The 57,671-nt window shown below is 44.9% G+C and carries 41 protein-coding genes and 9 tRNA genes (1 of these 50 running past the window's edge); 25 read left to right on the top strand and 25 right to left on the bottom strand.

Annotated features, from left to right (window positions below; all coding sequences use genetic code 11):
* The 3 genes from AC27KT_RS00250 to AC27KT_RS00240 form a co-directional block, all read right to left on the bottom strand.
* Window positions 1-277, bottom strand: the 5' portion of a protein-coding gene (locus AC27KT_RS00250; RefSeq protein WP_061094648.1) for a hypothetical protein. 47 nt of this gene lie to the left of the window's left edge; only the first 277 of its 324 coding nucleotides appear in the window; the start codon lies at window positions 275-277; its stop codon lies off the left edge, out of view.
* Between the two features lie 65 nt (window positions 278-342).
* Window positions 343-558, bottom strand: a complete 216-nt coding sequence (locus AC27KT_RS00245; RefSeq protein ID WP_014948919.1) for a DUF3820 family protein — start codon at window positions 556-558, stop codon at window positions 343-345.
* Window positions 559-2,379: an ABCB family ABC transporter ATP-binding protein/permease gene (locus AC27KT_RS00240; RefSeq protein ID WP_487126407.1), complete on the bottom strand. Its 1,821-nt coding sequence runs from the start codon at window positions 2,377-2,379 to the stop codon at window positions 559-561.
* Between the two features lie 324 nt (window positions 2,380-2,703).
* On the opposite strand from AC27KT_RS00240, the gene moaA reads away from it, so the two are divergent.
* Both moaA and AC27KT_RS00230 read left to right on the top strand, forming a co-directional pair.
* Entirely contained in the window at window positions 2,704-3,672 is a 969-nt protein-coding gene (gene moaA, locus AC27KT_RS00235; RefSeq protein WP_487126405.1) for a GTP 3',8-cyclase MoaA, read from the top strand.
* A gap of 128 nt (window positions 3,673-3,800) precedes the next feature.
* Window positions 3,801-4,328, top strand: a complete 528-nt coding sequence (locus AC27KT_RS00230; RefSeq protein ID WP_487126403.1) for a GNAT family N-acetyltransferase — start codon at window positions 3,801-3,803, stop codon at window positions 4,326-4,328.
* 34 nt (window positions 4,329-4,362) lie between these two features.
* Here the strand turns inward: AC27KT_RS00230 and AC27KT_RS00225 are convergent, their stop codons facing one another.
* The 5 genes from AC27KT_RS00225 to AC27KT_RS00205 form a co-directional block, all read right to left on the bottom strand.
* Window positions 4,363-5,985, bottom strand: coding sequence for a response regulator (locus AC27KT_RS00225; RefSeq protein WP_487126401.1), 1,623 nt, complete (start codon window positions 5,983-5,985; stop codon window positions 4,363-4,365).
* A gap of 244 nt (window positions 5,986-6,229) precedes the next feature.
* Window positions 6,230-6,305 (bottom strand) — tRNA-Val (locus tag AC27KT_RS00220).
* Between the two features lie 37 nt (window positions 6,306-6,342).
* Window positions 6,343-6,418: transfer RNA gene (locus AC27KT_RS00215), tRNA-Val, on the bottom strand.
* Between the two features lie 36 nt (window positions 6,419-6,454).
* Window positions 6,455-6,530: transfer RNA gene (locus tag AC27KT_RS00210), tRNA-Val, on the bottom strand.
* A 37-nt stretch (window positions 6,531-6,567) separates the two neighbouring features.
* Window positions 6,568-6,643 (bottom strand) — tRNA-Val (locus AC27KT_RS00205).
* Window positions 6,644-7,592: 949 nt separating this feature from the next.
* Here AC27KT_RS00205 and gltX point away from each other — a divergent pair.
* The 10 genes from gltX to AC27KT_RS00155 all read left to right on the top strand — a co-directional run bounded on the left by gltX (window position 7,593) and on the right by AC27KT_RS00155 (window position 12,955).
* A complete protein-coding gene (gene gltX / locus AC27KT_RS00200) occupies window positions 7,593-9,002 on the top strand; it encodes a glutamate--tRNA ligase (RefSeq protein ID WP_487126399.1) in 1,410 nt (469 codons plus the stop codon).
* An 85-nt stretch (window positions 9,003-9,087) separates the two neighbouring features.
* A tRNA-Ala gene (locus AC27KT_RS00195) sits at window positions 9,088-9,163 on the top strand.
* Window positions 9,164-9,255: 92 nt separating this feature from the next.
* Window positions 9,256-9,331: transfer RNA gene (locus AC27KT_RS00190), tRNA-Glu, on the top strand.
* 151 nt (window positions 9,332-9,482) lie between these two features.
* Window positions 9,483-9,558, top strand: a tRNA-Glu gene (locus AC27KT_RS00185).
* Window positions 9,559-9,709: 151 nt separating this feature from the next.
* A tRNA-Glu gene (locus AC27KT_RS00180) sits at window positions 9,710-9,785 on the top strand.
* A 150-nt stretch (window positions 9,786-9,935) separates the two neighbouring features.
* Window positions 9,936-10,011: transfer RNA gene (locus AC27KT_RS00175), tRNA-Glu, on the top strand.
* Window positions 10,012-10,359: 348 nt separating this feature from the next.
* On the top strand, window positions 10,360-11,265 hold the full coding sequence (locus AC27KT_RS00170) for a M14 family metallopeptidase (protein ID WP_487126397.1): 906 nt from the start codon (window positions 10,360-10,362) through the stop codon (window positions 11,263-11,265).
* A 59-nt stretch (window positions 11,266-11,324) separates the two neighbouring features.
* On the top strand, window positions 11,325-11,531 hold the full coding sequence (locus tag AC27KT_RS00165) for a hypothetical protein (protein ID WP_487126395.1): 207 nt from the start codon (window positions 11,325-11,327) through the stop codon (window positions 11,529-11,531).
* Window positions 11,532-11,543: 12 nt separating this feature from the next.
* Window positions 11,544-11,732 carry a DUF1289 domain-containing protein gene (locus AC27KT_RS00160; RefSeq protein WP_487126393.1) on the top strand — a complete coding sequence of 63 codons (189 nt, stop codon included), beginning with the start codon at window positions 11,544-11,546 and terminating at the stop codon, window positions 11,730-11,732.
* 284 nt (window positions 11,733-12,016) lie between these two features.
* Window positions 12,017-12,955, top strand: a complete 939-nt coding sequence (locus AC27KT_RS00155) for a tRNA-dihydrouridine synthase (protein ID WP_487126391.1) — start codon at window positions 12,017-12,019, stop codon at window positions 12,953-12,955.
* Between the two features lie 29 nt (window positions 12,956-12,984).
* On the opposite strand, the gene AC27KT_RS00150 is transcribed toward AC27KT_RS00155, so the two are convergent.
* The 3 genes from AC27KT_RS00150 to AC27KT_RS00140 all read right to left on the bottom strand — a co-directional run bounded on the left by AC27KT_RS00150 (window position 12,985) and on the right by AC27KT_RS00140 (window position 15,175).
* Window positions 12,985-13,959 (bottom strand): transposase, encoded by a 975-nt coding sequence (locus tag AC27KT_RS00150; RefSeq protein ID WP_487126389.1) that lies wholly within the window; start codon window positions 13,957-13,959, stop codon window positions 12,985-12,987.
* 331 nt (window positions 13,960-14,290) lie between these two features.
* Window positions 14,291-14,473: a hypothetical protein gene (locus AC27KT_RS00145; RefSeq protein ID WP_487126387.1), complete on the bottom strand. Its 183-nt coding sequence runs from the start codon at window positions 14,471-14,473 to the stop codon at window positions 14,291-14,293.
* 45 nt (window positions 14,474-14,518) lie between these two features.
* Window positions 14,519-15,175, bottom strand: a complete 657-nt coding sequence (locus tag AC27KT_RS00140; RefSeq protein ID WP_487126385.1) for an arylesterase — start codon at window positions 15,173-15,175, stop codon at window positions 14,519-14,521.
* A 16-nt stretch (window positions 15,176-15,191) separates the two neighbouring features.
* Here AC27KT_RS00140 and AC27KT_RS00135 point away from each other — a divergent pair, with 16 nt between their 5' ends.
* Together AC27KT_RS00135 and AC27KT_RS00130 are read left to right on the top strand one after the other, a co-directional pair.
* A complete protein-coding gene (locus AC27KT_RS00135; protein WP_487126383.1) occupies window positions 15,192-15,890 on the top strand; it encodes an ABC transporter ATP-binding protein in 699 nt (232 codons plus the stop codon).
* The gene (locus tag AC27KT_RS00130) at window positions 15,891-18,413 is read left to right on the top strand and encodes an ABC transporter permease (protein ID WP_487126381.1); all 2,523 of its coding nucleotides are present in this window, start codon (window positions 15,891-15,893) and stop codon (window positions 18,411-18,413) included.
* 346 nt (window positions 18,414-18,759) lie between these two features.
* Here AC27KT_RS00130 and AC27KT_RS00125 read toward each other — a convergent pair whose 3' ends face one another.
* Window positions 18,760-19,656 carry a TIGR01777 family oxidoreductase gene (locus tag AC27KT_RS00125; protein WP_487126379.1) on the bottom strand — a complete coding sequence of 299 codons (897 nt, stop codon included), beginning with the start codon at window positions 19,654-19,656 and terminating at the stop codon, window positions 18,760-18,762.
* A gap of 23 nt (window positions 19,657-19,679) precedes the next feature.
* The gene (gene folX, locus AC27KT_RS00120) at window positions 19,680-20,048 is read right to left on the bottom strand and encodes a dihydroneopterin triphosphate 2'-epimerase (RefSeq protein WP_012517852.1); all 369 of its coding nucleotides are present in this window, start codon (window positions 20,046-20,048) and stop codon (window positions 19,680-19,682) included.
* Window positions 20,049-20,121: 73 nt separating this feature from the next.
* On the opposite strand from folX, the gene AC27KT_RS00115 reads away from it, so the two are divergent.
* A complete protein-coding gene (locus AC27KT_RS00115; RefSeq protein ID WP_014978826.1) occupies window positions 20,122-21,162 on the top strand; it encodes an AI-2E family transporter in 1,041 nt (346 codons plus the stop codon).
* 400 nt (window positions 21,163-21,562) lie between these two features.
* On the opposite strand, the gene AC27KT_RS00110 is transcribed toward AC27KT_RS00115, so the two are convergent.
* Genes AC27KT_RS00110 through AC27KT_RS00100 form a run of 3 tightly spaced genes read right to left on the bottom strand, consistent with a single transcriptional unit; the run spans window position 21,563 to window position 23,836 of the window.
* On the bottom strand, window positions 21,563-22,894 hold the full coding sequence (locus AC27KT_RS00110; RefSeq protein WP_487126376.1) for an ATP-binding protein: 1,332 nt from the start codon (window positions 22,892-22,894) through the stop codon (window positions 21,563-21,565).
* Entirely contained in the window at window positions 22,891-23,565 is a 675-nt protein-coding gene (locus AC27KT_RS00105) for a response regulator transcription factor (RefSeq protein WP_014948936.1), read from the bottom strand. Before AC27KT_RS00105 ends, AC27KT_RS00110 begins: the two co-directional genes overlap by 4 nt.
* A 1-nt stretch (window position 23,566) precedes the next feature.
* Complete coding sequence (locus tag AC27KT_RS00100; RefSeq protein WP_136781067.1) at window positions 23,567-23,836, bottom strand: PepSY domain-containing protein; 270 nt, start codon at window positions 23,834-23,836, stop codon at window positions 23,567-23,569.
* A gap of 627 nt (window positions 23,837-24,463) precedes the next feature.
* On the opposite strand from AC27KT_RS00100, the gene AC27KT_RS00095 reads away from it, so the two are divergent.
* Window positions 24,464-24,928, top strand: coding sequence for a pyridoxamine 5'-phosphate oxidase family protein (locus AC27KT_RS00095; protein ID WP_487126373.1), 465 nt, complete (start codon window positions 24,464-24,466; stop codon window positions 24,926-24,928).
* A gap of 316 nt (window positions 24,929-25,244) precedes the next feature.
* Here AC27KT_RS00095 and AC27KT_RS00090 read toward each other — a convergent pair whose 3' ends face one another.
* The 7 genes from AC27KT_RS00090 to AC27KT_RS00060 are packed head-to-tail and all read right to left on the bottom strand — an operon-like array spanning window position 25,245 to window position 32,336.
* A complete protein-coding gene (locus tag AC27KT_RS00090) occupies window positions 25,245-25,544 on the bottom strand; it encodes a YciI family protein (RefSeq protein ID WP_487126371.1) in 300 nt (99 codons plus the stop codon).
* Between the two features lie 4 nt (window positions 25,545-25,548).
* Window positions 25,549-26,358, bottom strand: a complete 810-nt coding sequence (gene trpA / locus AC27KT_RS00085) for a tryptophan synthase subunit alpha (RefSeq protein WP_487126369.1) — start codon at window positions 26,356-26,358, stop codon at window positions 25,549-25,551.
* Window positions 26,358-27,539 (bottom strand): tryptophan synthase subunit beta, encoded by a 1,182-nt coding sequence (gene trpB / locus AC27KT_RS00080; protein ID WP_014976090.1) that lies wholly within the window; start codon window positions 27,537-27,539, stop codon window positions 26,358-26,360. The genes trpA and trpB overlap by 1 nt, the downstream gene beginning before the upstream one ends.
* 20 nt (window positions 27,540-27,559) lie before the next feature.
* Window positions 27,560-28,969, bottom strand: coding sequence for a bifunctional indole-3-glycerol-phosphate synthase TrpC/phosphoribosylanthranilate isomerase TrpF (gene trpCF / locus AC27KT_RS00075; RefSeq protein ID WP_487126367.1), 1,410 nt, complete (start codon window positions 28,967-28,969; stop codon window positions 27,560-27,562).
* Window positions 28,962-29,993 carry an anthranilate phosphoribosyltransferase gene (trpD, locus tag AC27KT_RS00070; protein WP_071814294.1) on the bottom strand — a complete coding sequence of 344 codons (1,032 nt, stop codon included), beginning with the start codon at window positions 29,991-29,993 and terminating at the stop codon, window positions 28,962-28,964. The genes trpCF and trpD overlap by 8 nt, the downstream gene beginning before the upstream one ends.
* Window positions 29,986-30,618 carry an aminodeoxychorismate/anthranilate synthase component II gene (locus tag AC27KT_RS00065; protein WP_487126364.1) on the bottom strand — a complete coding sequence of 211 codons (633 nt, stop codon included), beginning with the start codon at window positions 30,616-30,618 and terminating at the stop codon, window positions 29,986-29,988. Before AC27KT_RS00065 ends, trpD begins: the two co-directional genes overlap by 8 nt.
* Entirely contained in the window at window positions 30,615-32,336 is a 1,722-nt protein-coding gene (locus AC27KT_RS00060; RefSeq protein WP_487126362.1) for an anthranilate synthase component 1, read from the bottom strand. Before AC27KT_RS00060 ends, AC27KT_RS00065 begins: the two co-directional genes overlap by 4 nt.
* Before the next feature lie 278 nt (window positions 32,337-32,614).
* On the opposite strand from AC27KT_RS00060, the gene AC27KT_RS00055 reads away from it, so the two are divergent.
* The 6 genes from AC27KT_RS00055 to dkgB all read left to right on the top strand — a co-directional run bounded on the left by AC27KT_RS00055 (window position 32,615) and on the right by dkgB (window position 37,932).
* Window positions 32,615-33,472 carry a PHP domain-containing protein gene (locus AC27KT_RS00055; RefSeq protein WP_487126360.1) on the top strand — a complete coding sequence of 286 codons (858 nt, stop codon included), beginning with the start codon at window positions 32,615-32,617 and terminating at the stop codon, window positions 33,470-33,472.
* A 226-nt stretch (window positions 33,473-33,698) separates the two neighbouring features.
* On the top strand, window positions 33,699-34,319 hold the full coding sequence (locus AC27KT_RS00050; protein WP_014948946.1) for an L-threonylcarbamoyladenylate synthase: 621 nt from the start codon (window positions 33,699-33,701) through the stop codon (window positions 34,317-34,319).
* Window positions 34,320-34,518: 199 nt separating this feature from the next.
* The gene (locus AC27KT_RS00045) at window positions 34,519-35,382 is read left to right on the top strand and encodes a segregation and condensation protein A (protein WP_487126358.1); all 864 of its coding nucleotides are present in this window, start codon (window positions 34,519-34,521) and stop codon (window positions 35,380-35,382) included.
* Complete coding sequence (gene scpB, locus AC27KT_RS00040; RefSeq protein WP_014948948.1) at window positions 35,369-35,962, top strand: SMC-Scp complex subunit ScpB; 594 nt, start codon at window positions 35,369-35,371, stop codon at window positions 35,960-35,962. Before AC27KT_RS00045 ends, scpB begins: the two co-directional genes overlap by 14 nt.
* A gap of 40 nt (window positions 35,963-36,002) precedes the next feature.
* Entirely contained in the window at window positions 36,003-36,899 is an 897-nt protein-coding gene (rluB, locus tag AC27KT_RS00035) for a 23S rRNA pseudouridine(2605) synthase RluB (protein ID WP_334060472.1), read from the top strand.
* Between the two features lie 229 nt (window positions 36,900-37,128).
* Entirely contained in the window at window positions 37,129-37,932 is an 804-nt protein-coding gene (gene dkgB / locus AC27KT_RS00030) for a 2,5-didehydrogluconate reductase DkgB (protein ID WP_487126354.1), read from the top strand.
* Between the two features lie 223 nt (window positions 37,933-38,155).
* Here the strand turns inward: dkgB and AC27KT_RS00025 are convergent, their stop codons facing one another.
* Together AC27KT_RS00025 and AC27KT_RS00020 are read right to left on the bottom strand one after the other, a co-directional pair.
* Window positions 38,156-38,719, bottom strand: a complete 564-nt coding sequence (locus AC27KT_RS00025; protein WP_487126352.1) for a sugar O-acetyltransferase — start codon at window positions 38,717-38,719, stop codon at window positions 38,156-38,158.
* Window positions 38,720-38,760: 41 nt separating this feature from the next.
* A complete protein-coding gene (locus AC27KT_RS00020) occupies window positions 38,761-39,432 on the bottom strand; it encodes a hypothetical protein (RefSeq protein ID WP_487126350.1) in 672 nt (223 codons plus the stop codon).
* A 597-nt stretch (window positions 39,433-40,029) separates the two neighbouring features.
* Between AC27KT_RS00020 and AC27KT_RS00015 the strand changes: the two genes are divergently transcribed.
* The 3 genes from AC27KT_RS00015 to AC27KT_RS00005 form a co-directional block, all read left to right on the top strand.
* The gene (locus AC27KT_RS00015) at window positions 40,030-40,335 is read left to right on the top strand and encodes an arsenate reductase family protein (protein ID WP_487126970.1); all 306 of its coding nucleotides are present in this window, start codon (window positions 40,030-40,032) and stop codon (window positions 40,333-40,335) included.
* A 198-nt stretch (window positions 40,336-40,533) separates the two neighbouring features.
* Window positions 40,534-41,820, top strand: a complete 1,287-nt coding sequence (locus AC27KT_RS00010) for a DUF445 domain-containing protein (protein WP_487126348.1) — start codon at window positions 40,534-40,536, stop codon at window positions 41,818-41,820.
* Between the two features lie 499 nt (window positions 41,821-42,319).
* Window positions 42,320-57,671: beta strand repeat-containing protein (locus AC27KT_RS00005; RefSeq protein WP_487126346.1), on the top strand; the 15,352-nt coding region annotated here is incomplete at its 3' end.

The following is a 57,671-nucleotide window of genomic DNA, read 5'->3' as shown; positions in this document are numbered from 1 at the left end:
CGAAGATGGTTTCTCTTCTTAAGTTGGCTGTGCGCTCGTCGTCAGCCAAAAGAAGCGCCTTAAATACGTCTGGTTGATGGCGAGCCTCAATTATTCCTTTCCAAAGGAGGTAGCTTCCATAGCGCATCATTTTGTTGTGATAACGGGTTTCTAATGTTTTTTCGACTTCTTCGAATAGTTCTGGTTGCAACATCAGTTTGTCGGCAATGGCATTATGTATTTTTTTGATACGTTCGTTTACGTCACTTCGACGTTGCTTTCTGGGTCTTGCTAACATAAATCATCGTGTGGTTAGAGTTTACTCATTTTGCCATTAGGGGACGCTGAGTCCCCGTGTGATTGCTAGTCGTCATTTAATAGCGGTTCTACAACAGACTCTAAGCCGTTTAGCTTAATTTCATACATTAAAGCGAGCTGTTCACCAAGCTTGTTTTCTGGAAAGCCTTGCTTGTGAAACCAAACCAAATAGGGCTCAGGTAAATGGAATAAGCGTCTTCCAGCGTATTTGCCAAAGGGCATCACTTGGTTAATAGCGGCTTTGATAAGCGTTGGGTCCATTTACTGACTACCTTTTGCTTTGGAATTTTCGTTGAGGTCTTCATTTTCACGCTGTTGTGCTTGCCATAGTGCTGCGTATTCACCACCTTGCTCAAGCAAGTGAGTGTGTGTCCCTTCCTCTACAATAGTACCGTTTTTAAGTACAAGGATCTTGTCGGCATCAACAATTGTGGACAGTCTATGGGCGATGACTAAACTGGTGTGTCCTTTGGCAGCGTCGCGAAGGGCCGCTAATATCGCACGTTCTGACGTGCTGTCTAACGAGCTAGTGGCTTCATCAAAAATCATGATTGGCGCGCCTTTAAGTAAGGCCCTTGCGATAGATACGCGCTGCTTTTCGCCACCAGAAAGTTTCAGGCCTCGCTCACCTACCGTTGTGTCTAGCTTTTCAGGCAAGCTTTCTACAAATGCTTCAAGATGCGCGAGTTTGATAACTTGTTTAATGTCTTCATCGCTGGCATCAGGGTTACCGTAGCGAATGTTCTCCAGCAAGGTAGTGTTAAACAGCACCGTATCCTGAGGGACAATGCCGATATGTGAACGCAGACTTTGTTGCGTAACCGATGCGATGTCTTTTCCATTTATCGTGATGTCGCCCTGTTGAGGCTCATAAAACCGAAAGAGTAGTTTCATCAGCGTTGATTTTCCTGCGCCGCTTTCACCTACCACCGCTACTTTTGAGCCTGGCGGTACATCAAAGCTTAAGCCGTTAAGTATTTGCCGATTTTCAGTGTATGCAAAATGAACATTGTTAAATTGCAGTGCGGGGTTCGCACAGGTTAATTCTGTAGCGTCGTGGGCATCTTTTATGGCCGGAGTTTGGGCGAGAAGGTCAAACAGCTTATCGATATTCGCGAGGCTCCCTCGAATTTCACGGTACACAAACCCCAAGAAATTTAAGGGCATAAAAATTTGCATGGTGAACGCGTTTATCAAAACAAAGTCACCTATGGTCATCTCGCCATTCATGACGCCAAAGGCGGCGTTTGCCATCATAGATGTCATGGCGATAGCGATAATGGCAGCTTGGCCGCCATTCAATGCAAATAGCGACAAGCGGTTTTTTCTTCGTGCCTTTTCCCATGCAGCTAAATCCGTGTCGTAGCGATTGGCTTCAAAGGATTCGTTGTTAAAGTATTTAACGGTTTCAAAATTTAGCAGGCTGTCTACCGCCCGGGAATTGGTGGTCGAGTCAGCTTCATTCATCTGAGTAACAAAGCGAGTGCGCCAATCCGTCGCTTTCATCGAAAAGCCAATGTAAGCCACCACGCTAACTACAATAATTAACGCGAAAGATACGCCAAACTGAAACAAGAGTAAGCCTACAACAAGAGTGATCTCTAATAGGGTAGGAACAATATTAAACACCATAAAACGCATGAGGAAACTAACGCCGTTGGTACCGCGCTCTATATCTCGTGACAATCCGCCTGTGCGTCGATTTAAATGAAAGCCCAAGTCTAAGTTGTGCAAATGTTTAAAGACTTTTAGTCCAAGGCGGCGCATGGCACGCTCTGTAACCCGCCCAAATAGCGTATCGCGTACTTCGCCGAGCAAAACATTCAGTAAACGCAGTGTTCCGTAGGCAACGATAAGGCTGATAGGTACCGCTAATGCAAGCGTGGTTAGGTCGCCATTTAAGCTATCGACAGTGTATTTCAATACATAGGGTAGGCCGATACTGGCAAGTTTTGCTGCTACTAGGCACAGTAGAGCAAGAAATACACGGTGCTTGAACTCTAGGAGATAAGGCCAAAGCTGCGAGAGGACGTGCCATTTAACAGGTTCGTCGACATTGGTAGGAAAACGGTTTTTTCTCATTTTATAGTGTGCTTTGTTGTTTGTTTTACTGTATTAAGAGCGCGAAGGTTCGGAAAGTAGTTTGATGGAAACCTCGTAATCGGAATTGAGTAAGCTTGCCCATTGGTGATTATTTTCGCCTTTTAAGATACGTTTTGAAATAGGCTAGAGATTAAAATGGTCTTATTTATAGCGATGAATGTGTTTAATTTTGGTTTCACCGCGCGTACACTAGAGGTAGTTTAATTTAGTTACCTTGTTATTTACTTAATGTTTGACTGGCTTTTGTTAGATTGAGAAAGCCGCGCATTGAATGACTAAGCAGCACAGAATTAAGGAGTTAGTTTGTTAGAAGATAGTTTCGGTAGACAGTTTCATTATTTACGTTTGTCAGTGACCGAAGCGTGCAACTTTCGTTGTCAGTACTGTTTGCCAGACGGATATGAAGGCCCGACGAGCGATCAGTTTATGACGCTAAACGAAATTGATACCTTGCTCAAAGCGTTCGCTAAGCTAGGTACGTCGAAAGTGCGCCTAACTGGCGGCGAACCAACGCTGCGAAGAGACTTTCTTGATATTTTACAACTAACAAGTATTACGCCTGGTATCGAACGTGTAGCGATGACAACACACGGAGCGCGAATGGAAAAGTTTGCGCATCAGTGGAAAGAAGCAGGGTTAGACCAAGTAAATGTAAGTATTGACAGTTTAGATCCCCGTCAGTTTGCCGCTATAACAGGACAAGACAAGCTTAAAGCTGTACTTCGAGGGTTAGACGCAGCGATTGATGCCGGCTTAGACGTGAAAGTGAACTCTGTCTTACTCAACGATTTTTCAGATAGCCGTCTTCATAGGTTTCTTGCTTGGCTAAAAGATATGCCAGTAACGCTCCGTTTTATAGAATTAATGGAAACAGGCGACTTAAACCAGTTTTTCAATAAGCAACATCAAAGTGGTACGCCGCTAAAAAGTACGTTGTTAGAAATGGGCTGGCAGCCTTTGTTGCGTAGAAAAGATGCGGGGCCAGCGCAAGAGTTTTACCACCCCGACTATGCCGGTAAAATTGGCTTAATCATGCCTTACAGCAAAGATTTTTGTAAAACCTGTAATCGACTACGTGTTTCTGCCCCAGGAAAGCTACACCTATGCTTGTTTAGCGAAAATGGGATAGACATGAGACATCTTCTTGCTACTGGAAATGTAGATGAAGTGGTCGCTTTTTTACAAGATGTGCTCGGTCAAAAACACGAAACACACTATTTGCATGAAGGTAAAACAGGGGCAACCAAGCACCTTGCCATGCTGGGAGGCTAGTTAATTGGCTCTACGTTTAAGGAAAATGTAGGGCAAAATAAATACATCGAATAAGTTTGGTTTGTTGTAAAAATGAGCTATATTCAGCGGTGTAAGTATATTAAAAATAATAACGATAAAGGAAGTATATGCATATCAAGGACAGTGCGCGTCTTTCCTACCACTATATCACCGAACGAGACGCCGACTTTTTGTGGGAGCTCGACCAAGACGAGCTTGTTATGAAGTTTATTAACGGTGGCAAGAAATCCTCAAAAGAAGATATTCGGGAAATCTTTGTTCCTCGTTTCCAAGCCTACTCTAACCCAGCTCTAGGGTGGGGGCTCTGGCGCGTAGAAACGTTAGCTGAAAAAGAAAGCATTGGTTGGATTTTAGTTCGTCCCTTTGGTTTTTTTACTCAACACCCCGAAAGTGACAATATGGAACTAGGGTGGCGTTTTAAGCGCCATACGTGGGGCCAAGGCTATGCAACAGAAGCCGCACAAGCCGTGAAAGAAGCTTTGTACGATATTGGTGTTGACAAGTTTTCTGCCATTGCGAATCCGCAAAATAGTGCGTCTATTAATATAATGAAAAAGCTGGGAATGACGTTTAGTCACGAGCTTGAGTATAAAGACAAACTCTATCACGAGACAGTGGTCGTCTATTCTAATTGAGTCAGAAGGTAAAAGAGGGGAATGACTGACGTTATCATTCGCTTTTTAGAATGCTTTTTACATTCTCGTAGCGAGAATATTGATCTTCAGACAACGCTGCCGACTCGAGTGTTTCTCTGCATTTTTTGATGGCCAAAAGGGTACTAGGAAGCATAGGAGCGTTCGCTTTTCTGGCCCTTACTATTGCTTGGAGGTAATTAAGCGCGATAGAAGGGTTTTTTGGCATAACTTGAAATGCTTGAGCGAAAGTTGTGTAAGATTGCTCTAAATTTCCTCGTTTATACTGTGCAACGGCGGTGTTATTGAGCACTTTAGGGCTGAGCGAAATTGTTTCTTTTTCTTTTTTCTCTTGTTTTAAATAGGTCGCCACGAGATTGAGTTCGTCATTCGTCTCATTGTGCCTTGATGAAATGGCGTCCAAAATTGCAATAGACTCTTTTTTCATCCCCACTTCGTGAAGGGCTTTTGCTCTATCAAGCAGCGCTTCGGTAGAGTGGTGTTGGGCATGATCGGTATGAAAGTCTGACAAGAGCATCTGTGCCTTGACTGTATCGTCTTTCAAATAGTGGAGACGTGCGTCGATGACCGTTAGTTCATCGTTCAATAGCGCTTTTGGATGAGCCCTTTTCAACTGCCGCAAGAATTCACTGGTTTGTTTGACTATGCTATTTACGTGCTCGGGCTCAGATGTCATGGCAAAATCAACGCCTGCTCTCGCTGCAGTTAGATAAATATCTGGTTTATCGTGAATTGAGTTTTTTGCGTAGCGCACAACTTTTTTAGCACTGTTAAACTGACTCTCGTAATCGTGAGTGATACGCGCAAGGTTTATTGCGATCTGGTGCCTAGGGATGTTCTGAGGAGAAATATTGCATGCTAGTGACGTGCATTCTAGCGCGTCTTCAAACGCTGATCGCTTGATCTGTAATTTGGCGAGTAAGTCGTAAGCTTCTAATGCAGAGTCAGGGCGCAAAGCCAGTTGGATAACTTCTCTCTCGGCGTCGTCTAGTTCATTGAGTGCAAGCAGGCATTTTGCTATCCCCATTTTTGCCCAGCTAAAATCTTGAACGTTAATTATCGACTCAAAGAAGGCTACTGCCTCTTGATACCTTTCGGTGAAAATAAGTAAGTCGCCTTTAATCTTCATCGCAAGAGGAAAGTGCTCAGCGTGTTCAGGCTGTAATAAAAAAAACTCAATTTCGGCCAAGGCTTTTTCGTAGTCTTTTTTATCCATGAACGCGTAAATATTCTTAAGCGCTTTCTTTCTGGCTAAAACTCTGGAAAGTCGACGGTCTAGCTCGTTCACCGAAAAGGGCTTGGCAATAAATTCGTCGGGCTGTAATTCGATAATGGCATGGACGACATCTGCTGATGTATCTGCACTGGTAAAGATAAATGCACTGGTGAGAGGCAATAAGTAAGAATCGTTTAACTGCTCAAGTAAAAAATAACCACCTTGCTCAGAGCGTAAATTATAAGAGCAAATAACGGCATCATAATTGTGTTCTTGCAGAGCTGAAAGGGCATGAGAGGGTCTATCGACATAGTCCATATTCTTGAAACCTAACTGCTCGAGGGCGTAGTGCATATGGCTTTTTGCCAGCACCTGATCTTCAGCAATTAACAACTTAGTATTTCTAGCTAAGTGTAGTTTCATCAATTAGTAGCCTCTGAAACATGAGAACCCTCACTTCTCTTACCATATCATGGTAAGTACACCTTAAGTATAGTTCTTTATGAAGACTACCGCATAATGGAAGCTGCTCGTAGCTGAATTTCAGTACTGTTTAATAATAATGATTGCTGAATTTGGTGTAGGAGTAGCCAAAATGCTTTAACGTGACAACGACTAAGACAGAGTTACACTGCTGTGTTTCTAAAGATTGATACATTGAGAGGAGTGGTGGACGCTACTGGGCTTGAACCAGTGACCCTCGCCTTGTAAGGGCGATGCTCTCCCAACTGAGCTAAGCGTCCGTATTTTGGATTTCACTGTTTAACCACGGTGAGGAAGTGGTGGACGCTACTGGGCTTGAACCAGTGACCCTCGCCTTGTAAGGGCGATGCTCTCCCAACTGAGCTAAGCGTCCATATTTTGATTTCACTGTTTAACCACGGTGAGGAAGTGGTGGACGCTACTGGGCTTGAACCAGTGACCCTCGCCTTGTAAGGGCGATGCTCTCCCAACTGAGCTAAGCGTCCATATTTTAGATTTCACTGTTTAACCACGGCGAAGAAGTGGTGGACGCTACTGGGCTTGAACCAGTGACCCTCGCCTTGTAAGGGCGATGCTCTCCCAACTGAGCTAAGCGTCCATATTTCTTTAAAGCTTGCCTAAGCAAGTGGGGCGGTATTATAGAGTCGGTTCCGTTAGTGTCAACAATAAAATTAAAGAAAAATGACTGTATGCCCGAATTTTAGACACTCTGCCTGCAACTTAACTAAATTGATGAAAAGAACAGCGTTTTTTTAATGTCGTTTTGAATTCTTCTATATCCAAAAACTACAGCGTGGGTTTTTTGCATCGGTTGGAATTGGATTGGAATTGGACAGACACTTATTTAGCTCGACCAAAATAAGTGGATGGGAATTGAATTGGGGGATTGGAATTGGACAGACACTTATTTAGCTCGACCAAAATAAGTGAACGCGGAAGTGCTAGGTCTTAATACAAACTCATAATGGACACACACTAAGTCGTAATAATGAAAATGTGGACACCCACTTACTTATCGAAGAAAGGAAAGCGTAGTGGACACACACTCATTCATTTTAAAGAAGAAGTGGCAAGCTAGGTGGAAGCGCAAAGTGGACACCCACTCAGTTTTTCCAGTTGAGCGCTAGTAAAGCTAAACAAATAAAAGCGGCTCTTATATTTATGCTTGTATTACCAAGTGGGTTGTTACTTATAAAAACACAATGAAAAAACAAAGGAGGAAAAAGAAGAAGGGACCAGCGCTCATGTTAGCCCGATAGCGTTCGTGAAGAATCTTTCTTATTCAAACCACCTGCTCTTTTTGGACACCCACTTACTTTTCAAGCAATTACTCGTTCCGGCAATCTTTGAACGTGGGACTGTTATGAAATACCCCTGAGTGTGTGTCCACTTAAGCAAAAAAATCTAAAAAGTGAGTTTCAACAAAAAGTGTCTGTCCACTTTCTTTCACTTTCTTTTCCCTTCTATTCTCATCTTACTTTTGAAGTCGCGCGGACACTGGTAGAATGCGCCCATCTTTAGAAATACATTAACATTAGAGAGTGACCATGTCGGTTGTTACACGATTTGCACCCAGCCCAACAGGCTATCTTCACGTTGGTGGCGCACGAACTGCGCTTTATTCTTGGCTTCTTGCTAAAAGCAAAGGCGGCGAGTTTGTTCTTCGCATTGAAGATACAGATATCGAGCGTTCAACTGAAGAAGCTAAGCAGGCCATTCTAGACGGAATGCAATGGTTAGGTTTAACTTGGGATACGGGTCCAATTTATCAGACTGAGCGTTTCCATAGATATAAAGAACTCATTCAGCAGCTTTTGGATGAAGGTAAAGCGTATAAATGCTTTATGAGCTCTGAAGAGTTAGATGCAATTCGTGAAGCGCAAAAAGAACGTGGTGAGAAGCCTCGTTACCCAGGTACGTGGAGAGACCGAACGGATCACCCAGAAGGTCAGCCTTTTGTTATCCGCTTCAAAAACCCTCTAGAAGGCAAAGTGGTAATTAATGATCACGTTCGCGGAAAAATCGAGATTAGCAATACTGAGCTAGACGATCTTATTATTCAGCGCTCTGACGGTACCCCTACATATAACTTCTGTGTAGTTGTTGATGATTGGGATATGGGTATTACTCACGTAGTTCGTGGTGAAGACCATATTAATAACACGCCACGTCAAATCAATATTCTTGAAGCGCTTGGTGCACCTGTTCCAGAATATGCTCACGTTTCTATGATTTTGGGTGATGACGGCAAGAAGTTATCTAAGCGTCATGGCGCTGTAAGCGTGATGCAATATCGCGATGATGGTTTCCTACCGCAAGCTGTGCTTAATTACCTTGTTAGGTTGGGGTGGTCTCACGGCGACCAAGAAATTTTCTCAGTTGATGAAATGATTGAGAAATTCAGCTTAGATGCCATTGGGCAATCTGCATCGGCATTTAACACAGAAAAGCTAATCTGGTTGAATCAACACTACATTAAGACATTACCGGCAAGTGAAGTTGCGTCACACGCTAAATGGCACTTTGAAGAGTTGAATGTTGATTTAACGACAGGCCCAGCGCTTGAATCTATAATTGCTATTCAGGCCGATAGAGTAAAAACGCTTAAAGAATTAGCTGAGATTTCTACGTACTTTTATCAAGACTATGAAGATTTTGATGCCAACGCAGCAAAAAAACACCTTCGCCCAGTCGCTCGCGGCCCATTAGAGCTTGCTAAAGATAAATTAATGGCAATTGAAGAGTGGAACCCAGAAAATATTCAGGCTGCTATAAATAGTACAGCCGAAGAATTGGAAGTGGGCATGGGTAAAGTAGGTATGCCGCTGCGTGTAGCTGTAACAGGTGGTGGTAATTCACCGTCGTTAGATATCACGTTGAATCTTATCTCAAAAGAGAAAATTGGCGAGAGAATCGACAAAGCGCTTACTTTTATAGCAAACAGAGAAAATTCATAAAAAAAGCGTTGACATGACAGGGGGGGATGCCTAGAATGCGCCCCGCTGTCACGGAACAGTCACACAAAACGACTGGTACCATGATGGGGCCATAGCTCAGCTGGGAGAGCGCCTGCATGGCATGCAGGAGGTCGGCGGTTCGATCCCGCCTGGCTCCACCAAGTCACATTGAGATGTGGTTTGATATAGGCTGAAGTTGTTAACGCAGCTTCGGACTGAAAATTCGAAAGTTTAGTTTCGAAGAAAGAATTCAGTCCCCTTCGTCTAGAGGCCTAGGACACCGCCCTTTCACGGCGGTAACAGGGGTTCGAATCCCCTAGGGGACGCCATTTTGTCGCGTCACAGTCGATTAAAACTGTGAAATAGGCTGGAGTTGATTACTCAACTTCTGACTGGAAGTTTCGGTAGGCATAAGCTCGGTTAACGCTGTCTTATACTCACAGAAATTTGGTGAAGTACATCTTCACTAAAAGATTTTCAGTCCCCTTCGTCTAGAGGCCTAGGACACCGCCCTTTCACGGCGGTAACAGGGGTTCGAATCCCCTAGGGGACGCCATTTTATCGCGTCATAGTCGATTAAAACTGTGAAATAGGCTGGAGTTGATTATTCAACTTCTGACTGAAAGTTTCGGTAAGGATAAGCTCGGTTAACGCTGTCTTATACTTACAGAAATTTGGTGAAGTACATCTTCACTAAAAGATTTTCAGTCCCCTTCGTCTAGAGGCCTAGGACACCGCCCTTTCACGGCGGTAACAGGGGTTCGAATCCCCTAGGGGACGCCATTTTATCGCGTCACAGTCGATTAAAACTGTGAAATAGGCTGGAGTTGATTACTCAACTTCTGACTGAAAATTTCGGTAGGGATAAGCTCGGTAACGCTGTCTTATGCTCACAGAAATTTAGTGAAGTACATCTTCACTATAAGATTTTCAGTCCCCTTCGTCTAGAGGCCTAGGACACCGCCCTTTCACGGCGGTAACAGGGGTTCGAATCCCCTAGGGGACGCCATATCGAAAAAACCAGCCATCCGGCTGGTTTTTTTGTTTCTGGCTTAAAACTTTGTGGACAGACACTACAATTAAATCTGTAAGCAAATAGATGCAAAGCCATCTTAAGAAAGCTTCAGTGGACAGACACTCTTCTTTCCCTCTTTAAACCACCTACCTAGACATACACCGATCATTTTCATCGGAATTTGCAATTCTTACCAAAGAGGCGTCAACGCCTTCGCGCAAGTACTTTTCAGAGGTTCAATGCGTAAAGAACTCATGTCACAACCCTTTAAGAAACTTTTGTGTGATAGATACGTGAGCTTGTTGAACTGTTATGATCTAAAAAATACAAAAGAGGTGTTATATGCAGAATTATCCAATTGGAACTCCTGGTGAGCCGTGGGGCGAAGAAGAAAAAGCCCAATGGAAAGCACAGCAGACTGTGAAAAGAAGTTATCAGGAAGAAGTACTTAATAAACTCTTCAACATCATCCCTGAAGGCTTTGAGTTAAAGCAGTATGGCGCACTTCCTTACGATACAGCGCGTTACCCACTATATGTTGTCATTCCCAAGAGTTTTGACGCTGAAAAGCCGTCTGCACTCGTTACAGGCGGTGTTCACGGCTACGAAACCAGTGGTGTGCAAGGTGCGCTACAATTTATTGAAACAAAGCTGTCGGAATATGCTGACCACGTAAATATTGTCGTTGTGCCATGTGTAAGTCCCTGGGGCTACGAAACCATAAATCGATGGAATCCGCTGGCGTTAGATCCAAATCGCTCATTTTACAGTGATTCTCCTGCACCAGAGTCTGCTCAGCTTATGCAATTAGTATCTGATTTAGCGTTACCTTTTACGCTTCATATTGATTTGCATGAAACGACAGATACCGACAATAGTGAGTTTAGACCAGCACTGGCTGCGCGGGATGGGGTGACCCATGATAACTGGAACATTCCAGATGGTTTCTATACGGTTGCTAATACTCCAAGCCCACAAATAGAGTTTCAAAAAGCAGTTATTGATGCCGTGAAAAAAGTAACGCATATCGCGCCTGCCGATGAAAACGGAAAGATTATCGGTGCAGATGTGGTGAGTGAAGGTGTAATTTGCTACGACAAGAAGGCGTTGTATCTTTGTGGAGGTATGACAGATGCTAAGTATGTCACAACTACAGAAGTCTATCCTGATAGTAATAACGCGACACCCGAAAACTGTAACGATGCTCAGGTGGCCGCAATTTGCGCTGCACTCGATTATTTCAAATAGACGCTTGAACGTTTAGACGTCTAGATGTATATTTAAGCCTCTTTTTTAGGAGGCTCTTTGTGTTTACTTATTCTGCGGTTATTTACGACGGTAAAAAGCAAAATTTAGTGAGATATGACTGTGGGACAGACACTGAGTTTTCCTCATATCTTGAAGCGCGCTTTGGTTGTCACGTTTGTTTGTGGTCTAACAAAGAGCTATCTGAAGCTACAATGTCGGCTATCTCGGCTTCGCAAGAACAAAGTAAAGAAAAGCGGTTTGGATAAAACAAAAGCTTTATGAACTTAATATCTCCATGTGTTGCCACGTGCAAATTGACCGAAGAAGACATTTGCATTGGGTGTAAACGTACGATTGAAGAAATTATAAATTGGCGGACATACACAGATAATCAAAAAAAGGCAGTATTGATTCGCCTTGAAAATTTAGAAAAGGAAGCCGCTAGCCAGTCACAGCTTCGTAAATAGGCTGAATGCGGATTTCTATCAAAATTTCTCTATAAACGGACAGACACACAAGCTTTCTCCATTCGTACAAAATTAGAAGCCAGCATCATTCCCACATGAATTAAAGTGTTCAGCGGACAGACACTTACTAAATTTAAACAGCTGCAACCTAAAATAACCTCAAATACACCTTAAATAGACAGCCACAGAAGTTGAAAAACTAAGCATCAAATCCTGGCTGATATAAGTGCTTTTTGCTAAACTCCCGCGCCAATTTTATGTTCAATTAATCTGAGACGTTTGCAATGAAAGTAATGCTTGCCCCTATGGAGGGCGTTGTCGACCACTTAATGAGAGATATGCTCACTCGCGTGGGTGGTTTCGATCAGTGCGTTACTGAATTTGTAAGAGTGGTCGATCAAAAGTTACCAAAGAAAACGTTTTATAGACTTTGCCCTGAGCTTCACAATGGCGGCAAAACTCCGTCAGGAGTGCCTGTCCGAGTCCAATTATTAGGGCAACATCCACAGTGGCTTGCAGAGAATGCACAAACAGCGATAGAGCTGGGCTCTCCTGGTGTTGACCTAAATTTTGGTTGCCCTGCTAAAACAGTTAATAAGAGTAAGGGCGGGGCGGTGTTGTTGAAAGAGACCCAAACCCTTTACGACATTGTGAAAGCTGTAAGGGACGCTGTTCCAGCAGAAATTCCAGTTTCAGCCAAAATCAGACTAGGTTTTGAAGACAAGTCTTTAGCTATCGACAATGCAATTGCAATTACGGAAGCAGGCGCCTCTGAACTCGTTGTTCATGCACGAACCAAAACAGAAGGTTATAAGCCGCCGGCTTATTGGGACTGGATAGCGAAGATAAAGCAACACACCGATATTCCACTCGTTGCAAATGGTGAAATTTGGAACGCTGAAGACGCTAAGCGCTGTCAAAGCCAATCTGAGTGTACTAACTTAATGATAGGACGAGGTGCATTAGCAATGCCTAATCTGGCGCTGAGTATTAAAGAGGGCGTAGCACCTATGCAATGGTCTGAACTGGCTGCATTGCTGATACAGTACTCTGGCTACGAAATTTTTGGTGACAAGGGCAAATATTACCCCAATCGAATTAAGCAATGGTGCGGCTATCTGAAAAGACAATACGCTGAAGCTGAAGTTCTATTCAACGACATAAGGCGCCTTACAAAATCTCAGGACATTGTTGATGTGCTTGCGCGCCAAGCCAATATTTGACCAAGCATCTTTGCAATGTCGCTTGAGGTTCAAGACAAATACCTTTGGGCATTTGCAACGTTCGGACGACATGTTCTTTGGCAACATCTGGCGAAATTCTCCATCATTTCTGGGCAACCGACTGGCCCCGTAAATAGTGTTTCAAAATTACTGGTTACTAGCTGCCAGTTCTCTTTTGTCATTCCAAGCTTACTTAGCAAGCTGTTAGGAAGCTTTGGGACTTTGCAGGTATCGTTATTAATCTCCGCATTCATCGTATCAGTGATAAGCTGCAAATAATCGGTAAATGCGAAGGGCAACGGCACTGTGTTCTTGTGGTGACTATCGCTAAAGGGCATCAAAAACTTAGGCGTTTTATTCGAGCGTTTGGCATTCAACCGATATTGGATACTAGTATGGTGAGAGTTGCTTAGCGTCGTCGCTATTTTTGCTCGAATGGGATTTAAATCGACGTAAGCCATTACACTGGCCAGTGCTTTCTCATCGAGTATAGCTTGTGACCTAAACCTTCTTTCCCAGAAATAGCCCTTACATTCATCTTCTTTGTTAGCTCTTCGAGCAATATATTCATTGAGCATACGCATAAACCAGCTGATGCTTTGAAGTCGCTCTCGATATAAAACAGATAATGATTTCAATTCAGCAAGTTCTTCTGACGTTACAGAATCAAAGTTTTCTAAATATCGCTGCACTACGGGCGGGCATTTATAAAACATCCTCCACCGAAGCAAGACCTCATCCATCGTCCAGCCTTCAGCTCTGCCTTTTGCTATATGCAATACCACATGAATGTGATTGTGCATAACAGAGTATGCGCACAAGTCGATGGCAAAAGCCTGCGAGAGCTTATGGAGCCTGTCTTGAATCCACTTCCTTCTATGCTCGTAGTTAATGCCAGTGCGAGCATCGCGACCACAAAGGTAAGATTGCCTCACGCAGCGAGAAATACAGTGGTAATAAGGCGTAACATCGGTGTTTATCTGTTTGTAACGAGGTAAAGGCATATCCGTATCCCATAGTTATTTATTAGCATTATGAGATTTACCGCGTCAATTTTAAGTGGTCTTTGGGACAGTTTTAGGGACGGTTATTTCTCATGAGTGCTCTTTCAATCAAATCTCAGAACTGGCAATCGTGGACAGACACTCGAATTTCATAACGGATAGACGTCAATCGTTAGGTCAATTTGACCCAAAAGAAAAAGGACAGACACCCTTATTCACCGGGTGTCTGTCCTTTCTAATTTCCTTATTGCAAAAACGCCTCTACTAGCTAGAGAACTAAGCAAAAATACTAACGAGTGTCTGTCCCTAACAATTTAATTCAAAGGGCAAATTATACAAACACGTCAACCCTAGAACCCACACGCCCATCGCTAGCGCTTGAGGTCTTTTGTGTGCTCTGGGGCTGAGACTCGCGACTTTCTTGCACATTACGCGGCTCAACCTGTTGAGTAGGTCGCTGAGGCGATTCTATGACAGTGGAAACAGGAGACGAATTAACAGAAGAAACGTCCATAAACAAACCTCGTATTTAAAAAATCACTCAATAAGATTAGCACAATTATTGAGCGCTAAGAATTAAACTTCTTAAGTGTCTGTCCATAAAATTAGCGATCAAAGGCTGTGCCTCAGCATTGGGATGTATACCATCGTTTTGCATCAAGTCCTTATTTAGCGCTATTTCTTCAAGGAAAAAGGGGATCTTTTGCACGTCCTGAGTTTCCGCTACTTTATTGAAGTTTTGAGTAAACATCTGTGTGTAGCGTTTGCCGTAATTAGAAGGAATTTGCATTTCTTGCAGAAACACGACGGCATTACTCTCCTTCGCAACACTGACGAGAGAATCTAAATTATCCCTAATCTTACCGATATTATGGCCCTGAAGGCCGTCATTACCGCCAAGTTCAATTAATACATGGGTAGGGTTGTGCTGCTCTAATAAACGGGGAAATCGCGCTAAACCACCGTCAGTAGTCTCTCCGCTTACCGCAGCATTTACAATATCAATCGGAATGTTGTCGTCTTGCCACATCTTTTGTAACAAACTGACCCAACCCTCATGTTGCTGTAATCCATAAGCCGCGGATAAACTGTCACCTAAAATAAGTAAAACCGCATTTTCGCTTGTGTCGCTCTGCTCGGCTTGATCTGATAGCGCTTGAAAGGGTATTAAAAGAATAAGTAAAAAAGCGAACAAATAACGAAATTTAACAAACACGAATTGATGACCTCTTATGATAAAAGCTAATGCTGTAACCAAAGTAGTGGATACGAGTGAAGGTTCACTGCAGATCCTTCGTCCTATTTCTTTTGAAGTCAAGTCTGGTGAGTCCGTTGCCGTTATTGGTGCGTCAGGCTCGGGTAAGTCAACCCTATTGGGTTTGTTGGCAGGGCTCGACCAAGTTACAGAAGGAGAAATTTTCTTAGATGGCGAAGCACTTCATAGCATGAATGAAGAAGAGCGCGCTATTTTAAGAGGAAATAAAGTAGGCTTCATTTTCCAAAGCTTTATGTTAGTTCAAAGCTTAACAGCCTTAGAAAACGTGATGCTACCGGCAGAAATTGCAGGGCTTGATAACCCAAAGGCACTAGCTTTGGATATTCTAGAGCAAGTCGGTTTGAAACATCGCGCGCATCATTTCCCTAATCAGTTATCGGGGGGCGAGCAGCAGCGCGTTGCCATCGCGCGAGCATTTATTACCTCTCCCAAAATTCTTTTCGCCGATGAGCCTACCGGCAATCTAGACGCCAAAAATAGTGAAAAAATCGAAGCGCTGTTGTTCGAGATGAATAGAGAAAAAGGCACAACTCTCGTACTCGTAACTCATGATAACGAGCTTGCGGAACATTGTGACAGGCAACTCACTATGAATGCTGGAGAACTCATTGAAACAACCGGCGCGAACACGATGAATAAAAAAGAGGCAGTTTAGATGTCGACGTCTTTTAATTTAGCTTGGCGGCTTTTCAAGCATGAGGCTAGACGTGGTGAACTGACCATCATATTGCTGGCCATTGTGCTATCTGTGGCCGCCGTATTGTCGTTGTCACTTTTTAGCGAGCGTTTACAGGGCGCACTAAAGTCTCGCTCTGCAGCATTTATTGCAGCAGATGCTCAACTTCGTTCAGATGACCCTATAAACGAGGAGTGGTTAGCTAGAGCCCAAGAAGAGGGCCTTGCGACGGCAAAGCAGGTGGCAACACGCTCGATGGTATTTAAAGGCGACGAGATGTCGCTTGTCGATTTACGCGCTGTGAATAACGCTTATCCGCTGAAAGGAACAGTCAGTATTACTGACCAGCCGTTTGGGGAAAAACGTACTACCGCGGAATTACCGCAATCTGGCGAAGCCTGGGTACAGTCTCGGCTCTTTCAAAGCTTAGGACTTTCTATTGGCGATAGTATTGAAATTGGCGATGGCACGTTTGTCGTCACCCATGTGCTGGTGGATATTCCAGATGCTGGCTTTAGTGTGTTTAATACCGACCCCATTGCGCTCATTAACCTAGATGACTTGGAGCAAACTGCGATAACCGGGCCTGGGAGCCGCGCTCGTTATGTGGGCTTTTTTGCCGGTGATGCCGGTGACATAGAAAACTTCAATACCTGGTTATTGCCCCAATTAAACGATGATCTACACTCGTGGCGGACAGTCGAAGATGACGAGTCAGCGATAGGGCGTTCTGTCGCCAGTGCTGAGCGCTATTTTCTGTTGGCAAGCTTGTTAGCAATAGTATTAGCGGCAGTCTCCATTGCCGTTGCTGCTCAGCGTTATGCTCAGCGACACTTTGACCCGGTCGCAATAATGAAAACCTTGGGTGCAACCAGCAGCACTATCCGAAAAGTCTATTTGTTCCAAATTTTATTTATCACTGGGCTGGGCATTTTTATCGGCCTTGTTATTGGTTTTATCGGCCAGCAAGTGGTGGTTTCACTTGTAGCGGATAAAGTGGATGTGTCCCTCGACGTATGGCATTGGCGCCCGCTTTTAATCGCCGTAGCTACAGGCGCTACCTGCGCTTTGCTCTTTTCCTTGTACCCACTCTTACAGCTGTTTTCAGTCCCCCCGCTTCGCGTATTGAGAAAGGATATCTCGGCAAATCTACGCTCAAGAAGCATCCAGTTCGTGGCTTCTGGAGGCGCGATATTTTTACTGATGTGGATGTATAGCCGTGATTTGAAAATTAGCGCTATTCTTTTTGTGTCTGGCGCTGCCCTGGTGCTTGGATTGCTTGGTGCTACGTATATCTTAATTGCTGTGGGACGCAAGTTGGGCAGTGGAAGAATGGGGGCGTGGCAGTTGGCATGGGCACGTATTAAGAGACGTGCAATGGACAACAGTGTGCAGCTTATTAGCTTTTCCGTCACCATTATGTTGCTTTTAGTGGTGCTGGTAATGCGCAACGATATGGTTTCACAATGGCGCTCGCAATTGCCAGAAGGTACACCGAATTACTTCTTAATTAACATTACGCCGGATATTCAACCCGAGTTGGACAGACACTTCGCTGACAATGGCGTAAAAATTGAAGAGTTTTATCCTGTCATTCGAGGCCGATTTGTTTCGGTAAATGGAGAAGGGGTAAACACCGAGGTTTCTAAAGAAGATGAGCCGAATCGAGAAGGCCGAAGAGGTTTAGGCAGAGAAGCAAACCTAACTTGGAGCAACGCGCTTCAAAAAGAAAACGAGGTCATTGACGGGAACTGGCATGGCGATGAGGATAAACAATACAGCGAAGGATGGTTCCCGGTTTCCGTTGAAGAAGGCGTTGCAGAAAGGTTGAACATTAAAATGGGCGATCGGCTTACTTTTAATGTGGGAAGCGAGATTGTCGAAACGAAAGTAACGAGTATTCGTACTGTGAATTGGCAGACTATGCAGCCTAACTTTTTCTTCGTTATTCACCCTGAGGCAATGGCCGCATTTAGCCCAACTTATATTACTAGTTTCTACCTTCCTACCGAGAGAAAGGCAGAGTTAACTAACCTACTTAAACCGTTTGCATCAATAACTATGTTCGACGTTGATGCTCGAATTAATCAGTTGCGAGAGATTGTGGATCAGGTGTCTGTTGCCGTTGAATTTATTTTGGTGCTGGTATTGTTAGCGGGCAGTCTGGTATTGATTGCACAAGTACAGGCGAGCATGGATGAACGCAGACAGGAAATAGCGATACTTCGAACGCTCGGTGCAAAGGGGGCGTTGATAAGAAAAAGTGTTATTTTTGAGTTTGTTATCATTGGTGTAGTAGCAGGCTTTATGGCAGCGATGGCCAATGAGTTGAGCCTTTATTTACTTCAAACCTCTGTATTCCAAATGGAAGCAAGCTTACACCCTGAATACTGGGCAATAGCGCCAAGCGTTGGCGCTGTCGTTGTAGGCATACTAGGTGCGTTTGGATGCTGGCGTTTACTTACGCTTAATACCGGTCAGATGCTGCGGAACATGGTTTAGGTATTCTTGTGTTAGTTTAAAATGCGCTTTAATACAAAACGGACAGACACTTAAATAAGCGCCGTTTAAATTTGATGAAGTGGACAGACACTCATTGGCACTGAGTGTCTGTCCACTGCGAAGATTATGTTCACTGTAACGCTTACCGCAAAGTTCCCTAATCACGAAAGAATGGTTTTCGCTAAGAGTTTAAGAAGTACTCTGGTTTGAGAGTGGATAGAAGTTTTTGAATTTTGTGATTGAGCCGAGTGCCCAGCAATACTGCTGCGCAATAAATGTGGACACACACTTGCTTAGCAATTCAAGTGTCTGTCCACAAAGTACATAACGAATTTTAGTAATTCTATTAAGCGCGATATATCTCACTTAACGCCTTGTCGATAGAAGGGAATTCGAAACTGAAGCCGGCAGTAGTAAGCTTTTGAGGAATGACTCTCTGCCCCTCAAGTATCATCGTCGATGATTCGCCCATGGCGACTTTCATAACAAAGCCCGGGACATTGAACAGGCAAGGCCGGCTAAGTGATTTTGCGAGCGCTTTAGAGAACTCCTTGTTCGTGACTGGTTCCGGTGCCGTTAAATTAAATGCACCAGAACATGCGCTATTTTCTAGCAAGAATGAGATAGCTCGCACCATGTCTTGTAAGTGGATCCAAGCCAAATACTGACTTCCACTCCCAAGTGTACCTCCGCCCCCTAATTTAAACGGTAGTGCCATTTTCCCTAGTGCGCCACCTTTTTCGGTGAGAACAACACCAGTTCGAAGCGTTACTACACGAGTCTTAGCTTGATCTACACTTTGGGCGATGGCCTCCCATTTAGCACACAGTTCATGGGTGAACTCGTTATGAGGAGAGGTTTCTTCAGTTACAATCTTGTCTCCGTGATTGCCGTAGTAACCAATCGCAGAGCCCGATAAGAAAACGGACGGAGGCGTATCACAGCTATTTATTTTTGAGACAAGCTCAGAAGTGATATCCCAGCGACTATCGCAAATCTTTTTCTTTTGAGTGTCTGTCCAGCGCTTATCGGCGATAGGCTCGCCAGCTAAATTAATTACTGCGTCGAAACTTTCAAAATTTTCTATCGAAGAAACGTTCTCGACGATTTTGACGTTATCCCCCAATTTGCTCTTTGCCTTTGCAAAGCCGCGAGAAATCACCGTGAATTCATGTTCTCGAGAATATTGACGAATAAATTCGCTACCTATCAGCCCTGTTCCACCGGTCAAAAGAATGTTCACAATTAGCTCCTCGAGGTATGACCTTATCCCGTTTTATTACAAGATAGTGTCAGGGACACGGAATCAGAAAATCTAAGGGCATGTGGCTTATCGACCTCAACCTCAGCGTAGCGTACCGAAGAATGTTCCGCGGCAATGCTTAGCACATCGGCGGTAAGTTTTTCCAGTAGAGAAAAGCGGTTGTCTTCTACAAGCTTGATGATTGCCTTTGTGATCGTTTTGTAGTTAAGCGCATCACTCATATCGTCGGTGTTAGTCGCTTTTTCTGCGTCATAATCAATTTTCACGTTAACAACAACGTCCTGCTTGTTTTTTATTTCATCTTCATTGATGCCAATGTATGTGCGTAGTCTTAGGTTTTTAATTTTAATAGTGGCAAGATTAAAGTTCATTGAAGTCTCTTGTTTGTAGTTGTTTATAAGTCGTTGTAAAGTGTTGTCGTTTCAGTCAGGAATGTAGCACAAAATGTCAATGGAACTACGCTCGCCAACAGCAAAAATTCTTATAGTTTTAGCATGTTTAGTAGTGGTAATGGCTGGTATTAAAGCCGCCAGTACGATCATGGTACCGTTTTTTCTCTCTATTTTTATAGCGATCGCGTGTAGCCCAATAATACGTTGGACCTCGAAATTCGGCGTGCCTAAATGGCTCTCTATCACCTTTGTTATACTGCTTATCGTTGTTTTTGGTTTTCTTTTAGCTGGCTTAGTTGGCCAGTCTATGACCGAGTTTCGAGAAAATTTACCAGAATATAGAAGCAAGCTTGATACAGAGTTTGCCTGGGTTGTGTCCAAATTGGCTGAATTTAATATTCACATCAATCGAGAGTTAATTGCTTCTCACCTTGACCCCGCAACGGCTATGTCCGTAGCAACAAATTTCATCAGCGGAATGGGCGGCGTACTTTCAAACCTCTTTCTTATTCTTCTTACTGTCATTTTCATGCTTTTTGAAGCAGACAGTATTCCACGCCGGTTGCATATTGCCCTTGCTGATCCTGGAATGAAATTAAAGCATATCGACAGATTTATTCGTTCTGTGAACAGTTACTTAGCGATAAAAACTGTGGTTAGTTTAGGGACCGGTTTGATTATTGGGGTTTGGCTGTATGTGATGGGAGTAGATCATTTCATGCTCTGGGCTGTGTTGGCTTTCATGCTCAACTTTATACCTAACATTGGCTCCATTATCGCTGCTGTTCCTGCGGTATTAATCGCATTTGTTCAACTTGGGCCTGCCTCAGCAGGTTTTGCAGCTCTTGGCTTTGTGCTTGTTAATACCATCATGGGTAATATGGTCGAGCCTAGATTAATGGGCAAGGGCATGGGGCTCTCTACACTTGTGGTATTCCTATCATTGATATTTTGGGGGTGGCTGCTAGGCACCGTTGGAATGCTGCTATCAGTACCGTTGACCATGGTAGTAAAAATTGCACTAGAGTCTCGCGAGGAGAGCAAGTGGCTTGCAGTGCTGTTATCGAGTGAAGGTGAGAAGTCTGCGTCGTAACTTAGTGTAAGTAGAAAGTGGACATACACTTGTCTGGAAGTCGATAGTGGACAGACACTCAAATGTTTTAGCGTAATTCTTCGAAAGATTGCCTTCAAATTAGATAGAAGCGACTGTCCGCTTCTATCTGTACAGTTTTTACGCCCGAAAAAGAAAGGTTAAAAGGCGACAGATACACAATCTATTTAAAAACAAATTTCTCTTACTGGTTTCTAGCTAAACAGTCAATTGAGAATGTGTCTGTCTGCCCCAAACTTTGGTGTAAATTTAAGTGTGTGTCCACTTTCCATACGTCCCAAATCATTGTACGAACTCAAGTGTCTGTCCGCTTTCATAACTCAGTAATTAAAAGCTCAAAGTTTCAACGACCATTCTCAAACTTCGTTGTACTTTTAAAGCCTTATTCGTGATTGGGAAATTGAATTACAATACAAGCGCCGCCAAGCGTGCTGTCTTCGATAAGCATTCTACCTTCATATATTGAAACTAAATCGGCCGCCAACGCCATGCCAATTCCATGGCCCTCTGTATAGGTATCGAGGCGAGTTCCTCGTTCTAACAAAAGCACCTTTTTGTCGTCAGGAATACCTGGGCCGTCGTCTTCTACTTTAATTGTTAGCCAACCAGCACTTTTCATCACTGATACGATAATCTTATTGTTCGCTGCTTTGCAGGCATTGTCTAAAAGGTTGCCACAAAGCTCCATGAAGTCGGTCTCGTCCCCTTTAAACTGAGTGTCTTCATCCATTTCTAACTCAATGGTAAGGGCTTTATCTTGGTAGACCTTGTCCATCGCATCGGCAAGTTTGTGTAAAACGGGTAATATATCGATAGCGTGTTGCCAACCCGATTTTCCTGCACTTGCTCTTTTCAACTGACGTTTAATTATTCTGTCAATTTGCTGAAGTGCTTCGTTTACCTCAGCGGGTAAATCACTAGTGCCCGATGCCACCGCCAAGGGTGTTTTCAAACTATGTGCTAAGTCTCCCAAGCTATTTTTATATCTCGCCCTTTGAGCGGCCTCTGTATGTAGTAACCCATTAATAGATTGTTTCAAAGAATCAAATTCAACTGGGTATCGAGCTTCCAACTGGCGTTTATGCCCGCTTGAGGTTTGTGAAATTTCGTCAATTAACTTCCTAACGGGAAGAAGAACCAAGCTAATCCCGATAATGATAAAGACCAGGAGCGCTATACAAAGTGTGAAGATCCATTGCCACGTTGTGTCTAAAAATGTCTTCCGCTCTGCTTCAAAGAGTGCTTTATTGTTAAATATATAAAATCGCACAGGCTCGAAGTCTCTACTTGAAGCAAATTCTGCGGTGAAGGCGTACACAAAAAACTGGGAATCTTTTTCAAAACTAGGCGTATAGGACTCAAGAAATAACTCGTTACCGACTGAGACGTCTATCTGAGGTGGTACAAAGGTATATTCTAGAGCAGAGGCTGATTGCCAAATAACTTCGTCTCGAAACACAATGACGCCAAGATAGCCTGACCCCGGAAGGTTTAACTGCTCTTCATATAAAATTTCAGGCATGTAAGGCAGGTCGCCATCTAACTCGAAAGCCGATAACAGACCTAAGTTCATTAACCTAAGTTCACTCATCTTGGCTTGCGTGAGGCTATCAGTATAAGCCTCGTCTAAAATGACAACAGTAAAAGGCGCAAATAACGCTAGAAGCACAATCGCTAAAAAGATACTCCGAAGACGAAGCGACAACTGCCTCATAAACTTCTATTTATCCTGTAGCCTCTACCTCGAAGGGTTTCGATTGGCTTTAACTCACCGGTCGGGTCCAGCTTTTTCCGCAGTCTTCCCACGAAAACTTCAATAACATTACTATCTAAATCAAAATCTTGGTCGTAAATGTGCTCGGTTAGCTCTGTTTTTGAGATGACCTTTTGCGGGTTAAGCATCAGGTACTCCATGACTTTGTATTCGTAAGCTGTTAGGTCCAGAGCTTGACCATTCAACGATAGCTCTTCACTAACGGTATCCAGCGAGATTGGTCCGAACTGAATGGTCGGGTTCGCTTGTCCTGAAGCTCGTCGAATTAGCGCTTTTGTTCGAGCAAGTAATTCTTCATTATGAAAGGGTTTGGTGAGATAGTCGTCGGCACCAGCATCTAGGCCTTCTACTTTCTCTTGCCATCTATCTCTTGCCGTTAAGATAAGTATAGGGCAAGAAATATCAGCTTGACGGGCTTTTCGTATAACCTCAAATCCGTCTAACTTTGGCATGCCGATGTCGACAATAGCCAGGTCATAGCTATATTCTTTAATGAGAAAAAGCGCGTGCTCACCATTATCTGCGAGGTCTACGCTATAGCCATTTTGCTGAAGAAGCGCGTCAAGTTGGGTTAATAATCTGCTATCGTCTTCGGCTACGAGGATACGCATGTTAGTCCTTATCTTTACTTTTTTTCACCTTGCCTGAACGTTTGTCTACATCTACTGACACTACTCGCCCAGACTTTTTGAGTACTTTTACCCGGTAGTTTTTTGAGGTTTGTTCAACTTTTAAGACACGGCCATTCTCAGAAGCGCGCGCGCGCTCTGCAGCTTCGCTTTTTGATATATCGCCACCAGAGTCTTGCAACGCCAATGCTGGCGTAGTGTTAGACAAAGCTAACACTAAACAAACTACTGCAACACGAAGCGATAATGCCATACAACCTCACAATTATTATCCCACACAGGCCAAATTACAGATAATTATAACTTGGTTAACTGAACCCATTCTGAACTGGGTTTAGTCTACCTTGCGGAGCAAAAGCTGTATATAAGCCTTGAGTAAATGGCATTTACGAAAGAGCAAATATTGTGGACAGACACTTGATAGCAATAATGACGCAAGTCAAAATTAGAGTGTCTGTCCGCAATCTATTTAAAGGCCTCATGTTACGAATATAGTCTAGCGCTCTCGCTACTATTACAGATTGAGTAATCTTTACTATTACTTTGAAAAAGTGTCTGTCCACTTTGTTGGTTTGTAACTACGTGAGCAATATTTACGATGTTGTCAAGTGACTGTCCACGGTTTTCTTTACATCGTTTATACAGACCATGGGAATATATAAGTGTCTGTCCAAACCTGTATCTGCCTCGCGTTGGGTGAGAAGCTGACGTTTCTCAATAACTTTTTTTGCAAGAAAGTTCGGCGATATGGTTGTTTTGGCATGTCATGTGCGTTCCATAGGCTTTACATCAGTCAATAAAATGAAAATAAGGTGTTCAGTTCAACTGCTCAATTCAATAGTAACGTCGGACAGACACTTATTTTCAACAAGGAGGAACTATGTCTAACGATATTAAGAAAACAATGTGGAAAGCAATGTCAGATAGTCCAAAAGTAATGGTAAGTCTGGTAGGCGAGGATATGCATGCCGAGCCTATGTACGCCCAGCTTGATAAAGACGCTGATAGTGAGTTTTGGTTTTACACTAGTCGAGACAACCGCATTGCTAAAGGTGGAAAAGCGATGGTTCACTTTGCATCCAAAGGTCATGATGTATTTGCTTGTATCCGAGGCAACCTCACTGTTGAATCACGTAAAGAGGTGATTGATAAATACTGGTCTAATCCAGTAGAAGCATGGTTCGAGAAAGGTAAAGATGATCCTTCTTTATTAATGCTTCGCTTTGAACTTATAGATGCAGAAGTGTGGGATGCAGATCCTTCGCTAAAAGGCATGTTTAAAATGCTCACTGGTAAAACGGTAAAGCCAAAAGAGATGGGTGAACACGAAAAGGTCGAACTTTAAACGCAGCGTTATGAGGCAATTGTATGACGAAGCTTTGAGGCGTTGGGACACTTACTCAGAGGAGCGAGTGTCTGTCCACAAGGGATTATTTATTGCGATTGTTGGCTGATTATTGAGTGACTGTCCACTATCAATAATGTGAAGCTTGGTGAACGATTACAAGTGTGTGTCCACATTATTTCGGTAAATAAGTGTCTGTCCAAAGTTAGCTTCAATATTGTTAAAACAACAAAAAAGCCCCTTAAAACCGGAGCTATTCGGTCTTAAGGGGCTTTCATTATTTATCGAAGTTTACTACATAGCGTTTAGCTAAAACTTAAGGCAAAACCTTTTTGTAAGGTTTTACTACAACACTTTCGTAAACACCTGCTTCGATGTACGGGTCAGAATCTGCCCATGCTTGAGCAGCTTCTAGTGAATCAAACTCTGCGACTACAAGCGAGCCAGTAAATCCGGCCGGACCTGGGTCTGGGCTATCTACAGCAGGGAAAGGGCCAGCCATCACTAAACGGCCTGCATCTTTTAACGCATTTAAACGTTCAAGGTGAGCAGGTCGCGCCGCTAGGCGTTTTTCTAGACTGTCCGCCACATCGGTTGCACAAATCATATATAGCATGCGTTTATCCTTTCGCCGTAGCTGCTTTCATGCTTTCAACAAAGCTGCCGAGCTCGCTTAGCATTTTGTGACTGTCCGATAAATTGGCTGCGATAATGTTCACTGTCGCCGAGCCTGAAATTGCGCCAGCGGCACCTGCGTCAATGGCAGATTTAACCTGTTCAGGTGTAGAAATACCAAAACCTAACAATGCTGGTGCTGCTTTATGTTTATTCAAGCGCTCAATAAGCTCTGAAGCAGGCACGTTTGCGGCAGTTTCTGCGCCAGTAACGCCCGCACGACCCAGCAAATACGTGTAGCCTTTCGAGTATTCCCCGATTTTTTCCATGGTTTCATCGGTAGCATTAGGTGGTGCAATCAGAATTTGTGAAATGCCAGTGGCTTCGGCTGCTTTTTGGAAAGGTGCTGCTTCGCGAATAGGAACGTCGGCAACCAAAATTGAGTCAACGCCTGCCTCTTGCGCTTTGGCGTAAAAGTTTTCGATGCCTTGTGCCATTACTAAGTTGCTGTACAGTAGTAAGCCGATAGGCACGTCTGGATATTTTGCGCGAACACGTGAAATAACGCCCAAGCAATCTGCTACCGTCACCTTATTACTTAATGCGCGAATGGCAGAAGCTTGGATTGTGGGGCCGTCTGCGATGGGGTCAGAGTAAGGTATACCTAACTCAAGTGCGTCTGCACCGCTTTCTACTAGCTGGCAAATAATGGCTTCAGATTGCGCTAAATCGGGGTCACCCACCATTACGAAAGGTACGAAAGCGCCTTGGTTCTTTTCATCAAGGCTGGCAAACATTTGTGCATATCTATCCATTATAAATCGTCCCCTAAAATGTTGATAACGTGCGCTAAATCTTTGTCGCCACGACCTGATAAGTTAACTACGATGATGGTTTCTTCTTCCGCTTCATCTGCCATATTTAGCGCGTGCGCTAAAGCATGCGACGATTCAAGGGCAGGAATAATACCTTCTTTTCTTGCAAGCAATTGGAATGCGTTCAGCGCTTCTTCGTCTGTAGCGGCAACGTATTCCGCTCGCCCAATATCGTGAAGATAAGCATGCTGAGGGCCAACAGCAGGGTAGTCGAGACCAGCAGATACTGAGTAGCTCTCTTCAATCTGGCCTTCTTTGTCTTGCATAATGAAGGTGTATGCGCCGTGAAGAATACCTTTTGTACCCGTCACGATAGTTGCGCCGTGCTCTTTGGTGTGCACACCTTTACCCGCAGGCTCAACGCCCACCAGGCGCACAGAAGGCTCATCAATAAAGTCTGCAAACATACCGATAGCGTTTGAGCCTCCGCCCACACATGCTACTACAGCGTCAGGTAAGCGACCTTCTTTTTCCATAATTTGTGCGCGAGTCTCTTCGCCAATCATGCGGTGATATTCACGAACAATAGTCGGGAACGGGTGTGGGCCCGCGGCTGTGCCTAACAAATAGTGCGCTTTATCATAGTTTGCTGACCAGTCGCGCATGGCTTCGTTTACGGCATCTTTAAGCGTACCAGAACCGGCATTTACAGGAATAACCTCTGCGCCCATTAGCTTCATTCGGAACACGTTTGGCGCTTGACGCTCAACATCTTTCGCACCCATATAAATACGTGCTTTTAGCCCCAACAATGCACATGCTAACGCGGTGGCAACACCGTGTTGGCCCGCGCCTGTTTCGGCGATAACTTCTTTTTTACCCATGCGCTTGGTAAGTAGCGCTTGGCCTAGCACCTGGTTAGTTTTGTGTGCACCACCGTGTAGTAAGTCTTCACGCTTTAGGTATAACTTTACCTTTGGGTTACTTACCAGATTGCGAGTTAACGTCATTGACGTTGGGCGACCGGCATAGTCTTTTAACAGAGATAAAAACTCTTCGTTAAATGTCGGGTCGTCCTTTGCATCCAAAAATGCTTTTTCCAGTTGGTCTAGTGCTGGAATAAGTAGCTCGGGCACGTACATGCCACCAAATTCACCAAATTTTGTATCTAACTGGTTCATTACGTTGTCCTGTATTTAAATTAGTAACGGCGGCAAATGGCAAAAAGCCCGTCGAGTTTTTCTTCGCTTTTCACGCCGGGTGCGGTTTCTACGCCTGAATTCACATCAATAGCACCACAGCCGGTTGCAATAGCTTCTGCAACATTCTGGGCGTTAATACCGCCAGCAAGCACTAACTTATGCTTCGCTTCGATATCGTTTAATAGCTGCCAGTTGAACGCTTCGCCTGTACCGCCTTTTGCATCGCCTACCTGGCAATCCAGAAGAACACGGCTTACAAGGCTATTATTTAAGTGTCTGTCCACTGCTTCTGGTAGTTCGTCAGAAGAGGTTGCTTTAACACCTTCGACTTTCCAAATTTCACAACCTTCTGGAAGCTTGGCAGCAAGCGCTGAAATGTAAGCTTCATCTTCATTGCCGTGAAGCTGTACGGCAAAAAGGTTAAGTGAGGCGGCGAGTGATGCCACTGTATCAATGTCGTGATTGACGAACACACCAACAAAAGCACCGTCAACGCTTTGCGTTATGGCCAACGCCTGTGCTTCGCTCACACAGCGTGGCGATTTATCTGCGAAGATAAGGCCGCCGAAGCTTGCGCCTTTATCAAACGCCATCTGAGCTTGCTCGGGGCTAGTAATTCCGCATACTTTAACGGCGCCATTCACTAGCGTTTTCACTGCGCGCGGTAGGTCAGCCTCTGCCATTAATGCGCTGCCCACCAAAAAGCCTTGGGATACAGGCGCTAAACGAAGCACGTCTTGGTGGGTGTATATGCCCGACTCTGAAATAACCACGTAGTCATGACTAGCTTTTTCAAGCATGGGCACAAGGCGTTCAGTTGTCGCTAAATCGGTAGAAAGGTCGCGTAAATCACGGTTGTTAATACCAATGATATTGGCTTCAAGCGCAATAGCGCGCTCCATCTCTTCTTCATTACTTACTTCGGTGAGAATATCTAATGACAGAGAATTCGCAACGTTTGCCAACTCGCGATATTCATCGTCATTTAGCACGCTTAGCATTAACAACACCGCATCGGCATTGTAGTAACGGGCTAAATACACTTGATAGGTCTCAACGAAAAAATCTTTGTTAAGTACAGGCTGAGCAACACGTTCGGTGACGTAAGCCAAATACTCAAATTTACCTTGGAAGTACTTCTCGTCTGTCAGTACAGAAATGCCGGCAGCATAAGGCGTGTACGCGGCTAAGATTTCGTCTAAATCGAAGTGCTCTCGAATAAGGCCCTTTGAGGGCGATGCTTTTTTGCATTCGAAGATAAAGCCTGCATTTGGCTCACTAAGTGCTGCAAATAAACTCTTCTGAGAAGGCTCCAAGTTAGCTTTAAAGCTTTCTAGCGGCAATGCCTCTTTGCGTGCGGCCACTTCTTCTCGTTTGTCAGCAACAATTTTCTCAAGCACATTAGCCATTCGTGCTTACCTCCTGAGTAATTTTAGCAACCTTCGTTAATAGCTGCATGGGTAACCCTTCGCTCATAGCGTTCATCGCCATTTCTGCGCCTTCTTTAAACGTTGAGGCTTTGCCGGTTACTTTCAACAGCGCTCCGCAGTTCATGGCAATGGCGGCACGGTGCGCTTCTTTGCCTTCGCCGTTTAGCGCAGCTTCAACAAACTGCCGGTTTTCTTCTGGTTCGCCACCTTCAATCGCCGAAAGGGGATAGCGAGGCAAGCCGAAGTCTCCAGCAGCGACAGTAAGCTTACGAATGTCGCCATGTTCAAGGTCGTATATTGTTGATTCACCGTGAAGTGCTAATTCGTCTAAGCCATCGCCGTGCACAATCATTGCGCGATGTTGGCCGAGCAGCATAAGGGTTTTTGCATAAGGTTCAAGCAATTCAGGAGAGTATACGCCGAAAATACCGTGAGTTGGACCCGCAGGATTCGCCAAAGGCCCCAGTATGTTAAACAAGGTTCTAGTCTTCATCGCAGCACGCACGGGCGCTGCGTAGCGCATACCGGCATGATAGACCGGTGCAAAAAGAAATGTGAAATTTGCTTCATCTAAGCATTTGCGCGATGTTTCAGGGCTTATTTCTAAATTAAGTCCAAATTGGCGAAACAAGTCAGCAGAGCCTGATTTGCTTGATACACTGCGGTTACCGTGTTTTGCGACTTTTACGCCACACGACGCTGCTACAACACCCGCAGCACTAGAAATATTAATGGTATTGTGGCCATCACCGCCGGTACCAACGATGTCAGCAAATTCATACGATGGCGTAGGGAAGGGCAACGCGTTTGCAACCATAGCACTCGCTGCACCTGCAATTTCACTCGGTGACTCTTTTTTCATTTTAAGCGCAGTAAGCACAGAGGCAATCATCACCTCGCTTTGCTCGCCGTGCATGATGCTGTTAAACAAGCTGTACGCTTCGGTTTGCGACAGCGATTCTCGCAGCATTATTTGCTCGAGTAGAGGGCCTGCGTTAAGCATGATTCGCTCCATGTAACGTTAAATAGTCAATACTTTGCTTTAACAGCAGACTGCCGTTAGCCGTTAAAATAGATTCTGGGTGGAATTGAAAACCCAACATGCGATCTTCGCTATTGTATATTGCCATTACGGCTTCGCTGCCATCATCGTTTACCGTAGATGCACAAACGGTGAGGTTTTCAGGCAGTGTGTGTGCTACTAAAGAGTGGTAGCGTGCAACGTGTAAAGGCTGCTGTAAACCTTCGAACATGGCATCTTCAGAATGGGTGATGGCAGAAGACTTACCGTGCATAACTTGGCTGGCACGTCCTACGGTGCCGCCGTAATGCTCAACAATAGCTTGATGGCCTAAGCAAATGCCGATCACGGGGAATACACCGTGTACCTTTTTTAGTAGCTCAGGCATACAGCCCGCTTCACTCGGTGCGCCTGGCCCCGGTGATAGCATAAGAAGCACAGGCCCTTTGGTTGCTTGTTCCTGCATTCTTTCAAACAACGCATCTGCTGAAACCGTGTTGCGATATACCTTGATGTCTAGGTTTAAAGTACGTAGTTCATCTACAAGGTTGTAGGTAAATGAGTCTACATTGTCGAGCAAAAATAGGGTGGTCACTTGCTGATTCATGCGTTGCCTCCTTCATTTAATGCAACGTTGATACTTTCAGCTTCTTCTTGTAGCGCTGCTTTTACTGCACCAATTACCGCTTGCGCCTTAGCGCGGGTTTCATCAGCTTCAGCTTGTGGAACCGAGTCATATACTACGCCTGCACCCGCTTGAATATAAGCCGTGCCGTTTTTCACAAACGCTGAGCGAATGACAATACAAGTGTCCATATCGCCTTGACCATTCAAGTAGCCAACCGCGCCGCCATAACTGCCGCGGCGTTTTTTCTCTACTTCACGAATTAACGTCGCTGCGCTTACTTTTGGTGCGCCAACTAGGGTGCCCATATTCATGCAGGCTTGATAAGCGTGCAGTGGATCTAAGTCGTCACGTAGCTGGCCAACCACGCGCGACACCAAGTGCATCACGTGTGAGTAACGGTCAACCTTTAGCAAGTCTTTCACATAGCGCGTGCCTGGGCGACTCACCTTAGCCACATCGTTTCGGGCAAGGTCAACCAGCATAATGTGCTCAGACTTTTCTTTGGTGTCTTCGCGAAGGTTAAGCTCAATACGGCTGTCTAAATCTCTGTCGATACTGCCATCAGGGCGCTTGCCACGTGGACGGGTACCGGCAATCGGGTAGATTTCTACCTGATTACTTTCTCTTTCGTATTTAAGCGCTGATTCGGGAGAGGCACCAAATATGCTGAAAGCGGCATCTTGCATGTAAAACATGTAAGGGCTTGGGTTTGATTCTTTAAGTTTAGCGTAAGCAAGTAGCGGCGACGGGCAGGGGAGAGAGAATGTGCGCGAGGGCACAACCTGAAAAATGTCGCCGGCTAAAATGTGCTGTTTTAAGTCCAGCACATGGTTGCAAAACTGTTCATCACTTAGATTAACGCTAACTTCAACATTTGGGTCAAAAGAAAGTGACTGTCCGTTTTGTGCTGCGGTATTGGAAACGAGTGACTGTCCACTTTGTGCTTCGCTTTTTGCATCAGTGATCTTTGCTGTATTTGTACCTACTAGCACGGGCTTAGCAGGCATATCGTGTAACTGCTGATGAATTGCTTCTAAGCGCTGTGCAATGGCAAAGTATTGCTGGGCAACGTCTTCTCCGCTAAAAACACTGCCGATTAATTGGGTTTCGCGGGTTTGGTGATCAACGGTAATTAAAGTTTCTGCCAAGTAAAACACAAAGTCTGGACAGTCATTTTCACCTTCTGCAACATCAGGTAGCTTTTCAAAGCCTGCAAGCATGTCGTAAGCAAATACCCCGCCTAAAAATATAGCGTGGGGATGTTGGCGAATAGGCGTTATCTTATTGATAACAATGCGAAGCGCGTCCATTACGCTTGCAGCCTTTAATCGACTGTCTTCGTCAAGCTCGCCGTCGGCTTCATCACATACCATCGTAATTGAAGTGTCTGTCCTTTCTTTGATGTGTAGACCGTCAGGGGCGTGGTCTACAAATAACGGTAATACTGAAGCGCCGTTTCCTGTCAGAGCTTTCACTTCAACGCGGTTGCCCCGACATTCCATGCGCAGCGCTGCGTCAACCATTAATAAGCTTTGTAAGTCGTCTTTAGAATCAATTTCTGCCGACTCTAAAAGCAGTGCGTTGTTTTTATTTCCACATAAGTGAGCAAATGCCGCTAGTGGGTCATCTACGTAGTGCCCCACTTGCTCAATTGTCTCTACCTTACCTGGGGAAATCCCCAGTTCCGCTAAACTCATTTTTGCTACTCTCCAACTGCAAAAAGATAAAAAAAAGGCCCGTATAAACGGGCCTTTATGTGTATTCATTCACGCACTACAGTGCACACCGCCCGTTAAGTTAGGGAGTGCCACCACCAAGCTGCAACTGTCATTGCTGTCGAAATGTCGTATGAATGCATGAATTACTCGTTGTTTTTCCAAACTTCAATAGGATTTGAAGCCGTTAGTACGTATACTTTGTGTGTATAGAAGAAAACAAATTGCCCTTTGTGTCAACCTAAAATTTGCATAAGACATTGAAAATAGATCTACATAGTCATACAAAATTCTCTGATGGCCACTTAACGCCAGAAGAATTAATCCTTCGCGCACACACCATGCAGGTGGATGCGCTTGCCGTTACGGACCACGATACTGTAGCCGGTTTGGAAGAAGCACACGCTACTCAATCAAAGCAAAAACGTGCATTAACTATTATTGATGGTGTTGAAATTTCCACCACTTGGCATAGTTTCGATATCCATATAGTCGGATTAAATGTGGACAGACACTGCCCAACGTTTCTTGAACGGCTAGAGGGCCAGTCTCAAACCCGTGAAGCTCGGGCTGAAAAAATTGCTGATAAGCTCGAAAAGTGTGGGTTTGAAGGTGTTTTAGCGCGTGCTAAAGCGCTGGCGGGCGTTGGCCAGGTGACACGGGCGCACTTTGCGCGCGTATTAGTAAACAACTACGGTGTGCCAAGTATGGACGCCGCGTTTAAAAAGTATCTTGGCAAAGGCAAACGAGCTGCAGTTAAAGCAGAGTGGCCAAGTATCGAAACGGCTATCGAGTGGATCCACGATGCAGGTGGACAAGCTGTACTGGCTCATCCTGCTCATTATGATATGACAGCGAAGTGGCTACGGCGCTTGGTGGCCTTGTTCGAACAAGCCGGTGGCGACGCCATTGAAACCGCATTTCCAGGTATCAATAAAACCAAACAAGAGCTTATTAATGAGCTTGCACAAACCCATCAGTTACTTGCATCGGCGGGCTCTGATTTTCACTTTCCGTCTCGTTGGACTGAGCTGGGTAAGAACCTCGGCATTAGCAGTAAGCTCACACCCGTGTGGCATAATTGGAAACAATTTGAAGGGCAGATGGCCGAGAGCTAAGGAAATCTAATTTGCAACGCTCTCGGTATAAATAGGCAAGGTAAGGCAAATGGTTCACGTACGGTTGATGAGTGCTATAGCTAATTAAAATGCCGAGAGTTGGTTAGTAAAAAGCCTAAAAGCGAGTTTTACCAACGAGCTTAACCAGCAAGCTTTACGAGTGGACAGACACATACCCCGTTGGCAATGTATTATCGTTCTGCGCGTTTAAGAAAAGGAAGTAATTATGAGTCAATTTTTCTATGTGCACCCCGACAACCCGCAAAAGCGCCTAATTAGTCAGGCTTGTGAGTTAATTCGAGAGGGGGCAGTGGTGGTGTATCCGACAGACTCAGGCTACGCCATAGGCTGCCAAATGGAAGACAAAAAGGCGCTTGAGCAGTTGTGTCGTATTCGTCAAATCGATAAAGATCACAACTTTACCTTAATGTGTCGAGACATGTCTGAACTATCAATTTACGCAAAGGTAGACAACACGGCGTTCAGGCAAATTAAGAACAATACGCCAGGGCGTTACACCTTCGTGTTGAAAGCGACCCGCGAAGTACCAAAGCGGTTGCAAAACCCTAAACGTAAAACCATTGGAATTCGCGTGCCCGACAACGCTATTGCACTTGCATTATTAGAAGAGTTGGGCGAACCGTTGATGTCTACGTCTTTGATTTTGCCAGGTAACACCATGGCCGAGTCAGACCCGGATGTCATTCGCGACAACTTAGAAAAGCAAGTAGGGCTTATTATTCACGGTGGTTACATTGGTGAGCAGCCCACTACCGTGGTCGATTTGTCGGAAGACACGCCAGTCATTGTGCGACATGGCACGGGCGATCCGTCTCCCTTTGAGTAACTTTTTTTGACTGGTTTTTTTTCGAAGTAGCTTCTTTTGTTAGTTGCAGGTGAAAGCTATAGTAGGAAACCGTAAGATATGTTGCGAGGGCCTGTAGCGCTTTGGTTTACAGCGAAGCGCTACAGGCCCTCGCGTGAACGCGTAAATAATAATATCAATAATCGTCGCTTTGTTAGCGCGTAAAAACGGTTGTGGAACTGTGTCAGAGCTTGTTGAAGAAAATAATAACAATAACGAGGCCTCTGTTGAGAAGAGGCTTTCGACACCTGTTCAGCAGCCGTTGCCACTTGCGTTTATTAATGGCGAAGCGCTAATTGAAAAGCCTGAAGATCTCTTCATTCCCCCCGATGCCCTAGAGGTCATATTAGAAACCTTCGAAGGGCCGCTCGACTTACTACTTTATCTGATTAGAAAACAAAAGTTTGATATCACCACACTGCCCATCGCTGATGTTACCAAGCAGTATATGGAGTATGTGGATGCCATGATGTCGCTAAAATTAGAGCTGGCGGCAGAGTACTTGCTGATGGCAGCCATATTGGCAGAAATTAAGTCCAGGCTTCTATTGCCTAAACGCAGTGACGATTCCGACGAAGAAGAAGACCCTCGCGCAGAGCTTATTCGCCGATTAAAAGAATACGAGCTAGTAAAGCAAGCGGCAGAAGATTTAGATATTCAGCCTAGACTTGAACGGGATATTTTCACCACTCACGTTGAACTAAGTGAGAATGTGGCGCCAATTCGTATTGAGCCCGATGTGTCTTTAGCTGAAATTGTATTGGCGTTCAGTGCGGCCATGAAGCGCGCCGAAGCGTTTGAACACCATACCATTGCACGGGAAGCACTGAGTACGCGAGAGCGCATGTCGCTCATCTTGTCGTTACTCACAACAACAGAGTATACGCCGCTTGAACGCCTATTTACGGTTGAGGAAGGTAAGGCTGGTGTAGTGGTTTGCTTCTTAGCAATTTTAGAATTAGTAAAAGAACAGCTAATTTTATGCATTCAAGCAGGTCCTTATGCAAAAATTCATGTAAAATTAGGTGCCCATGAAGAAAATTAACACGGCGCAGCTTAAACAATTGGTTGAGGCAGCAATATTTGTTGCTGATAAGCCTATTTCAAAGCAGCATTTAAAAGAAACGGTACTCAATGAGTTTACCGTCGCTGATAGAACCTTGAGTAAGGTGATTAACGAGCTAAAGTTAGACTATCAGCCAAGAGGCATTCAACTGGTGGAAGTAGCAAGTGGCTATCGCTTTCAGTCGTTAGATGCGTTAAGCCCGTGGTTAAGCAAACTGTGGCAGGAAAATGCGCCAAAGTATTCTAGAGCAATGCTCGAAACCTTGGCACTCATTGCCTATCGTCAACCTATAACCCGCGGAGAAATAGAGCAGGTCAGGGGCGTGGCGGTAAGCAGTAATATTATAAAGACACTCACAGAACGAGACTGGGTAAAGGTAGTGGGCCACAAAGAAGTGCCTGGGCGACCAGCGCTTTACGCAACTACCAAAGGCTTCTTAGACTATTTTTCGATGACGTCGTTGAGCGATTTGCCCAATGCCGACGCCTTTGAAAATATGGCAGAAAGCGTTGCATCAGACTCGCCGCTTAAGGTGTTAAATGAGGCACCGTCAGAATAGACCGTGCGACCGTAAACAAGCAATTAAAGAGTGAAAACCCATGACTGAAAAGTTGCAAAAAGTGCTAGCTAACCAAGGGCTAGGCTCGCGACGAGAAATGGAACGTTGGATTGAAGAAGGCCGAGTATCGGTTAATGGTACAAAAGCGACATTAGGAGATAGAGTCGACCATACTGCACAGATTCGTGTAGATGGTCATTTGCTATCTCGTCAGACAGAACAGCCTGTCTGCCGTGTGTTGATGTACAACAAGCCTGAAGGTGAATTGTGCAGCCGTCACGACCCTGAAGGTCGCGATACGGTATTTGACCGCCTTCCCGCCATTCGATTAGGGCGCTGGATCACCGTTGGTCGTCTAGACATGAACACCAGTGGCCTGCTGTTATTCACCAACGATGGTGAACTAGCCAACCGCCTAATGCACCCAAAATGTGAAGTAGAACGCGAGTACGCAGTGCGTGTATTCGGTGAGGTAACGGGCAAAACGCTACATACCCTTCAAAAAGGTGTAGAGCTGGAAGACGGCGAAGCAAAGTTCCTGACAATTTCAGGTGCGCCTACGCCGCAGCATGCTGAAGATGAAAGCATGAATCGTTGGTACAATGTAACGTTGAAAGAAGGGCGTAACCGCGAAGTGCGTCGTCTTTGGGAGTCGCAAGGCGTGCAGGTTAGCCGCCTGATCCGTGTTAAGTATGGCCCCATTGAACTGCAAAAGCGTCTACCGCAAGGTGCGTGGGTAGAACTAGGATTAGAAGACGTGAACGCGCTTCGTAGCCATGTTCAACTGCCGGATGAAACGCAAACTATGGTTAATGTACGCCAGGGTAAACTTGATCACGCGCGTTTAAGTCGCATGCGTCGCTCGGTTAAAAAGCATAAAGTGCGTAAGCAACAAGGTTTGAATAAACGAGCTGGGCGCCCCGCTAAACGTAAGTAATGTCTTATTTATCCATCACGTGTAAGTAATTACTCAAAGCCGCTAGCGCACGCTAGCGGCTTTTTTTATTTCAGTGGCAAATGTTTTTCAAAGTAATCACAAGGTTTAATCCCAGTTTAATTCTGATTTCAGTCACGATGATTACGATCTTCTTTCTAAGCGATGGCGTAGCAAAGTGTGAAGCTGCTACGTCAAGTAGGGTAAGACCAACACGGAAAAGGAGAAAGTAATGAAAGATATGCCTCAGTTAGGAATGGGAACGTTTCGATTGAAAGATGACGAGGCCCGTGAATCAGTCAGTAAAGCGCTAGAGGTTGGGTTCAGACACATTGATACCGCACAATTTTATGACAACGAAGCACAAGTTGGCGATGCCATAAAAACCAGCGGCCTTGATAGAAGCGAACTGTTTGTCACCACCAAGGTGTGGCACGAGTCATTGGGCGATGCTCATTTTATTCCAAGTGTTCACGAAAGCTTAGAAAAGCTGAAGCTAGAATATGTTGATTTGCTTCTTATCCATTGGCCATATCCTGGCAATGATATTTCACTAGAAAGCTATTTAGGCAATCTTGCGAAGGCGAAAGAGCAAGGGCTTACTCGTCATATTGGGGTGTCTAATTTCACTATTGATTTGTTAGAGAAGGCCGAACAGGTTCTTGGTAAAGACGAAATTTACACCAACCAAATTGAAATCCATCCTTTCATGCAAAATAAGAAGGTTGTTGAAGCGTGTAAGGAAAAAGGCATAAAAGCGACCGCATATATGCCATTTGCTGTAGGAAAAGTAATGAAGGACGAAACGTTATTGCGAATAGCGCAAAACTACGATGCGACGCCAGCGCAAGTTGTTCTGGCGTGGATGGAGAAACGCCACATTTATGCAATCCCTTCATCAACCAGTAAAGTACACTTGGCGGAGAATTTAGCTTACGGTGGTGTACATTTAACTGATTCAGAGCTCGCGCTTATTGATGATCTTGATAACGGCGACCGAATTGTAAACCCAGATTTTGCCCCAGACTGGGATTAACGCTTCACAGGACACGCTTGTATTTAGACTACTAACAGGGATAGCGGTTAATTTTACCTAACTCTGTGTACTAGGCTAAAATCAGGGGCCGCCTTTGAGGTACTAATGGCGGCCCTTGAAGAGTCTTTTAATTACCGGTTCAGATTAAATCGATAGATGTGACTTGGTATGGACTCGTGTATAGGTGTTTTTAAGGCATGTGATACCTAAAACATCACATGCTCTATTCGGCTTGCTCTATTTCTTTGATGACTTTGGCGGGGTTCCCGCCTATAACTACGTTGTCTCCAAAAGACTTAGTTACAACTGCGCCAGAGGCCACAACCACATTGTCACCCAATGTCACACCAGGGTTTATCACCGCCATGCCACCAATCCAGCAATTGTCGCCAATAGTAATGGGCTTGGCGAACTCGATGCCAGTTGCCCTTTGTACAGGATCTAACGGATGCGTAGCGGTGTACAAACCGACTTGAGGCGCAATCATGCAGTTATCACCTATCGTGACCTTCGCTGCATCTAAAATCACACAATTGAAGTTAGCGAAAAAATTCTCGCCTACGTGGATATTTTCGCCGTAATCGCATTTGAATGAAGACTCGATGTAAAGCCTTTTTCCAGTACTACCAAACAGCTCTTTTAATATTTTCGTACGCTTTTTGTGGTCGCTTTGACAAGTTGCGTTGAGCTCGTCTAGTTGCATACGGCATTGCTTGCGCAATGCCGATAATGTTTTGTCTGACGGATAGTATAAATCGCCAACAAGCATCTTTTCTTGTTCAGTCATGTCATTCCGAAACGTTGGGCTTAGATATTCGAGCCGATACGTTACTGCGCACCACCGTAGCTTACAACGACTTTTTGCTTTAACTCGTCACTTTCAATGTCTAAGTTAACAGGGCGGTGCAATATAATGCTACCGCCTATAGTCACCGAGGCACTGATCGATAGGGTAGGTTTGTTGTCTGATTTCTTGCCCCAAGAGCTTTCACTTTCCTTATATACGATATCGCCTAAAACGTGAGAAGAGCCAGACAAAGTAATATCGCCATTGAGTGTTTTGATGTGTTTTTCAATGATTGTATCAAAGGCTGTTATGTCTCCATTCACTGTTTCAACGCTACCGCCAATTGTACTTTGCGTAGGAAGCGTAACATTTCCATTCACGGTCTCTACACCCTTAAGCACACTGAGGTGTGAAGCTGCACTTACATCGCCATTTACAATGTCGATATTTCGGACAGACACATGGCTACCCATTTCAAGATTTCCGTTAACGATGCTGACTTCATCCGCGCCACCATGATCGCTAATTTCCACATTGCCATTAACAGAAGAAATATCGCCCGCGCGCTTCCCTTCTGCTATGTCAATATTGCCTAGAATAGAACTGAAATCGCTGCCTTCTAATGCACTAGCGTCGCCAACATGGATAACGCAGCCAGTTAGCAAAGAGGCAGAAAGCAACATAGCTGCACTAGCAATAATAGACTTTTTCATATTCTTATATCCTTGATTGTTTTATAAATACTTAATAACACGCTCTGACGGTATTGATATCAAACACAAATTTTGTTGTGTATTTATAAAATACGTTTCACGTATCATGCCACTCTTAAAAAGCATTTTAAATCATGAGCTTAGTTTAAGATTCCGAAGGGGGGAGACTGGCTCAATGGTGTAATGACTAATTTTATAGTTTCATCTGTCACCGGATGGCGAATTTGACCATTCTGTACCACATGGCCCTAAGCTCAGAAGGGGACAGACACTCGCTTAAAGAAATTAATTAAAGAAATAAATTAGAGAAATGTAGAGAAATGGACAGACACTTAATGTGTAGAGAAATGGACAGACACTTAATGTGAATACATTTTTTGGGTTACAAGCTGCTTTTTTGAGTGTGTGTCCAAGAAGTACAGGTACTTCAATCTGAACAGATTCCTTTTAGTCTTAAGTTTCATTTTTTAAGTGTGTGTCCAACGAGTACAGGCAAGGTTTTAGCCTATGTGAGTGTCTGTCCTCGAATTTTACTCGAATTTTAATAATATGTTGGTATATGTGGTTTTTACTTTTTAGTGAGTTTAGGTAGCGACGATAAAGATTTATCACAACCCAGAGTGCGGCACATCTAGGAATGTACTGGCGGTGATCAAGGCCGCTGGGTATGAGGTGCAGGTTATTGAGTATTTACGTGTTGGGTGGGAACGTGAGCAATTAACTTATTTATTGAATGCAGCTAACCTTAACCCTCGACAAGCGCTTCGTACAACAAAGTCGCTTGCTGCTGAATTGGGGTTATTTGATGAAACAGTGAGCAACGAAATCATCTTTGAGTTGATGTTGAAACACCCCATCTTAGTGAATCGGCCTATTGTTTGCATTCCCAACGGTGGATATTAAAAAACAGTCTCATCTACTGAACTAGTAGATGAGGGCAAGGCTGTTTCTAGTAGTTTAAAAGAAACAGTAAAACTTTGCCGGCCAAGTGAAGCTGTACTGGATATTTTGCCTGTATGGCCAAAAGGCCCTTTTACTAAAGAAGACGGAACACCACTTATAGATCAAGATGGTAAACGAGTAATTTAAACGGAGTAGTTTATGCAGGACAAGTACACGCAATTGAATAAGGCTAAAAGGCTTGCGTTGGCCTGTTTGATTTTTGCCGCAAGTGTATTTGTTTTAACCGTTTTACTTCCCAAGTTTTATCCAAACTTGCAAGGAGCATGGTGGTTGGGGCTTATTAAGATGGCCGTTGAGGCGGCGCTCATCGGTGGTCTAGCTGACTGGTTTGCAGTGACGGCATTATTTAAGCCAATTCCAGCGAAGTACCCCATTCCGCACACCAATATCGTGGCTAGTAACAAGTCTGTTATTGCTAATAACCTGTCATTGTTCGTTAAGGAAAAGTTCTTTCATCCCGAAGCAATAGAGAAGCTAATTCGGGACAGCGACCCTGCAAAGGGCGCGGGAAGGTGGTTGTCACAAGATAGAAACGCTACCCGTTTAAGTCGCTTTCTATGCGATGCTTTTGCAGGTGTTCTTCGCGTGCTCGATGACAAACCTGTGAAAGCGTTTATCGCTAAAACCGCACAGAAGGGCATTAACCAACTTGATCTTAGGCAATTGATGGCAACCTCGTTAAGCGCCGTTACAAAAGAGCGCCAGCATCAGGTAGTGCTTGATAGGGTGTTAGGGAAATTGGCCTCACTGCTTGCAGAGCCAGAAACCCAAATCTACATAGCAGATACGTTAGTAGTCTGGCTAAAAACTGAATACAGTCGTATTGAAAAGCTATTGCCGTCTAGTTGGCTAAGCGAGCAGGGGGCACTCATTGCTGTTAAAGCGGTTTCAAGTATTTTGGAAGATGTATACGAAGATGAGCATCACCCCATTCGCCATGCGTTCGATGAGCAAGTACACGAATTTCTTTACGAACTACAGCACAGCCCGTTAATGGAGAAAAAGGTAAACAGCTATCGGGAAAAAATCATCAATGACCCAGCGTTAAACGCGTATGTTCAGCAATCATGGGCCAAGTTTCATCAATGGCTTTTAACGTCTCTTGAACAGCAAAATGGTAAAGCAGAAACAAAGGTGTCGAGCCTTTTAAACGATTTAGGTACCACGTTAACGCAAGACAGTGAGCTAGCAAAAGCTTTCAATAAGCACATTGGAGAAGCGGCTAAATATATGGCGCCTGAGTTGGCTGAATTTCTCACCCATCACATACGCGACACCATTAATAGCTGGGATGAACGTGAAATGGCTGAGCAGGTGGAGTTGAATATTGGTCGCGATCTTCAAAAGGTTCGCATAAACGGCACAATTGTGGGAGGGTTGATTGGTGCAATATTGTTTGGTGTAGAGAGGCTGCTTGGTCTCTGAAACGCACAGATATCAAATAGTTGGATTTATTCTTAGAGATGTCGAAATTATTTACAGATCAAAAAGTGAACAATATTGCGAAAGTTATAATTGTATGAAAAATATACGCTATTTGATGTGGGTATGGTTTATGCTACTAAGGCGAAACGCTAAATAATCAATATTGGTGCGTAGTGCAGTAGGTATTACGTTTAGTTGTCGCAAGCCCTTCTACGGCGAAAATTGATAGTTGTTTTAGTTACATTCAAAGTAATTAAAAAAGGCTATCTTCAAGGATGAACATATTTTATATGGAAGTAACGCAACGTTGTCCTCATGGCATTGTTGTATCCGAAATATTTCTTAGATCACTCTTTCTTAACTCCCCTCGCGCGCTCGCTAATTGTCAACTGAGCCGTTCAGAAAATCATTCAATCAAAACAATATTCAAACCTGCTCGTTGTTGGTGGTGGGTTACTAATCAAATTACACGTCATTTCAATATTTAAGGACAAAAGTTATGGCAACTCCTATCAGCAACGAACGTTTAGTCAACTCTATTATCAACAATAGTATAGGTGCCAATCATACCGCAGCGTTTGCTGACGGCAGCTACATTACCGTCTGGCATTCAGCACGAGATGTCGGAAATTCATATGGTATTTATGCCCAGCGGTTTAACGCAAATGGCACACCAATCGGCCATGAGTTTCAAGTGAATGCTCCGTTCAATTCAAACGGTCAGTATAACCCCAAAGTTGCAACATTAGATGATGGAAGTTTCGTTGTGACCTGGGATGGTTCAGGTGAAGGAGACGGTGCTGGAATTTTTGCTCGACATTTTAATGCATCCGGTGAGCCTACTACAGCTAACGTACTGATAAATGCAGATACATCTTCTACACAAGATTATCCAGATATCGCAACCTTAGACAACGGAAATATAGTCATCGGATGGCGTAGTGACAGCAGTAATAACCCTGAACTTGTTTTTCGGGCATTCGATAGCTCGTTAACTGCAGTCTCAACAGAGCAAGCAATTACCTTACAGGGCGACACAACTAATTATTATTTAGATATAAGTGCCCATGCTGGAGGGTTCGCGGCTACTTGGTATCCAAGTAGCAATAACGGTGTGGTTCGATTCCAGCAATTCAATAATGAATTAAGTGCCGAAGGTCCGACAGTTCAGGTTGGAGTTCAAACTGGTGGGGACCAAGACACCCCCAAAATTGAATATTTTAGCAATGGTGATTTTGTCGTTGTCTGGGAAGAAAATTCTGGCTTTGATGGTTCAGGTGACGGAGTTTACGCACAACTTTTTAATGCTGATGGAACCAACGCATCGGGCGTTTTTCTTGTAAATACCACAACGAGTAGTTCGCAGAACCAGCCTGATGTTGCTGTACTCGATGACGATACTTTTGTAGTGACTTGGGACGGTCGAACCACTCTAGATGGTAATTTCGTGTCGGGTATCGTATACCAACAATTTGGGCAAGATGGCACGCCTATTGGTATTGAAACGCTTGCAACCACAGCGTCGAATTCTAATGGAAGCCAATACACCCCCGATATTACCGCACTTTCCAATGGTGAATTTGTTATTACATGGGATTCAGACAGTTTTACCACCGATGACGGTGCACAGGCAGGTATTGTACAGCGCGTTTTCTCTACAACGAATATACCTGTTTTAGACATTCCTCCAGAAATTGTAGGTATGGTTGAGCAAGTTGTTTTCGATGAGAACATAGTAAATGCGTCCCCTCAAATTATTGATATTGCCATTGCAGTAGTGGATCCAGATACTGCGAATTATGTTGGAGGCGAGCTTTCCATTGCTTATGTGGTTGGAGGTAGCAGCGAAGATTCACTTTCGATACGTAATCAGGGGACTGGCTCTTCGCAGATTGGTGTGTCTGGTAATCAGATTACCTATGAAGGAAATGTGATAGGTACCATCGTTGAAGATGGCGACAGCGGCAATAACTTACTTGTCAATTTAACCAGCAATGCAAATGTAGAGTCGATAGAAGCATTGCTTGAAAACCTTCAATACGCCAATAGTTCACAAAGCCCTCAATCAACGCGCACGATCTCTATTCGACTCGACGATGGTACGGGCAACACAAGTAGCAACGTAGTAACAGAAATTATCGTTGAACAAACCAATGATTCAATTGCGTCAGTCGGCACAACAGAAAAGGTAAACACTTATACAAACTCAATACAGTCCGGTCCTTCTATCAGTGAGTTCGACGATGGCAGTTTCATCGTTGTTTGGGATAGCTATTCACAAAACGACACTAATAATTATGGAATTCACGCTCAGCGCTTTAGTGCTAGTGGGGAGCCTGTAGGGTTAGAGCTACAAATAAACCAGTCCGACTTTTTGCCCAGTGACTCAACGCAGCAGCATGCTGATGTCACCACTTTTTCTGACGGTAGCTTTATGGTCACGTGGGATGGCGCTGGAGAGGTTGGGCAAGACGGTTCAGGCATTTACGGAAGAATCTTCAACGCTGATGGTACTCCGGCCACCGATGATTTCCAGGTAAACCAATATACGTCAAGCACGCAATCTGACAGTCAGATTACCCGCCCGTCAAACGGCAATGTCGCAGTGACATGGCAAAGTGTGGGTGCCGACGGTAGTGGGTGGTCCATCGTAACAAGAATTTTCGATTCCAGTGGGGTTCCCGTTACAGATGAAATTGTCGTTAATAGCACTACTACTAGCACCCAATATGAACCATCTGTCGATTCGTATGATGGTGGGTATATTGTGGGCTGGTACTCAAGCACACAGACTGGCGGAAGTTCGAGTGATGTCGTTGCTCGTGCGGTAAACAATGATGGCACCTTTGCCAGTGCAGAGCTTGATATTACGCTTGGCCAGGCTGGAGACCAGCTCAGCGTCGAAGTGGATGCATCAGCCGATGGAAGCTATGTGTTAACGTGGGTCGACCACTCAGGGAGCGCTGACGGCAGTGGATATGGTATTGTCGCCCAAAAATTTGACGCTTCTCATAATGCACTTACCGCACAAATCGTTGTTAATGAAAATAGCTCAAGCACCCAATACCGCCCTGACATCGCTCAACTTGATAACGGTAATTACGTATTCACGTGGCACGATGCAAACTTGGGCAGTATTATGCGCCGCGAGTTTACTTCTGACTTAGTGCCTATAGACAGTGAGTTACGGGTTGAATCAAATATAAATACATCTGTTGATAATCCTGTTGTCATTGGTTCGGGCAACAACTACTTCATCGCATTTGAACAAAGCGGCACCGGATTCAATAGCACTGATATCAGCCTTAATCGTTTTGGCTCTTTTGCAGACGCAACCGGTCCAGAGATAACAGGTTTTTCTTCTAGCTATAACTTTGATGAGGCACTGGTTAATGCGGGGCTTGTGCCTTTGGAGCTTGGTGTATCAGTAGCTGATGTGTCAGGTGCAGGCTTTGACGGCGGCACACTCACTGTAGGTTATAATGTAGGGAGTTCTAGCGACGATCAATTGGGGCTACTCAACCAGGGGAATGCTGCAGGAGAAGTGGGCGTTTCAGGAAGCTCGGTATTTTATGAGGGGACTCAGATTGGTTCGCTCGTCAGTGATGGGCAAAATGGTAGTCCACTTGTCATAGTTTTTAATGCCAATGCGACAACGGAAGCCGTTGAGGGCGTATTGGAAGCAACCGGGTACCGAAATACCTCTAATAGCCCCGAAGAATCACGCAGCATTAGCCTACGGCTTACCGATGCAAATGGTGCATCGAGCGAAAATATTGACTTTACTGTCAATATTAGCGCAGAAATTGACTCGACAGTCACTGCTTTTACCTCCTCTCTAGTCAATACATTCACCGGTGGAGTTCAGTACAACTCGGATATTGCTGCCTTTGATGACGGCAGTTATGTCGTGGTGTGGCAAAGTGAAGGGCAAGAAAATAACAATGGTGTTTATAGTATTCACGGTCAGCGATTTAGTGCCGATGGCAATGCTATAGGTACAGAATTTCTTGTAAGTCAAGAATCAGCCGTAACCGCAGGTCAATCAGATAATGATCCTAAAGTCACTACGTTTGCTGATGGTTCATATGTGGTGGTTTGGCAGGGGCATGGAACAAACGATAGTGTCGACATTAAAGCCAGGCTCTTCGACGCAAATGGCTTGGCATTGGGTGATGAGTTTCAAGTTAATGACTTTGCATCTAGCTCACAAGAATATCCTGACGTGGTACGACTGTCTGACGGTAACTTTGCTGTAACGTGGCCCTCGTCTGGTGGCGACGGCAGCTCATGGGGAATATCGTATCGAATATTTCAAAGTGATGGGACTGCCGTTACAAGCGAGTTAATTGCTAATACTACGACTAACGGAACCCAGTATTCCCCCAGTATTGATGCGTCATCAACTGGATTTGCAATTACCTGGTATTCCGATAATCACAATGGCAGTACGTCAAATGAAATTATTGTTCAGCAATTTGCTAACGACGGCGCACCGTTAGGCTCAGAAATTGAGGTAACCAGTTTGTCGGCGGGCAATCAGGCTACGCCAAAAGTTTCTTATGCCGCTGATGGCAGCTTCGTTGTGGCATGGGAGGATACGACAAACCTGTCGGATGGCAGTGGTAGCGCGATTTTAGCGCAACGTTATGACGACTCTGGAAATGCGCTGGGTCAAACATTTGTCGTAAACGAAATTGCAGCCTCCAGTCAGTATGGCCCAAGCATTGATCATCTACCAAACGGCAATTTTGTCATCACTTGGTATTCAGCCAATAGCGCTGACATATTTCGGCGCGAATTTTCATCCGATGGGCAGCCTTTAGATGGCGACCAGTTAGTCAATATCGGGCAACAGTCAGGGACGCAAACTCGCCCTAGTGTAGCATCGTTGGGTAACGGCGATTATGTAATCACTTACCACGATCAAAGTAGCACCGATGGCAGTAGTTATGGGGTCTTCCAGTCGTTTTTTGGAAGTCAATCGACGAACCAGAATCCTACGCTTGCAGGTTTTGCTAATGAAGTAACATTTGCTGAAAACGCAGTAAATAATGCACCTCAAATTTTGGATGCAGCGGTGTCCCTTCAAGACAGCGACTCGAGCGATTTTGACGGTGGTGTTGTTACCCTTGGGTATATCCAGTTTGGTGGAGAAGAAGATCAATTAGGCGTTAATAATCAGGGCAACGGGCCAAGTCAAATTGGAGTATCGGGTTTAACGATATCCTATAGCGGAACGGTGATTGGTACTATCGTTAACGATGGCCAAAATGGCACTCAGCTGCGCATAGAATTAAATAGCAATGCATCAGCGGAAGCCATTGAGTCGCTTGTTCAAAACTTGACGTATGCCAATACGTCAGAAGCGCCTAATGCACAGCGAATCCTTGCTCTTAATGTAGAGGATGGTGACGGTGGCAGTACAGGTAATCAAACAGTTATCGTAAATGTTTCACCCGATACGGATGGCACTGAATCTGTCTTTGGGCCAGATTTAGTTAATACATTTACAACTGGGGGGCAATTTACGCCAGATGTTTCGAGTTTTGCCGATGGTAGCTACGTGGTTACCTGGGTTTCGTCTAACCAAGATGACAGTAGTTGGGGCGTCTACGCTCAGCGCTTTGATGCCAATGGGCTATCTGTAGGTAACGAATTCTTAGTCAATACAACCACAGCCAGCGCTCAATCAGCTCCGGCTGTAACCGTTCTAAGCGATAACTCTTTCGTAATAACCTGGGAAGGGAATGGTATTTCAGATGGCAGCGGCGTGTTTGCACAGCGTTACGCATCTGATGGGACACCTGTCGGCTCAGAGTTTTTGTTGCGAGATGGCTCAGATAATTCTGAAACTTTAGTTGATGTTGTGGCGCTGACCGATGGAAAGTTTGCAACGACCTGGTCTGACAGCGGCGGTGATGCTTCCGGCTGGGGTATATCAGTGCGTATTTTTAATGCAGATGGTACGCCCGCAGGCGCATCATTTACGGCCAACACTACGAGTTCAAGTACACAATACAACTCGTCTATTAGCAGCTTTAGCGGTGGCTTTGTTGTCTCTTGGTATTCTACTACGCAAGCCGGGGGAGACAGTAGCGACATAGTAATGCAGCGTTTTGATAACAATGGCAGTGCGATTGGTAGCGAAATAGACTTGTTGATAGACGGTTCACAACAAAATAATCAGGTTGCGGCGTTCTCAGATGGCAGTTTTGTCGTTGTATTTCAAAGTACAGATGGCAGTAACGATGGTGTTTTTGCCCAGCGTTATAATGCGGACGGAACCGTTAACGGCGATCTCATTCAGGTAAACGAAACGTTGACAGGAAATCAAACAGAGCCTAGCGTCGCGACTTTACCTAATGGTAACTTTGTCGTTGGCTGGACGGGTAATGGCGTAGGGGATAACGATGGTGCTTTCATTCGAGAGTTTGACAGTAATGGTGTTCCCATTGATGGCGAGGTGATAGCAAGCAGTACCTCAGGGTCCAGTGTTGATAAAATTTCTCTCACTGGCCTGGGGTCGTCAAACAACTTCATTGCAGTTTGGGCTGACTTCTCTTTAGAACCAAATGATAGCAGCTGGGGCGTATTTCAAAACATTTTTGGTAACCCCAGCGATTTCAACCGTTCTACGCCACCTAGTCTGGATGATGTTACTGATACGCGGCAAATTTTAAATTCAGTGGCATCAACGCCTGTGAGAATTGATGCGGACGTGGATTTCACTCACATCACCGATGATTTTAACGGCGGTATGTTAGAGGTGTTCTACCTTACCCAAAGCGATGCTGATGACCTGCTTGCCATAGAGACAACCGGCACGGGTCTCGGCCAAATCTCTGTTAGCGGAGTTGATGTTAGTTTTGAAGGCATAGTGGTCGGGCAAATTTCAAGTGGTGAAAATGGCGCGAACGGCAGTGGGTTATCTGTCACTTTCAACGCTAATGCCACAACAATAGCAATTGATGCACTGATAGAACACCTTACCTATGCCTCTCAAAATAATGTAGAAAATGATGAAACAATCTCAATTCGCGTAATCGACGGCAATGGTGCAGCCACTCAAGGAAATGCCATTTTTATTGATATACGCTCTTCGGTGTCAGCGCCAGACTTTTTAATGGAAGACTTTGACAGGAATGTAACCTTCAACGAGTCGGATGTTGTAGGTCAGCTGGCGTTATTAGACAGCAACATTAACTTTGAATACAAGGGTTCAAATAGTCTAGACGGTGGGTATTTGACTTTACGTTATATTTCAAACAACGAGACATTCGAAGATACCTTAGGCGTGGCTAACATAGGAATGGGTAATGGCCAAATAAGTGTAAGCGGCTCTACTATTTCGTATGGAGGTACTGCGTTTGCCTCAATTGATTCTTCCGACAATGGTAAAGCGGGCAATGACCTGCGTATTGATTTTGCGACTGGCGTTACCGATGAAGCAGTTGAAGCTTTAATTGAAGCACTGGGCTATAGCAGCGATTCAGGCGCTCTAAACACCAGAAGTGTTAGGCTCTATGTATACGACAGTGCTAACAGCACCTCAACGAATATAGATTACAGCCTTAATTTTGAGCAGTCTGTAAAAGACTTTGACCTTGTTGGTGAGCCGACTCTAATAAACCAAGTGACTGCTGGTAACCAGACTATACCGTCTGCCAGCGAGTTATCCGGTGGTGGATATGTGGTTACCTGGACTGGCGAAAACAGTCTTGATGGCAGTTCCAATGGAATATTTGCACAAATCTTTAATGAAAATGGACAAGCAGTTGGTAACCAGTTCGTGGTTAACACGGAAAACTTCGGCAATCAAACCAACGCTGACGTTGCAGGCCTTAGTGATGGTTCTTTTGTAGTGGTTTGGGAGGGCGTTACCAGCGAGTCCAACAGCGATATAAATGTTTATGCCCAGCGCTTTGACGCTTCTGGCCAAACTATTGGCAATCAATTTATTGTTAATGAAAACCTATCCAGTATACAAGGTACACCTTCTGTTTCTGCGCTTGCTGATGGTGGCTTCGTCGTAGCGTTCGACACTTACGATAGTGCCACAGGCGATACGAGCGGTATTGGTATTGGTATGCGCTTTTTTGATAATGCTGGTGTCGCCACAACTGCTGAATTTTTAGCGAACACGTCAACTTCGGGTTCTCAAAGCAATGCCGACTTAGCAGCCTCAGCAAGCGCTGTGGTAGCAACGTGGAAGAGCAACTCAGGTGACGATGTATTTGCGCGTATTTTTAATCCTGCAGATGGAACAGAGCTAGTTTCTGAATTCAAAGTAAATACGTCAGAAGGTAATGTATGGAACCAACCTGCAGTGACCGCGCTTGATGACGGCACTTTTGTACTCGTTTGGGGGCACTATATTGATGAGTTTGCAAAAGATTTTTGGGGGTTCCGCGGTCAACGCATCGATTCAAACGGCAACTTTATCGGCGATGAGTTTATTGTTAACACCAGCGAAACAAGTTGGAATTCTAATGATGGCATTGACATAGCCTCATTGAATAATGGTAATTTCGCCGTTACATGGGGGGCAAATGCGGGCGTGTACGTCCAAGAATTTGAAGCTACAGGTACTACTCCCACAAAAGTAGACGGGCCAGTTTTGGCTGGCTCGGGTCCCAGCACAGACCACCAATCTACAATTGTGAGCGTTGGAAATCAGAGCGCTGCGGTTATTTGGTCTGGATATAATCTTACATCACCTGCTAATAGCACCTATGAAATAGGTCAACAGCTAGTTGGCATTGCTAGTGATTTCAGTAGTAGCGATGGCCCAGAGATTGAAAATATTCCAGCAGAAATCACGATTACTGAAAGTACCAATACTGAGTTTATTTTCAGCAATGTTGATGTTCTTGATAGCGATTCGGCGGATTTTGATGGTGGCCTTTTAACAATCGATATTGTGGGTGGGTATCGGGATATCGTGAATACAAACCAAGAGTTTGCTGATGACAACTTTACTATCGATAATCAAGGTGTCGGGCAGGGGCAGATTGGTGTTTCTGGAAGTACGGTGAGCTATGCAGGCGCCGCAATAGGGGAAATTATACAAGATGGTCAAGCGGGGAATGGTTTACACATTGCATTAACTGCAAATGCAACATTAGAAGCTGTAAACGCATTAATGCAGTCAATCGGTTACTCCAACCTTTCTACCTCTCCACAGGCCAGTCGAGAAGTCGCGTTGCGTTTGACCGACGGTGATGGCGGTTCTAGCGCAAATCAGGTCATTACGCTAAACATCACGGAAGTCGCTAACGGTTCCACATCACAGACTAGCGACATCCAGGCAAACAGTTTTGAGTTGGGTAATCAAACCACGCCAGCGCTTGCTGAAATGGCAAGTGGCGGATTTGTAATGGTCTGGACGTCTGATGCCAGTCAAGATGGAAATGGCCAAGGTATCTTCGCTCAGAGGTATAGTGAAAACGGTGCGCCTATTGGCAATGAAATTGCTATTAATACCAGCACGTTAAGTTCACAGTCATTGCCATCAGTAGCGGCTAACGGTAATGGATTTGTGGTGGCTTGGTCGGACACTGGCGGTGTTGATGGCAGCGGTTACGGTATCGTTGCGCAGCGATTTGATGAATTTGGTGAACCAGTTGGTGGTGAATTTGTAATTAACGAAACCACAAGTTCCACTCAAAACGACCCGCAAATTATCCAACTGAGCAGCGGTGGATTCGCAGCAGTTTGGGAAGGCAATGGTGTCGGCGACAGTAGCGGGGTATTTGGCCGCTTATTTAATGAAGATGGTACGCCGTTAAGCGCAGAGTTCTTAATTAATGAATCTGTTAGTGGGTCGCAATTTGATCCATCTATAGCTGAATTGGTTAGTGGGCAACTTGCTGTCACTTACGAAAGCAGTAATCAAATAACCATTCGTTTAGTCAATGCTGATGGCACGATTACAGCACCAGAAATTGTTATTGATCGCCCTGCAACGACAGAGAGCGAGCCCGATATCACGGCATTGACTGATGGAAACTTTGTTGTTTCTTATACGGTGAACAGTGACGGCAGCGGTTCAGGTGTATTTGCACAGCTGTTTGACTCGAGTGGCAATGTAATTGGCGATGAAATTCGGGTGAACGAAGGAACGTTGGGCAGTCAATATCAATCTAAAGTGGATGCGCTGGCCACAGGTGGTTTTGTTGTAAGTTACTATTCAGATGACTCACCTGATGGCATTTTTACCCAGGAATTTGATGCTGCCGGAAACGCCATTGACGGTAACAATCAGGTCAACATTAATAACGTCAGCACCGATTGGCAGCCTGCTGTATTGGGCTTGTCCAGCGGTGGCTATATTACTGCTTGGAGCGGTTATAACGTTGAAGCTGAGGTAAACAATTCCTATGGGGTGTTCTGGCGTGGGTTTGGCGGTGACGGTCAGTTTTCTGATGGTGCAGGTCAAATTGAAATTGCTGGTTTGCCTAACGAAATCATCTTGACCGAGTCTGATACCCCTGAAGCATTTATTTCTAGTGCTGATTTATTCGGCGCTGAATCTAATGACTTTAACGGTGGTAGCCTAACCGTTACTGTGATTACTAGTTATGGTGCACAAGGTCAATTTGTCAGTGCTAATGAACAGGATAATTTCTCTGTTTTAAGTTCGGGGAACGGATTAGGGGAGATCAGTGTATCTGGAAGTACTATTTCTTATGAAGGTACCGCTTTTGCCAGCATTACCAAAGATGGCGCTAACGGTAGTGAACTTCATATCGATTTTAATGCTAATGCAAATCAAGCTAGCATAAACGCTTTACTTCAATCATTAAGCTACCTCAACTCTTCAGATGGCCCTACGCTTCAACGAACCATATCTCTGCGCTTGACAGATGGCGAAGGCAACAGCACATCAAATAATGCGATTAACTTTGTCGTTGAGCCCGTTGCTGATGGTGCGTCGCCCCAGGGAGACGAAATTCAGGTCAATACTTTCCAAGAAAACAACCAGCAGTATTCAGAAGTGACAGAATTAGAAGATGGCTCGCTAGTGGTCGTGTGGCAATCGCAGAATCAGGATGGTTGGGGTAGTGGTATTGTGGGGCAGCGCTTTGATGCCAATGGCTCACCAATAGGTAACGAGTTTATTGTTAATGAATACACCCCAGAAGGGCAGACATACCCGAGTGTAACAGCAGTGGCTGGTGGTTTTGTAGTTGCCTGGCAGGGTCGTGGGGAAGACGATAGCTCAGGTATATTCGGTCGCCTATTCGACTTAAATGGCGTGCAGCAAAGCGACGACTTTATTATCAACGATACGCTGTCTAGCACCCAGTCACAGGTGCGCTTGACTTCAATGGCTAACGGTGGGTTCGCTGCCATTTTCAGCGGCAACGGTGTAGGCGACAACAGCGGTACCTTTTTAACCACGTTTGACGCTAATGGAAACCGCGTTATAAACGAAACTCTTGCCAACGCCATAACCTCTGGTACTCAGAGCGAGCCGGATATTACTGAGTTAGCCAACGGAAAGCTGGTCGTTACCTATCGAACAGGCTCTGATATAGAAGCTCAAATTTTTAACAACGATGGTAGTGCGTTCTCAGGTGCAATTACAGTGGCCGATACCAGTGATAGCGAGTATCAGCCGAAAGTGGCTGCACTAGGTAATGGTGGTTTTGTTGTGACGTATACTGACAACAACGATACCAGTAACGCTGGCGTTTTTGCTCAAATATATGATGCAAACGGTCAAGCTGTTGGAGAATTGCTGCGCGTAAACGAGCAGACGAGTGGCGCGCAGTACGAGCCTGATGTTACCGCATTAGTCGGAGGTGGTTTTGCCGTAAGCTACTCAGATTCTAACAACCCTGACAGTATTTTTGTTCAGCAGTTTGACAATGATGGCAATATTGTTGACGGTCCAAAACGCGCAGAAATGAATAATGTCAATGGAAACTATGAATCTAGCATTACTGCGCTGAGTAACGGTGGATTCGCAGTCACCTGGACCAGCTATAACACCGAACCGGATCAAGCAAGCAGCTATGGCATTCTTATGCGCATGTTTGGCAGTAATGGCCAGTTTGAAACTAGTCAAGCGCCTGTCGTTGAAATTGCATCTAACTCCATTGAGTTTAGTGAATCCAGTCTTAACTTTGCTCCCCAGCTGTTGTTTATCGGTGCCGGTGTCGCAGATATCGATACGACCGATTTTACAAATGGACAGCTAGAGATTGCACGTATTTCCTCTTATGGGCAAGGCGACCAGCTTGGTCGACAGCCCTTCTTCCCCCAAGACAACTTGGGGATTCAAAACCAAGGTTTTGGTGCAAACGAAATTGCTGTGTCTGGCAGCGACGTTTTGTATGAAGGCACGGTTATCGGTACTCTGGACTCTAGCGGGACCAATGACACTGCACTAGTTGTTACGTTTAATGCTAGTGCGAGTGCGCAGGCCATAGAATCATTGCTTGAAGCCGTCACTTATAGAAATATCTCTGATGCACCAGAGTCGACGCGTACCTATAGCGTACGCTTAACTGATGGTGCAGGCGGTTCAAGTATAGCGCAGTCTATTGTTGTCAATATTTCTCAAAACTTGGATGGCAATTTACCGACGCTACAACCAGAGAGAGCCGTAAACACGGATACTACAGGATATCAATCAGCATCGCAGTCATCGGCACTTTATGACAGCAACGGAGAGCTTGATGGCTATGTCGTTTCTTGGCAGGACAGCCAAAGCGGCGATGTACATTTCCAACTCTATGACAATGAAAATAATCCAGTTGGCTCTAATCAGGTAGCGAACACAACACTCACGAGTACGCAAAACGATATTACCGTGCAGTCACTAAACAACGGTACATTTGTAATGACTTGGACTTCTACTGATTCATCGCAAGATGGTTCAGGGTCCTCAATCGTTGGGCGTATTTTCAACAACGACGGCACGCCGTTCAACCAAGCTCCGCACAATGGCGCTGAGTTTGTCGTGAATACCGAAGTGTCTAGCACACAGAGTTCTTCACAGATTGCAGTTTTACCAAACGGTGAGTTTGCTGTGGTATGGCAGACATATGACTCGGATACGGGGGATAACAGTGGGTGGGGTGTTGCTATGCAGCGCTTCGCAGCCACAGGTCAAGCATTAGACGGCGAATTGCTGGTAAACACTACGGTTTCGAGTAATCAAGACACTGCTGACATAAGTACATTAGCGAGTTCGACGGCATTGCCAAATGGTGGCTATGTCGTATCGTGGCAAAGCCCTGATGCTAATAGTACCGGTATCTTTGCTCAGGTATTCGACGCCAACGGCAATACAGTCGGAAGCGAATTCCAAGTCAATACATCGGTAAGCGGAAGCCAGACGCAAAGCGCAGTTGCTGGGCTGGCTAACGGAGACTTTGTTATTACTTGGACTGATAATACGGCCGACCTATATAGCAATGGCGTCTACGCACAACGCTTTACGTTTAACGCCGCAGGCGAATCCGTTGCTGTAGGCGAAGAGTTTAGGGTCAATCAAGACTATTTATATTCACAGCATGATCCAAGCATTATTGCGCTTGCAGGTGGTGGTTTTGCCATTGCCTTTGCAGGCAATGACGGTAGTGGCGATGGCGTATTTGTGCAAGAGTTTGACCAAGCTGGGCGCCTTATAGATCTTCCGCAGTTGATAAATCAAAATACGAGTAGCACACAGTTTGAACCAAGCCTGGCAGCATTAAGCGATGGCGGGTTTATCGCGTCATGGACATCGTGGATGGGGGGAACCGACGGCTATAATGTCTTTATGCAGCGTTTCGGTAATCAAGTACCTCAAACCACGGATTTTGTCGTTCAAGGAAACGAAGACGAGAGTATTGTTATTGACGCTAACGAGTTTTTGAATGCATTTGTTGACCCTGAAGGGGAGTCACTTCAAGAAGTTGCGTTTATTACACTTCCCATCAGCGGTGTACTTGCACTCAATGGTGTGGCTATAGCGCCAGGACAGACCTTTGATGTAAATGCGCTACAAGCTGGTGTATTAACTTATCTGGGCGACCAAGATTTTAATGGGCTGGATAGCTTTACTTGGGCGGGCAGTGATGGGGCTAATTTCGCTGAGCCAGCTACAACGAATATTACTGTATTACCTGTAAATGACGCACCAGGAATGAGCGTAGGTGCCGACGATACGGGAACTGAGTCGTATGGAACTGGATTTAGCCACACTATAAATTTCACCGATCCTGACGGTGATACACTTCTAGTAAACGTGGACTGGGGAGACGGTCAATCCTCTCAATATACAACCAATTCGGGCACGCTTAATACCGGCCATCGTTATCTGGACGATGGAGTTTACACCGTTACGGTTACGGTAGACGATCAATCAGGTACGGCAGAGGCAATAGAAACACAAACCTATCAAGCAACTATCAGCAATGTTGCCCCATCAATAGGTTTGTTTGGAAATAATGACGTCGAACAAGGCCAAGTATATACCCTAAGATTAGGTAACCCGGGTGACCCTGGCGATGACACAGTGACAGATTACATTGTCGATTGGGGAGACGGCACCGTTGAAACCTTCAACAGTCCTGGTGATGTTACCCATGTCTATGCCACTCCCGGCGATTACGAAATCTCTATAGATCTAGTCGACGAAGATGGCACATACGTAGGTGTTTCAACAAAAGACGTGCAAGTCAGTGTACCTGCAGAAGTGTTGGATGTTCAGGGGATTTCTGATGCAACTGCGAATGAGGGCTCTACTTTCGTTCAGGCTATTTCGTTTACTGACCCTACAGATCAGAATAGTAATGGCTGGACCTACTCCATCGATTGGGGAGACGGGGCTGTTCAGAATGACGTTTCCATATTCAGTCGAGACTTTAACATTGCTCATAATTTTTCCGATGACGGTGTTTATGATGTCACTGTTACCGTATCTGACGATGTGAACGGACAAACAGATACAGAAACTTTTACTGTGACTGTGGGCGATGTAGCACCTACAGTTAATCTTCATGGTGGTGGGTCGGTTAACGAAGGGGCTGTATATAGCCTTACCGCTAGTGTGTTTGAACCAGGTGATGATCCCATTCAGGAGTTCGTCATTGATTGGGGCGACGGTACAGTTGAAACCATCAGTGGTGAAGAATTTGGCACGCAGACTCATGTCTACAGTGACGGCCCTTTCGGCTTTAATATATCGGTCGATGTTGTCAATGATGACGGTACTTTTGAAAATGCGGGTACACAATTCGTTAATGTTCTTAACGTAGCGCCGTCCTCTATTATCACAGGCCCGACTTCCGTTAATGAGGGCAGCGAGGTCACTTACACCTTTGGCGATATCGTCGACCCGGGTGATGATACTATTGCCAATACCGTGATCGATTGGGGCGACGGCACAACCACAGCCTATACCGGGGCTGGAGATTACGATCATACATTTGCAGATGGAAATGCCACACGCAGTATTAGACTCTTAGTCACAGACGAAGATGCTGATCCTCATGTCGCAGCCACTCTTATCGTAGATATTGAAGATGTAGCCCCATCCATCACCGTAAGTGGCGCCAGTGAGATAGACGAGGGCAGTGTGTACACCCTAACGTTAGCTGACTTGGTAGAGCCTGGTGATGACCCTATCACCGAATATCTCATTGACTGGGGTGACGGTTCTACGGTGCAGTCGGTTACTGAGCTAGGTGATGTTACTCACACATTCGCAGATGGTAACAGCAGTGCCACTATCAATGTGCAGATCGTGAATGATGAAGGCACGTTTGACGCAGGCACGATTGATGTCACCATCAACAACGTAGCGCCAACGTTAGCATTAACAGGTGCGTTGACCAGTATCCAAAACACCG

This window comes from Alteromonas sp. 5NW40-0090 (assembly GCF_057552975.1).
The sequence above is the reverse complement of the archived record's forward strand: the minus strand, read 5'-3'. Positions and strand labels throughout refer to the sequence as shown.

What these genes read in the sequence shown, in the direction of transcription:
- AC27KT_RS00245 (WP_014948919.1), bottom strand. Translation starts at nt 558, where the DNA reads ATGGACCCAACGCTTATCAAAGCCGCTATTAACCAAGTGATGCCCTTT.
- AC27KT_RS00240 (WP_487126407.1), bottom strand. Translation starts at nt 2,379, where the DNA reads ATGAGAAAAAACCGTTTTCCTACCAATGTCGACGAACCTGTTAAATGG.
- AC27KT_RS00230 (WP_487126403.1), top strand. Translation starts at nt 3,801, where the DNA reads ATGCATATCAAGGACAGTGCGCGTCTTTCCTACCACTATATCACCGAA.
- AC27KT_RS00225 (WP_487126401.1), bottom strand. Translation starts at nt 5,985, where the DNA reads ATGAAACTACACTTAGCTAGAAATACTAAGTTGTTAATTGCTGAAGAT.
- gltX (WP_487126399.1), top strand. Translation starts at nt 7,593, where the DNA reads ATGTCGGTTGTTACACGATTTGCACCCAGCCCAACAGGCTATCTTCAC.
- AC27KT_RS00170 (WP_487126397.1), top strand. Translation starts at nt 10,360, where the DNA reads ATGCAGAATTATCCAATTGGAACTCCTGGTGAGCCGTGGGGCGAAGAA.
- AC27KT_RS00160 (WP_487126393.1), top strand. Translation starts at nt 11,544, where the DNA reads ATGAACTTAATATCTCCATGTGTTGCCACGTGCAAATTGACCGAAGAA.
- AC27KT_RS00155 (WP_487126391.1), top strand. Translation starts at nt 12,017, where the DNA reads ATGAAAGTAATGCTTGCCCCTATGGAGGGCGTTGTCGACCACTTAATG.
- AC27KT_RS00150 (WP_487126389.1), bottom strand. Translation starts at nt 13,959, where the DNA reads ATGCCTTTACCTCGTTACAAACAGATAAACACCGATGTTACGCCTTAT.
- AC27KT_RS00145 (WP_487126387.1), bottom strand. Translation starts at nt 14,473, where the DNA reads ATGGACGTTTCTTCTGTTAATTCGTCTCCTGTTTCCACTGTCATAGAA.
- AC27KT_RS00135 (WP_487126383.1), top strand. Translation starts at nt 15,192, where the DNA reads ATGATAAAAGCTAATGCTGTAACCAAAGTAGTGGATACGAGTGAAGGT.
- AC27KT_RS00130 (WP_487126381.1), top strand. Translation starts at nt 15,891, where the DNA reads ATGTCGACGTCTTTTAATTTAGCTTGGCGGCTTTTCAAGCATGAGGCT.
- folX (WP_012517852.1), bottom strand. Translation starts at nt 20,048, where the DNA reads ATGAACTTTAATCTTGCCACTATTAAAATTAAAAACCTAAGACTACGC.
- AC27KT_RS00115 (WP_014978826.1), top strand. Translation starts at nt 20,122, where the DNA reads ATGTCAATGGAACTACGCTCGCCAACAGCAAAAATTCTTATAGTTTTA.
- AC27KT_RS00110 (WP_487126376.1), bottom strand. Translation starts at nt 22,894, where the DNA reads ATGAGGCAGTTGTCGCTTCGTCTTCGGAGTATCTTTTTAGCGATTGTG.
- AC27KT_RS00105 (WP_014948936.1), bottom strand. Translation starts at nt 23,565, where the DNA reads ATGCGTATCCTCGTAGCCGAAGACGATAGCAGATTATTAACCCAACTT.
- AC27KT_RS00100 (WP_136781067.1), bottom strand. Translation starts at nt 23,836, where the DNA reads ATGGCATTATCGCTTCGTGTTGCAGTAGTTTGTTTAGTGTTAGCTTTG.
- AC27KT_RS00095 (WP_487126373.1), top strand. Translation starts at nt 24,464, where the DNA reads ATGTCTAACGATATTAAGAAAACAATGTGGAAAGCAATGTCAGATAGT.
- AC27KT_RS00090 (WP_487126371.1), bottom strand. Translation starts at nt 25,544, where the DNA reads ATGCTATATATGATTTGTGCAACCGATGTGGCGGACAGTCTAGAAAAA.
- trpA (WP_487126369.1), bottom strand. Translation starts at nt 26,358, where the DNA reads ATGGATAGATATGCACAAATGTTTGCCAGCCTTGATGAAAAGAACCAA.
- trpB (WP_014976090.1), bottom strand. Translation starts at nt 27,539, where the DNA reads ATGAACCAGTTAGATACAAAATTTGGTGAATTTGGTGGCATGTACGTG.
- trpCF (WP_487126367.1), bottom strand. Translation starts at nt 28,969, where the DNA reads ATGGCTAATGTGCTTGAGAAAATTGTTGCTGACAAACGAGAAGAAGTG.
- trpD (WP_071814294.1), bottom strand. Translation starts at nt 29,993, where the DNA reads ATGCTTAACGCAGGCCCTCTACTCGAGCAAATAATGCTGCGAGAATCG.
- AC27KT_RS00065 (WP_487126364.1), bottom strand. Translation starts at nt 30,618, where the DNA reads ATGAATCAGCAAGTGACCACCCTATTTTTGCTCGACAATGTAGACTCA.
- AC27KT_RS00060 (WP_487126362.1), bottom strand. Translation starts at nt 32,336, where the DNA reads ATGAGTTTAGCGGAACTGGGGATTTCCCCAGGTAAGGTAGAGACAATT.
- AC27KT_RS00050 (WP_014948946.1), top strand. Translation starts at nt 33,699, where the DNA reads ATGAGTCAATTTTTCTATGTGCACCCCGACAACCCGCAAAAGCGCCTA.
- scpB (WP_014948948.1), top strand. Translation starts at nt 35,369, where the DNA reads ATGAAGAAAATTAACACGGCGCAGCTTAAACAATTGGTTGAGGCAGCA.
- rluB (WP_334060472.1), top strand. Translation starts at nt 36,003, where the DNA reads ATGACTGAAAAGTTGCAAAAAGTGCTAGCTAACCAAGGGCTAGGCTCG.
- dkgB (WP_487126354.1), top strand. Translation starts at nt 37,129, where the DNA reads ATGAAAGATATGCCTCAGTTAGGAATGGGAACGTTTCGATTGAAAGAT.
- AC27KT_RS00025 (WP_487126352.1), bottom strand. Translation starts at nt 38,719, where the DNA reads ATGACTGAACAAGAAAAGATGCTTGTTGGCGATTTATACTATCCGTCA.
- AC27KT_RS00020 (WP_487126350.1), bottom strand. Translation starts at nt 39,432, where the DNA reads ATGAAAAAGTCTATTATTGCTAGTGCAGCTATGTTGCTTTCTGCCTCT.
- AC27KT_RS00010 (WP_487126348.1), top strand. Translation starts at nt 40,534, where the DNA reads ATGCAGGACAAGTACACGCAATTGAATAAGGCTAAAAGGCTTGCGTTG.